Annotated in this window: 48 protein-coding genes and 3 pseudogenes (2 of these 51 only partly in view); 31 read left to right on the forward strand and 20 right to left on the reverse strand. The window is 61.3% G+C overall.

Translation table 11 applies throughout. From position 1 onward, the window contains the following. Window positions 1-701: the 5' portion of a bifunctional glutamate N-acetyltransferase/amino-acid acetyltransferase ArgJ gene (gene argJ / locus C4J90_RS20900; protein WP_124415479.1), read on the reverse strand. Its footprint begins 517 nt before the window's first position; the window shows 701 of its 1,218 coding nt (coding positions 1-701); it begins with the start codon at window positions 699-701; its stop codon lies off the left edge, out of view. 123 nt (window positions 702-824) lie between these two features. Then, entirely contained in the window at window positions 825-3,560 is a 2,736-nt protein-coding gene (gene secA / locus C4J90_RS20905) for a preprotein translocase subunit SecA (RefSeq protein ID WP_124415480.1), read from the reverse strand. Window positions 3,561-3,865: 305 nt separating this feature from the next. On the opposite strand from secA, the gene C4J90_RS20910 reads away from it, so the two are divergent. Further along, window positions 3,866-4,321, forward strand: coding sequence for a DUF721 domain-containing protein (locus C4J90_RS20910; protein ID WP_124420720.1), 456 nt, complete (start codon window positions 3,866-3,868; stop codon window positions 4,319-4,321). A gap of 3 nt (window positions 4,322-4,324) precedes the next feature. On the opposite strand, the gene C4J90_RS20915 is transcribed toward C4J90_RS20910, so the two are convergent. After that, on the reverse strand, window positions 4,325-5,803 hold the full coding sequence (locus C4J90_RS20915; RefSeq protein ID WP_124420721.1) for a helicase HerA-like domain-containing protein: 1,479 nt from the start codon (window positions 5,801-5,803) through the stop codon (window positions 4,325-4,327). A 205-nt stretch (window positions 5,804-6,008) separates the two neighbouring features. Here C4J90_RS20915 and C4J90_RS27495 point away from each other — a divergent pair. The 5 genes and pseudogenes from C4J90_RS27495 to C4J90_RS20935 all read left to right on the forward strand — a co-directional run. After that, window positions 6,009-7,040: pseudogene (locus tag C4J90_RS27495) on the forward strand (cache domain-containing protein); the annotation flags it as partial. Window positions 7,041-7,133: 93 nt separating this feature from the next. Further along, complete coding sequence (locus C4J90_RS27500; RefSeq protein WP_372237509.1) at window positions 7,134-7,898, forward strand: methyl-accepting chemotaxis protein; 765 nt, start codon at window positions 7,134-7,136, stop codon at window positions 7,896-7,898. 109 nt (window positions 7,899-8,007) lie between these two features. Continuing rightward, window positions 8,008-9,120, forward strand: a complete 1,113-nt coding sequence (locus C4J90_RS20925; RefSeq protein WP_164488041.1) for a glycosyltransferase family 1 protein — start codon at window positions 8,008-8,010, stop codon at window positions 9,118-9,120. After that, on the forward strand, window positions 9,113-9,865 hold the full coding sequence (locus C4J90_RS20930; protein ID WP_124420724.1) for a DUF2334 domain-containing protein: 753 nt from the start codon (window positions 9,113-9,115) through the stop codon (window positions 9,863-9,865). The genes C4J90_RS20925 and C4J90_RS20930 overlap by 8 nt, the downstream gene beginning before the upstream one ends. Continuing rightward, entirely contained in the window at window positions 9,853-10,962 is a 1,110-nt protein-coding gene (locus C4J90_RS20935; protein ID WP_124420725.1) for a lysylphosphatidylglycerol synthase transmembrane domain-containing protein, read from the forward strand. The genes C4J90_RS20930 and C4J90_RS20935 overlap by 13 nt, the downstream gene beginning before the upstream one ends. A 116-nt stretch (window positions 10,963-11,078) precedes the next feature. On the opposite strand, the gene purU is transcribed toward C4J90_RS20935, so the two are convergent. Then, the gene (gene purU, locus C4J90_RS20940) at window positions 11,079-11,927 is read right to left on the reverse strand and encodes a formyltetrahydrofolate deformylase (protein WP_124420726.1); all 849 of its coding nucleotides are present in this window, start codon (window positions 11,925-11,927) and stop codon (window positions 11,079-11,081) included. Between the two features lie 346 nt (window positions 11,928-12,273). On the opposite strand from purU, the gene mvaT reads away from it, so the two are divergent. Next, entirely contained in the window at window positions 12,274-12,648 is a 375-nt protein-coding gene (mvaT, locus tag C4J90_RS20945) for a histone-like nucleoid-structuring protein MvaT (protein WP_003175830.1), read from the forward strand. 90 nt (window positions 12,649-12,738) lie between these two features. On the opposite strand, the gene sbcB is transcribed toward mvaT, so the two are convergent. Continuing rightward, on the reverse strand, window positions 12,739-14,166 hold the full coding sequence (gene sbcB / locus C4J90_RS20950) for an exodeoxyribonuclease I (RefSeq protein WP_124420727.1): 1,428 nt from the start codon (window positions 14,164-14,166) through the stop codon (window positions 12,739-12,741). A 166-nt stretch (window positions 14,167-14,332) separates the two neighbouring features. Here sbcB and C4J90_RS20955 point away from each other — a divergent pair, with 166 nt between their 5' ends. The 6 genes from C4J90_RS20955 to C4J90_RS20980 are packed head-to-tail and all read left to right on the forward strand — an operon-like array spanning window position 14,333 to window position 21,003. Next, window positions 14,333-15,025: an RDD family protein gene (locus C4J90_RS20955; RefSeq protein WP_124420728.1), complete on the forward strand. Its 693-nt coding sequence runs from the start codon at window positions 14,333-14,335 to the stop codon at window positions 15,023-15,025. After that, window positions 15,022-15,996 (forward strand): stage II sporulation protein M, encoded by a 975-nt coding sequence (locus C4J90_RS20960; RefSeq protein ID WP_124364205.1) that lies wholly within the window; start codon window positions 15,022-15,024, stop codon window positions 15,994-15,996. The genes C4J90_RS20955 and C4J90_RS20960 overlap by 4 nt, the downstream gene beginning before the upstream one ends. Further along, window positions 15,983-17,515: a DUF4129 domain-containing protein gene (locus tag C4J90_RS20965; RefSeq protein ID WP_124420729.1), complete on the forward strand. Its 1,533-nt coding sequence runs from the start codon at window positions 15,983-15,985 to the stop codon at window positions 17,513-17,515. The genes C4J90_RS20960 and C4J90_RS20965 overlap by 14 nt, the downstream gene beginning before the upstream one ends. Further along, on the forward strand, window positions 17,512-18,669 hold the full coding sequence (locus tag C4J90_RS20970) for a DUF4350 domain-containing protein (RefSeq protein ID WP_124420730.1): 1,158 nt from the start codon (window positions 17,512-17,514) through the stop codon (window positions 18,667-18,669). The genes C4J90_RS20965 and C4J90_RS20970 overlap by 4 nt, the downstream gene beginning before the upstream one ends. After that, a complete protein-coding gene (locus C4J90_RS20975) occupies window positions 18,666-19,664 on the forward strand; it encodes a MoxR family ATPase (protein ID WP_124420731.1) in 999 nt (332 codons plus the stop codon). The genes C4J90_RS20970 and C4J90_RS20975 overlap by 4 nt, the downstream gene beginning before the upstream one ends. 7 nt (window positions 19,665-19,671) lie before the next feature. After that, window positions 19,672-21,003, forward strand: coding sequence for a DUF58 domain-containing protein (locus tag C4J90_RS20980; protein ID WP_124420732.1), 1,332 nt, complete (start codon window positions 19,672-19,674; stop codon window positions 21,001-21,003). A 56-nt stretch (window positions 21,004-21,059) separates the two neighbouring features. On the opposite strand, the gene C4J90_RS20985 is transcribed toward C4J90_RS20980, so the two are convergent. Both C4J90_RS20985 and C4J90_RS20990 read right to left on the reverse strand, forming a co-directional pair. Next, entirely contained in the window at window positions 21,060-21,419 is a 360-nt protein-coding gene (locus C4J90_RS20985) for a PilZ domain-containing protein (protein WP_124364210.1), read from the reverse strand. A 205-nt stretch (window positions 21,420-21,624) separates the two neighbouring features. Next, window positions 21,625-21,999: a tol-pal system YbgF family protein gene (locus C4J90_RS20990; protein WP_124364211.1), complete on the reverse strand. Its 375-nt coding sequence runs from the start codon at window positions 21,997-21,999 to the stop codon at window positions 21,625-21,627. A 174-nt stretch (window positions 22,000-22,173) separates the two neighbouring features. On the opposite strand from C4J90_RS20990, the gene pyk reads away from it, so the two are divergent. After that, a complete protein-coding gene (pyk, locus tag C4J90_RS20995; RefSeq protein WP_124371716.1) occupies window positions 22,174-23,625 on the forward strand; it encodes a pyruvate kinase in 1,452 nt (483 codons plus the stop codon). A gap of 703 nt (window positions 23,626-24,328) precedes the next feature. Here the strand turns inward: pyk and C4J90_RS21000 are convergent. Further along, a complete protein-coding gene (locus C4J90_RS21000; protein ID WP_124420733.1) occupies window positions 24,329-25,261 on the reverse strand; it encodes an iron-sulfur-binding ferredoxin reductase in 933 nt (310 codons plus the stop codon). Window positions 25,262-25,477: 216 nt separating this feature from the next. Between C4J90_RS21000 and C4J90_RS21005 the strand changes: the two genes are divergently transcribed. From C4J90_RS21005 to C4J90_RS21020, 4 genes are all read left to right on the forward strand, one after another. Next, window positions 25,478-27,001, forward strand: coding sequence for a fumarate hydratase (locus C4J90_RS21005; protein ID WP_010208051.1), 1,524 nt, complete (start codon window positions 25,478-25,480; stop codon window positions 26,999-27,001). A 91-nt stretch (window positions 27,002-27,092) separates the two neighbouring features. After that, window positions 27,093-28,859, forward strand: coding sequence for an ATP-binding protein (locus C4J90_RS21010; protein ID WP_124420734.1), 1,767 nt, complete (start codon window positions 27,093-27,095; stop codon window positions 28,857-28,859). Continuing rightward, a complete protein-coding gene (locus C4J90_RS21015) occupies window positions 28,853-30,178 on the forward strand; it encodes a sigma-54 dependent transcriptional regulator (RefSeq protein ID WP_124420735.1) in 1,326 nt (441 codons plus the stop codon). The genes C4J90_RS21010 and C4J90_RS21015 overlap by 7 nt, the downstream gene beginning before the upstream one ends. Window positions 30,179-30,476: 298 nt before the next feature. After that, complete coding sequence (locus C4J90_RS21020) at window positions 30,477-31,796, forward strand: MFS transporter (RefSeq protein WP_124364215.1); 1,320 nt, start codon at window positions 30,477-30,479, stop codon at window positions 31,794-31,796. Window positions 31,797-31,911: 115 nt separating this feature from the next. Here the strand turns inward: C4J90_RS21020 and C4J90_RS21025 are convergent, their stop codons facing one another. Further along, window positions 31,912-32,667 carry a hypothetical protein gene (locus C4J90_RS21025; protein WP_124415498.1) on the reverse strand — a complete coding sequence of 252 codons (756 nt, stop codon included), beginning with the start codon at window positions 32,665-32,667 and terminating at the stop codon, window positions 31,912-31,914. 191 nt (window positions 32,668-32,858) lie between these two features. Here C4J90_RS21025 and C4J90_RS21030 point away from each other — a divergent pair, with 191 nt between their 5' ends. Further along, window positions 32,859-33,494, forward strand: a complete 636-nt coding sequence (locus C4J90_RS21030; protein ID WP_124415499.1) for a flavin reductase family protein — start codon at window positions 32,859-32,861, stop codon at window positions 33,492-33,494. Window positions 33,495-33,615: 121 nt separating this feature from the next. On the opposite strand, the gene C4J90_RS21035 is transcribed toward C4J90_RS21030, so the two are convergent. Both C4J90_RS21035 and C4J90_RS21040 read right to left on the reverse strand, forming a co-directional pair. Further along, entirely contained in the window at window positions 33,616-33,861 is a 246-nt protein-coding gene (locus C4J90_RS21035) for a hypothetical protein (protein ID WP_124420736.1), read from the reverse strand. A 43-nt stretch (window positions 33,862-33,904) separates the two neighbouring features. After that, window positions 33,905-34,246, reverse strand: coding sequence for an antibiotic biosynthesis monooxygenase family protein (locus C4J90_RS21040; protein WP_124364218.1), 342 nt, complete (start codon window positions 34,244-34,246; stop codon window positions 33,905-33,907). A 328-nt stretch (window positions 34,247-34,574) separates the two neighbouring features. Here C4J90_RS21040 and C4J90_RS21045 point away from each other — a divergent pair, with 328 nt between their 5' ends. After that, window positions 34,575-35,504 carry an AraC family transcriptional regulator gene (locus C4J90_RS21045; protein WP_124364219.1) on the forward strand — a complete coding sequence of 310 codons (930 nt, stop codon included), beginning with the start codon at window positions 34,575-34,577 and terminating at the stop codon, window positions 35,502-35,504. Between the two features lie 122 nt (window positions 35,505-35,626). Here the strand turns inward: C4J90_RS21045 and C4J90_RS21050 are convergent, their stop codons facing one another. From C4J90_RS21050 to edd, 4 genes are all read right to left on the reverse strand, one after another. Next, the gene (locus C4J90_RS21050; protein WP_124364220.1) at window positions 35,627-37,096 is read right to left on the reverse strand and encodes an ATP-binding protein; all 1,470 of its coding nucleotides are present in this window, start codon (window positions 37,094-37,096) and stop codon (window positions 35,627-35,629) included. Further along, window positions 37,086-37,820 (reverse strand): response regulator, encoded by a 735-nt coding sequence (locus C4J90_RS21055; protein ID WP_124364221.1) that lies wholly within the window; start codon window positions 37,818-37,820, stop codon window positions 37,086-37,088. The genes C4J90_RS21050 and C4J90_RS21055 overlap by 11 nt, the downstream gene beginning before the upstream one ends. A 126-nt stretch (window positions 37,821-37,946) precedes the next feature. Then, window positions 37,947-38,903, reverse strand: a complete 957-nt coding sequence (locus C4J90_RS21060; protein ID WP_124364222.1) for a glucokinase — start codon at window positions 38,901-38,903, stop codon at window positions 37,947-37,949. Beyond that, complete coding sequence (gene edd, locus C4J90_RS21065) at window positions 38,900-40,726, reverse strand: phosphogluconate dehydratase (protein WP_124415501.1); 1,827 nt, start codon at window positions 40,724-40,726, stop codon at window positions 38,900-38,902. The genes C4J90_RS21060 and edd overlap by 4 nt, the downstream gene beginning before the upstream one ends. A 220-nt stretch (window positions 40,727-40,946) precedes the next feature. Between edd and gap the strand changes: the two genes are divergently transcribed. From gap to C4J90_RS27510, 8 genes and pseudogenes are all read left to right on the forward strand, one after another. Further along, the gene (gap, locus tag C4J90_RS21070) at window positions 40,947-41,948 is read left to right on the forward strand and encodes a type I glyceraldehyde-3-phosphate dehydrogenase (RefSeq protein WP_124364224.1); all 1,002 of its coding nucleotides are present in this window, start codon (window positions 40,947-40,949) and stop codon (window positions 41,946-41,948) included. Window positions 41,949-42,135: 187 nt separating this feature from the next. Continuing rightward, entirely contained in the window at window positions 42,136-42,654 is a 519-nt protein-coding gene (locus tag C4J90_RS21075) for an RNA polymerase sigma factor (RefSeq protein WP_124368204.1), read from the forward strand. A 75-nt stretch (window positions 42,655-42,729) separates the two neighbouring features. Beyond that, the gene (locus C4J90_RS21080; RefSeq protein ID WP_124420737.1) at window positions 42,730-43,698 is read left to right on the forward strand and encodes a FecR domain-containing protein; all 969 of its coding nucleotides are present in this window, start codon (window positions 42,730-42,732) and stop codon (window positions 43,696-43,698) included. A gap of 116 nt (window positions 43,699-43,814) precedes the next feature. Next, window positions 43,815-46,379: a TonB-dependent receptor gene (locus C4J90_RS21085; protein ID WP_124420738.1), complete on the forward strand. Its 2,565-nt coding sequence runs from the start codon at window positions 43,815-43,817 to the stop codon at window positions 46,377-46,379. A 137-nt stretch (window positions 46,380-46,516) separates the two neighbouring features. Further along, complete coding sequence (locus tag C4J90_RS21090; RefSeq protein ID WP_124420739.1) at window positions 46,517-47,125, forward strand: biliverdin-producing heme oxygenase; 609 nt, start codon at window positions 46,517-46,519, stop codon at window positions 47,123-47,125. 164 nt (window positions 47,126-47,289) lie between these two features. Next, window positions 47,290-47,691 carry a YbaN family protein gene (locus tag C4J90_RS21095; RefSeq protein ID WP_124420740.1) on the forward strand — a complete coding sequence of 134 codons (402 nt, stop codon included), beginning with the start codon at window positions 47,290-47,292 and terminating at the stop codon, window positions 47,689-47,691. A 273-nt stretch (window positions 47,692-47,964) separates the two neighbouring features. Then, window positions 47,965-49,056: pseudogene (locus C4J90_RS27505) on the forward strand (cache domain-containing protein); the annotation flags it as partial. Between the two features lie 375 nt (window positions 49,057-49,431). Further along, a pseudogene (locus C4J90_RS27510) lies at window positions 49,432-49,962 on the forward strand (methyl-accepting chemotaxis protein); the annotation flags it as partial. Window positions 49,963-50,441: 479 nt separating this feature from the next. Here the strand turns inward: C4J90_RS27510 and C4J90_RS21105 are convergent. Then, the gene (locus C4J90_RS21105; RefSeq protein WP_124364230.1) at window positions 50,442-51,005 is read right to left on the reverse strand and encodes an NAD(P)H nitroreductase; all 564 of its coding nucleotides are present in this window, start codon (window positions 51,003-51,005) and stop codon (window positions 50,442-50,444) included. A 139-nt stretch (window positions 51,006-51,144) separates the two neighbouring features. On the opposite strand from C4J90_RS21105, the gene C4J90_RS21110 reads away from it, so the two are divergent. The 3 genes from C4J90_RS21110 to C4J90_RS21120 are packed head-to-tail and all read left to right on the forward strand — an operon-like array spanning window position 51,145 to window position 54,768. Then, on the forward strand, window positions 51,145-52,572 hold the full coding sequence (locus tag C4J90_RS21110) for a di-heme oxidoredictase family protein (RefSeq protein WP_124420741.1): 1,428 nt from the start codon (window positions 51,145-51,147) through the stop codon (window positions 52,570-52,572). Window positions 52,573-52,603: 31 nt separating this feature from the next. After that, window positions 52,604-53,668 (forward strand): imelysin family protein, encoded by a 1,065-nt coding sequence (locus C4J90_RS21115; protein ID WP_124420742.1) that lies wholly within the window; start codon window positions 52,604-52,606, stop codon window positions 53,666-53,668. 2 nt (window positions 53,669-53,670) lie between these two features. Next, window positions 53,671-54,768 carry a DUF1513 domain-containing protein gene (locus tag C4J90_RS21120; RefSeq protein ID WP_124421240.1) on the forward strand — a complete coding sequence of 366 codons (1,098 nt, stop codon included), beginning with the start codon at window positions 53,671-53,673 and terminating at the stop codon, window positions 54,766-54,768. A 67-nt stretch (window positions 54,769-54,835) separates the two neighbouring features. Here the strand turns inward: C4J90_RS21120 and C4J90_RS21125 are convergent, their stop codons facing one another. The 4 genes from C4J90_RS21125 to C4J90_RS21140 form a co-directional block, all read right to left on the reverse strand. After that, on the reverse strand, window positions 54,836-55,063 hold the full coding sequence (locus tag C4J90_RS21125; protein WP_124364233.1) for a hypothetical protein: 228 nt from the start codon (window positions 55,061-55,063) through the stop codon (window positions 54,836-54,838). Beyond that, the gene (locus C4J90_RS21130; protein ID WP_124364234.1) at window positions 55,060-55,779 is read right to left on the reverse strand and encodes a lipopolysaccharide kinase InaA family protein; all 720 of its coding nucleotides are present in this window, start codon (window positions 55,777-55,779) and stop codon (window positions 55,060-55,062) included. The genes C4J90_RS21125 and C4J90_RS21130 overlap by 4 nt, the downstream gene beginning before the upstream one ends. Window positions 55,780-55,783: 4 nt before the next feature. Continuing rightward, the gene (locus C4J90_RS21135; RefSeq protein ID WP_124364235.1) at window positions 55,784-56,464 is read right to left on the reverse strand and encodes a class I SAM-dependent methyltransferase; all 681 of its coding nucleotides are present in this window, start codon (window positions 56,462-56,464) and stop codon (window positions 55,784-55,786) included. Between the two features lie 188 nt (window positions 56,465-56,652). Beyond that, a protein-coding gene (locus tag C4J90_RS21140; protein ID WP_124364236.1) for a HAMP domain-containing sensor histidine kinase crosses the window boundary here: on the reverse strand, window positions 56,653-57,671 show its 3' portion. It continues 262 nt past the right edge of the window; the window shows 1,019 of its 1,281 coding nt (coding positions 263-1,281); the start codon falls outside the window, past its right edge; its stop codon occupies window positions 56,653-56,655.

Below are 57,671 nucleotides of genomic sequence, written 5' to 3' on the forward strand. Positions count from 1 at the left end.
AGCATGCAGCAATCGTTGGTGGAAGTGTCACCGTCGATGGTGATGCGGTTGAACGACTTGTTGGCGCCGTCCAGCATCAGGCGTTGCAATACATCACGGGAGACTTTGGCGTCGGTGGCGATATAGCCGAGCATAGTGGCCATGTTCGGACGGATCATGCCCGCGCCCTTGCTGATACCGGTCACGGTGACCGTCACGCCATCGTGCACGAACTGCCGGCTCGCGCCTTTGGGCAAGGTGTCGGTGGTCATGATGCCGGTAGCCGCAGCCGCCCAGTTATCCACAGACAAATCATCCAGCGCGGCTTGCAGGGCGCCTTCGATTTTTTCCACCGGCAGCGGCTCACCGATCACGCCGGTGGAATACGGCAGCACCTGGCTTGCGTCCACGCCGGTCAACTGGGCCAGCTTGGCGCACGTGCGCGCAGCAGCCACCAGGCCAGGCTCGCCGGTACCGGCGTTGGCATTGCCGGTGTTGGTCAGCAGGTAACGAATCGACCCGGCCACACGTTGCTTGGCCAGGATCACCGGCGCAGCGCAAAAGGCGTTGAGGGTGAATACACCGGCGACGGTCGAGCCTTCGGCACAGCGCATCACTACCACATCCTTGCGCCCCGGGCGCTTGATGCCGGCCGAAGCGATACCGAGTTCAAAACCGGCGACCGGGTGCAATGTGGGCAAAGGACCAAGACCAACAGCCATGTATGCGCTCCTTGAAATAGATGATGTGTGTGCCGTCGCTATCGACGGTGGGAATTAATGGCAAAACGCCGCGACGGCTGTTGCCGGTCGCGGCGTGGGGTGTTGCAGCGTCAGGCGAAAATCTTATTCGATCTGGCCGTGGCAGTGTTTGAATTTCTTACCCGAACCGCAGTAGCACAGCTCATTGCGGCCCAGCTTCTGATCATTGCGCACCGGGGTTTGAGCCAAGGCCACATCGACCTCTTCGCCCAACACCTCAGGTGCTTCCAGGCCCGGCGCTTCGTCGTGCTGGAACTGCATGCGCGCAGCCAGTGCCTCGGCTTCCTGGCGCAGGCGCGCTTCTTCCTCGATCGGGTCTTCGCGACGCACCTGAACGTGGGACAGCACGCGGATCGAATCGCGCTTGATCGAATCCAGCAGCTCGGAGAACAACGTGAACGACTCGCGCTTGTACTCCTGCTTCGGGTTTTTCTGGGCGTAGCCACGCAAATGGATACCGTGGCGCAGATGGTCCATGGTCGACAAGTGGTCTTTCCACAGGTCGTCCAGCACGCGCAGCACGATTTGCTTCTCGAAGGTGCGCAGGGCTTCGGCACTCGCCTGCTCTTCCTTCTCGTTGTATGCGGCCAGCAATTCGGCCATCAGTTTTTCGCGCAGGGTTTCTTCGTACAGGTGATCGTCTTCGTCCAGCCACTGCTGAACCGGCAAGTCGACGCCAAAATCGCTCTTCAACGCGGCTTCCAGACCGGCTACATCCCACTGCTCAGGCAGCGACTGTGGCGGGATATGCGCGCTGACGGTGGCATTGAGCACGTCCTGACGGAAGTCAGCGATGGTCTCGCCAATGTTGTCGGCGGCCAGCAACGTATTACGCATGTGATAGATCACTTTACGCTGTTCGTTGTTGACGTCATCGAACTCGAGCAGTTGTTTACGAATGTCGAAGTTACGCCCTTCTACCTTGCGCTGGGCCTTCTCGATGGCGTTGGTCACCATGCGGTGCTCGATCGCTTCGCCGGACTGCATGCCCAGGGCCTTCATGAAGTTCTTCACCCGATCCGAGGCGAAGATACGCATCAGGCTGTCTTCCAGGGACAGGTAGAAACGGCTGGAACCGGCATCACCCTGGCGACCGGCACGACCGCGCAACTGGTTGTCGATACGGCGCGATTCGTGACGCTCGGACGCGATCACCTGCAAACCACCGGATTCCAGCACGGCCTGGTGGCGTTTCTGCCAGTCAGCCTTGATCTGGGCGATCTGCTCAGGGGTCGGGTTGTCGAGCGAGGCCACTTCCACTTCCCAGTTACCGCCCAACAGGATGTCGGTACCACGACCGGCCATGTTGGTGGCGATGGTCAGCGCGCCGGGGCGACCGGCCTGGGCGATGATCTCGGCTTCTTTTTCGTGGAACTTGGCGTTGAGCACCTTGTGCTCGATGCCTTCCTTGTTGAGCAGGTTGGACACGTGCTCGGACGTCTCGATGGTCGCGGTACCCACCAGGATCGGGCGGCCCTTGGCCAGGCCGTCCTTGATGTCATTGATGATCGCCGCGTATTTCTCTTCGGCGGTCAGGAACACCAGGTCGTTGTAGTCTTTACGCGCCAGGGGCTTGTTCGGCGGGATGACCACCACCGACAGGCCATAGATCTGATGGAATTCGAACGCTTCGGTGTCGGCCGTACCGGTCATGCCGGACAGTTTGTTGTACAGACGGAAGTAGTTCTGGAACGTGGTGGACGCCAACGTCTGGCTTTCGGCCTGGATGTTGAGCATTTCCTTGGCTTCGATGGCCTGGTGCAGGCCTTCGGACAAGCGACGACCGGGCATGGTACGGCCGGTGTGTTCGTCAACCAGGACGACCTGGCCGTCCTGGACGATGTATTCGACGTTGCGATGGAACAGCTTGTGGGCGCGCAGGCCGGCATATACGTGGGTCAGCAGGCCCAGGTTATGCGCCGAGTACAGGCTTTCGCCTTCGGCCAGCTCACCGATCTGGGTCAGCATTTCTTCAACGAACTGGTGGCCGGCCTCGTTGAGTTCGACCTGGCGGGTCTTCTCGTCGATGGTGAAGTGGCCGTCTTTGGTCACCACGCCTTCGACTTCCTCGATGTGCTGCTCAAGGCGCGGGATCAACTTGTTGATCTCGGTATACAGGCGCGAGCTGTCTTCGGCCTGGCCGGAGATGATCAGCGGGGTACGGGCTTCGTCGATGAGGATGGAGTCGACTTCGTCGATCACGGCAAAGTTGAGTTCGCGCTGGAATTTTTCATCCATGCTGAACGCCATGTTGTCGCGCAGGTAGTCGAAACCGAATTCGTTGTTGGTACCGTAGGTAATGTCGCAAGCGTAGGCGGCGCGCTTCTCTTCCGGCGGCTGGAACGGCGTCACTACGCCGACGGTCAGGCCGAGGAATTCATACAGCGGGCGCATCCAGTTGGCGTCCCGGCGAGCCAGGTAGTCGTTCACCGTCACAACGTGCACGCCCTTGCCGGACAGTGCGTTGAGGTAAACACCCAGGGTTGCCACCAGGGTCTTGCCTTCACCGGTACGCATTTCGGCAATCATGCCTTCATGCAAGGTCATGCCGCCGATCAACTGGACGTCGAAGTGGCGCATGCCCATGACGCGCTTACCGGCTTCACGGGCGACCGCAAAGGCTTCGGGGAGCAGCTTGTCGAGGGTTTCACCTTTGGCTATGCGGGCCTTGAACTCTTCGGTCTTGGCGCGCAATTGCTCATCCGACAGGGCAACCATCTGCTCTTCGAAGGCATTGACCAGCTGCACCGTCTTGAGCATGCGTTTGACTTCGCGCTCATTCTTGCTTCCAAAAAGTTTCTTTAACAAAGGCGCAAACATATCGGCAGGTTCTTCCACACATAGGGATGGAGGGCGCACCGTGAGTGGCCCGAGCAGCCCTCACGGCCGCATGCGAACGCGCATTCTACCCGGAATCGTGGGTGAGGAAAGTGGCGTTGTTCCCCGATGCGGGCACGGCGCTGTGAGAGGGCTTGTTTAAAATAAGGGCTTTTGCCGGAACTTCAACCCATCAAAGGCAGAAGTTACTTATTGATTTCATGAGAAAAGCCCTGCCCTTGCAGGGTCTCGGGGCTCACCGGCGCTTTCTGCTAAGATGACGGCTCTGTTACTTAAGGTGTCTAGACATGGCATTTCGCCCTCTTACAGCCCGCGCTCCCGGCGTGTTGCTTCGCGAAGCCAAGCCGCTCAAAGCCATCTTTGGCCACGCGCAACGCCTGGCGCATTTGCAACGCCTGCTCGAAAGTCAGCTGCAACCGGCCGCACGCGAACATTGTCATGTAGCGTCCTGGCGTGAAGGCAACTTGCTATTAATTGTCACTGACGGGCATTGGGCCACCCGTTTGCGTTATCAGCAAAAACGCTTGCAGCGCCAATTAATGGTGTTCGATGAGTTCGCCGGCCTGACGCGCATCCAGTTCAAAGTGCAGCCGCCTGCCGTGCTGCGAAGCACGGCCGGACATACGCTGGACCTGTCGGAACAGGCAGCCGAAACCCTCCAGGCCACCGCCGAAGGGATCAGCGATCCGGCTTTGCGCGCGGCGCTGGAACGGCTGGCCGCCCATGCCAGGCCCAAACCCTGAGCCTTACTTGCGCTTGCTGCCACCCAGCAGCGAGCCCAACAAGCCACGCACCAACTGCCGCCCCATCTGATTGGCGGCCTGCTGCATGGCGGATTTCAGCGCCTTGCCTGCCGCGGTGCCCAGGAACGCACCGGCTTTGTCGGTGAAGCTGGGTTCTTCGGTCGCCGGCTTGGCCTCCTCGGTCGGCCCCAAGTCTTTACGCGCCATCAGCACTTCATAGGCTGACTCGCGGTCAATCGGCTTGTCATAGCGGCCCTGCAGCGGCGAACTGGCGATCAACGCCGCACGCTCGGCCTCGGTGAGCGGCCCGATCCGCGACTGCGGCGGCGCAACCAATACGCGCTGGACTACCTCCGGCGTGCCTTTTTCCTGCAAGGTACCCACCAACGCCTCACCGGTGCCCAACTCGGTCAGCACCGCCAAGGCATCGAATGCCGGGTTGGGCCGGAAACCGTCCGCCACCGCCCGCAGGGATTTTTGCTCTTTGGTGGTGAATGCGCGCAGGCCATGCTGGATACGCAGCCCCAGCTGCGCCAGCACCGTGTCAGGCAAATCCCCCGGAGATTGAGTGACGAAGTACACCCCCACTCCTTTGGAGCGAATCAACCGCACCACCTGCTCCAGACGGTCCTGCAACGCCTTGGGCGTATCGGCGAACAACAGATGCGCCTCGTCGAAAAACAGCGCCAGCAGCGGCTTTTCGGCATCACCGCGCTCCGGCAATTGCTCGAACAGTTCCGCCAACAACCACAGCAGGAACGTGGCATAGACCTTCGGCGCGTCATGCACCAGGCGGCTGGCGTCCAGCAAGTGGATACGGCCGCGCCCGTCGCTGGCGGGCTGCAAAATATCCTCTAGCTGCAGGGCCGGCTCACCAAACAGGGCTTCGGCACCCTGCTGCTCCAGCACTGCCAGGCGTCGCAACAACGCCTGGCTGGAACCGGTGGTCATCAACGCCGCATCGTCGCCCAACAGTTCAGGGTGATAACGCAGGTGGTTGAGCAGTGCCTTGAGGTCTTTCAGGTCCAGCAGCAACAAGCCTTCACGGTCGGCCACCTTGAAAGTCGCGTACAGCGCCGACTGCTGGCTGTCGGTGAGTTCCAGCAGGCTGCCGAGCAACAACGGGCCCATTTCGCTGATAGTGGTGCGCAATGGATGACCGGACTGCCCGTGGATATCCCACAACGTAACCGGATAAGCCTTGGGCGTGTAATTCAGGAAGGGCATCCCGGCAATGCGTTCGGCGACTTTGCCCTGGGGATTGGCCGCTGCGCCCAGGCCGCACAGGTCACCCTTGATGTCGGCGGCGAATACCGCCACGCCGGCATCACTGAAGGCTTCCGCCAGGCGCTGCAAGGTGACGGTCTTGCCGGTGCCCGTGGCGCCGGCGATCAACCCATGCCGGTTGGCCAGGCGCATGGGCTGGGCGATGGGCTGGCCGTCTGGGCCGGCACCGATAAGCAGTTGTGTGGAGTCAGGCATTTCGTCACCTTTGGTTAATCTTTAATGCAGCCAGGTCGATACAGACACTGTGAAACCCACAAAATCTAAAAACAGGACAGATATTTCCCACAGAGCCCCCTGGCGCTAGCACTCGAAGTATCACACCTTTTTTTGACGCTGCCATTTTTGCGCATCCCCTAAAGACGCGCCTCGGATATCAAGACCTTAGCGGACCCTACAAGCCATGAATAAAAACCTGCGCTTCAGCCATAAAATTTTGCTTGCAGCCTCCCTTATCGTCATCGCCGCCTTCGCGTTATTTACCCTCTATAACGACTACCTCCAACGCAACGCGATCCGTGACGACCTCGATAACTACCTGCATGAAATGGGCGACGTCACCGCCGGCAGTATTCAGACCTGGCTCACCGGGCGCATCGCCTTGGTAGAAAATGCCGCGCAGAATATTGCCCTCAACCCCGAATCGTCGGTGGTTGCCAGCCTGCTGGAACAGAAAGCGCTGACATCGTCATTCATGGCAACCTACGTCGGCGACAGCCAGGGCACCTTCACCATCCGTCCTGACACCAAGATGCCCGACGGTTTCGACCCGCGCGTTCGCCCTTGGTACAAAGGCGCCCAGACCAGCAACGGCTCGACCTTGACCGAACCCTATATTGACGCGGCAACGGGGCAACTGATTATTTCCATCGCCACCCCGAGTGCCAAGGCCGGCCAGAGCATCGGCGTGGTGGGCGGCGACCTGAGCCTGCAAACCCTGGTGGACAACATTGGCGCGCTGGATTTCGGCGGTATGGGTTACGCATTTCTGGTCAGTGCCGACGGCAAAGTGCTGGTGCACCCGGACAAGGCCCTGGTGATGAAGACCCTGGCTGACGTGTACCCGAAAGACACACCGAAGATCAGCGCTGCCTTCAGCGAAGTGCAGGCCAATGGCAAGACCAATATCGTCACGTTCACCCCGATCAAGGGCCTGCCTTCGGTGAACTGGTACCTGGGTATTTCGGTGGATAAAGCCAAGTCGTTCGCCATGCTCAGTGAATTCCGCACCTCGGCGGTCATCGCTACCATCATCGCCGTGGTGATCATCATCGCCTTGCTGGGCATGTTGATCCGTGTGTTGCTGCAACCGCTGCACGTGATGACCCGGGCCATGCAGGACATCGCCGACGGCGAAGGCGATCTGACCCGACGCCTGACCATCCAGAACAACGACGAGTTCGGCACCCTGGGTACTGCGTTCAACCGTTTCGTGGAGCGCATTCATACCTCGATCCGCGAAGTGTCGTCGGCTACCGGGCAAGTCAATGAAGTGGCACTGCGGGTGGTCAGCGCGTCCAACTCGTCGATGGTCAATTCAGACGAACAGGCCAACCGCACCAACAGCGTCGCCGCTGCCATCAACCAACTGGGCGCTGCCGCCCAGGAAATCGCCCGCAACGCGGCGCAAGCCTCCAATCAGGCCAGTGATGCGCGGCATTTGGCCGAAGACGGCCAGCAGGTGGTCGAGCGCAATATCAAGGCAATGACCCAGCTGTCGACCATGATCAGCGCCTCCAGCACCAATATCGAGGCGCTGAACAGCAAGACGGTGAATATCGGCCAGATTCTTGAAGTGATCACCAGTATTTCCCAGCAAACCAACTTGCTCGCGCTCAACGCTGCCATCGAAGCCGCGCGTGCCGGTGAGGCCGGCCGCGGCTTCGCGGTGGTGGCCGATGAAGTGCGCAACCTGGCGCATCGCACCCAGGAATCGGCGCAACAGGTGCAGAAGATGATCGAGGAGTTGCAAGTCGGCGCCCGAGACTCGGTGAGCACCATGAGTGAAAGCCAGCGCCACAGCCAGGACAGCCTGGAGATCGCCAACCTGGCCGGCGAGCGCTTGAACAGTGTGACTCAGCGCATTGGCGAGATCGACGGCATGAACCAGTCCGTGGCCACCGCCACCGAGGAGCAGACCTCGGTGGTGGAGTCGATCAATATGGACATCACCGAAATCAACACCCTCAACCAGGAAGGCGTGGAAAACCTGCAATCGACTCTGCGCGCCTGCTCGGACCTCGAACGGCAAGCCGCACGCTTGAAGCAAATGGTGGGCAGCTTCCGCATCTGAGGCGAATGTGGGAGGGGGCTTGCGCCCTCCCACAGCCAATCTCGATCGAACATCTATCCCTTGCTCAGGTCCACGTAAAGGAGAGCAATGGATCGGAGGGATGTTCATCGTGCATATCGCTGACATAACCATGTTCTACGCCCCGGCCAGCGGTGGCGTACGCACTTATCTGGACGCCAAGCACCGGCGCCTGGCGCTCAAGCCCGGGATTCGCCACAGCCTGTTGGTGCCTGGCGCCCATTTGAGCGAGCGGGACGGGATTTTCGAGGTGCCGGCGCCACCGCTGCCCTTCGGCAAGGGTTACCGCTTCCCCCTGCGCTTGGCTCCTTGGCGAAATGTCCTGCACGATTTACAGCCGGATCTGATCGAGGTCGGCGATCCGTACCTGACCGCCTGGGCCGCCCTCGACGCACGGCGCCAGCTGGATGTGCCAGTCATCGGTTTTTACCACTCCGATCTACCGCTGCTGGTGCGTAACCGCATGGGCGCCTGGTTTACCCCCAACGTCGAAGCCTATGTCAGCAAACTCTATGGGAACTTTGACCGAGTACTGGCGCCCAGCCAGGTGATGGCCGACAAACTCACCGGGCTTGGGGTGAAAAACGTCTTCGTACAACCCCTGGGCGTCGACCTGCAAACCTTCACCCCCGCTGCGCGCGACCCCGGCCTGCGCGCCGAACTGGGGATTGCTGAAGACACCCGGCTGCTGATTTTCGCCGGGCGTGGTTCCAAGGAGAAAAACCTGCCGGTGCTGCTCAATTGCATGAAACGCCTGGGCGAGGGTTACCACTTGTTGCTGGTGGGCTCCGGCATGCCGGCCAGCATGCCGGACAACGTCACCGTGGTCGATGGCTTCGTACCGGCCAATCATGTTGCCCGCTTGATGGCCAGCGCCGACGCGTTGTTGCACGCTGGCGACCAGGAAACCTTCGGCCTGGTGATTCTGGAAGCCATGGCCTGTGGTATCCCCGTGGTCGCCGTTGCGGCGGGCGCCTTCACTGAGATCGTCGACGAGCGCTGTGGCCTGCTCTGCGCGCCCAACAACCCCAAGGCGATGGCCGATGCGGTACGCGAACTGTTTGGCGCCGACAGCCAGCGCCTCGGGGAACAGGCTCGGCGCCATGTCGAACAGCAGTATGCGTGGGATGCAGTAGTGGACAGCCTGCTGGGGCATTACCACGCCGTGCTGGGCACGCACAAACCGATGCTCGCCCATGGCTGAACGTTCGGTCATGCTGGTGCTGCACGATGTGGCACCGAACACCTGGGCCGATTACCGGCCTTTTGTCGAGGCCGTCGATGCCATCGGCAATATCCCTATCACTTGGCTGGTCGTCCCGGACTTCCATCACCGTAACGCCCTGGGCCCCCACGGTGACTTCCGGCGCCTGCTTGATAGCCGCGTAGCCAGAGGCGATGAACTGACCTTGCACGGCTACTACCACTGCGACGAACAACCCCGGCCGCGCACGCCAAAAGAGTGGTTCATGCGACGCATCTATACCCATGAAGGCGAGTTCTACCAGTTGTCCGAGGCCGAGGCGTTGCAGCGCCTGACTGACGGCATTGAGGTATTCCAGCGCAATGAGTGGCCGCTGCAAGGGTTTGTCGCACCCGCCTGGTTGATGAGCGAAGGCACCCGACGTGCGCTGCGCCAATTACCGCTGGGCTATACCAGCGACCCGCAGCATCTGTATCGACTGCCTGACTTCACACGCATCCATGCCCCGGGCCTGGTGTGGAGCGCGCGCAGTGCGTGGCGCCGGGGCCTGTCCAAAGTGCTCAGCGACCGCCGCGAACAGCGCTGGCAGACGGCCCCGGTGATTCGGCTCGGCTTGCACCCCGTGGACATGCGCCACGGGTTTTCCCGTCATTATTGGCTGCAAACCCTGCAGCGCCTGCTCGACGACGGACGCACGCCACGGACCAAGGCCGCCTGGCTGTCGACGCTGCCATGCGCCGACTGATCTGGCTGGTGCTGGCGCTGATAGTCGCGCTGGTGATTCCCGTGTGGCTGGGGGGCGGCGAAACCGTTGCGCGCCTGCGGCAGTTCCCCTTGCCCCAGTTACTGGCGATGTTTGCCATGATCATCGGCTGCTGGTTGATCAACAGCCTGCGCCTGCGCTTGTTGCTTGGCGAACAGCGCGGCCGGTTGGGATGGCGTAAAAGCCTGGGCGTGGTGATATCGACCGAGTTCGCGATGTGCGCGACGCCTGGGGGCAGCGGCGGGCCACTGACGTTGATGGGCCTGCTGGCACGCAATGGCATACGACCCGCCCACGGCAGCGCGGTGTTCGCCATGGACCAACTGAGCGACTTGCTGTTTTTTCTCTGCGCACTGGTGGGCATCGTGCTGTATGCGCTGTTCCACAGCCTCAGCCCGCGCCTGGAGTGGCTGCTGGGGCTGAGTGTCGTATCGATGGTGGGTGGCGTCGTTGTTGGCCTGCTGGTGGTGCGCTTTCATCGTCGGCTGATTCGCCTGGCCGGGTTGGCACTCAAGGCCTTGCACGTGCGTGCCAGCACCCGTCGGCGCTGGGCCCGCCGGCTGCTGCGCTTCCTCGCGGCATTCAGCCAAACCCTGAAATTGCCCTGGCACACGCTGCTCGGGGTGTTTGCGCTGACCAGCCTGCATTGGCTATTACGCTATAGCGTGTTGTACCTGGCGCTGCGCGGCCTGGGGGGTGATGTGCAGTGGGCCTGGAGTTTCCTGATCCAGATGCTGTCGTTGACCGCAGGGCAATTCAGCCTGTTGCCAGGCGGGGCCGGGGCGGCGGAGTTGACGTCGGTGGCATTGCTGGCGCCCATGGTGGGCAAATCCACGGCGGCGGCGGCGATTCTGATCTGGCGGGCGGTGACCTACTACTTCTATCTGCTGGCCGGTGCGCCAGTGTTTTTGCTGATGGTGGGCAAACCGCTGCTCAAACGTCTTTTTCATGGGCCTCGGGCGGCTTTTCAGGCGCCTGTAACTGCTCCCACAACTGGGCAGCGCCAGGAAAGTCAGTACCATCATCGGCACCCAGCGCGTCCGGGTCGTAGCGACTCAGACACCCCTCGCCCAGGGTAGCCGGTGACCTGGAAGTCGCCTTATCGAGTGGGTCGGTCATGGTCGCGTCCTGAAATAAAAAAGGGCCCGGAGAGTTTTACTCCCGGGCCCCCGCTTATTCAATCAACACGCGTCGATCAGAACACCACGGTCTTGTTGCCGTGCACCAACACGCGATCTTCCAGGTGATAACGCAGGCCGCGCGCCAGCACCATCTTCTCGACGTCACGCCCGAAACGCACCATGTCTTCGATGCTGTCGCTGTGGCTGACGCGTACTACGTCCTGCTCGATGATCGGACCGGCGTCCAGCTCCTCGGTAACGTAGTGGCAGGTCGCTCCGATCAGTTTCACGCCGCGCAGGGACGCCTGGTGATAAGGCTTGGCCCCTACGAACGAAGGCAGGAAGCTGTGGTGAATGTTGATCACCTTACCGGCATATTCGCGGCACAGTTCCGGCGGCAGGATCTGCATGTAGCGCGCCAGCACCACCACATCGGCGTCGTGCTGCTTGACCAGGCGTGACACCTCGGCGAACGCCGGTTCCTTGTCCTGCGAGTTGACCGGCACGTGGTAATACGGGATGCCATGCCATTCGACCATGCTGCGCAGGTCATCATGGTTGGAGATCACACAGGCGATCTCGCAATCGAGCTCATCGCTGTGCCAGCGGTGCAGAAGGTCCGCCAGGCAGTGGGATTCACGGCTGGCCATCAGGACGACACGTTTTTTCTGCTCCGTGTCGGTGATGTGCCAGGTCATCGAAAACTCTTCGGCGATCGGCGCAAACGCCTCACGAAAGGCTTCCAGACCAAAAGGCAGTGTATCGGCACGAATTTCGTGACGCATGAAGAACCAACCGCTGAGATCATCCGAGTGATGGCTCGCCTCGGTGATCCAACCGTTATGAGAAGCCAGAAAGTTACTGACCTTGGCAACGATGCCAACCCGGTCCGGGCAAGCAATCACCAGCCGAAAAGTGCGCATTAGGGGGAAACTCCAGAACTTCGCAAAGGCCGCCATTCTAGCGATTGCGCAGAAAAACTGCAGTACTCCTTGCGGCTTATTCTGAGCCCCGGCCGTGGCAACAGCCCTTAATAGCGTAAGGTTTTACCACCGCTATATGTACGTGCACGGCTAAGCTCAGCACTTAGCCGCATTAAGCTGATTATTCTCAGCCACTCACCTGATAATTAACTCGACCGCAGCGCATTGCCACAAACATTCAATGTAATTCACATAAATAGCTGCTTAAATGTTTACTTGGTGAAATTGCCTGACTATTATTGGGCCACTCACCCTGTCAATCAGCGTTCTACATAAGGTAGTCCACATGTCCCTGATCAACGAATACCGCGCCACCGAAGAAGCTATCAAAGAGCTGCAAGCCCGTTTGAAGAACCTGTCGCAAGACGACAAGCTGAAAACCGAGCTGGAATTCGAAGGCAAACTGCGCACCCTGATGGGCGAATACTCAAAATCCCTGCGTGACATCATCGCACTGCTGGATCCGGAATCGAAAGTTAAAGCACCTCGCGGCGCTGTGAAAACTACCGGCACCAAACGTGCTCGCAAGGTCAAGCAATACAAAAACCCGCACAACGGTGAAGTGATTGAAACCAAAGGTGGCAACCACAAGACGCTGAAAGAGTGGAAAGCCAAGTGGGGCGGTGACGTGGTTGAAGGTTGGGCGACCCTGCTGGGCTAAGCCTGGTCGGCGTCACACCCGATACGCGATACATTAAAAACGCCAGCTTGCTGGCGTTTTTTATTGTCTGGATGTTTTGCAGTTATGCAGCTACAGACTCAGGCGAGCCGCTAAAGAGTCGGCATAGTCTTGCCATTCACCCAGTACCTGGCACTGAAACGCTGTCGCATTGTTTTGCAACTCCTGGCGCGCCGCCTTAAATGCCGACAGGGTATTGGGTGCGCCCCACACCGGGTCTGACAAACGTTGCTGACAGAAAAGTCTCCAGCGCTGTTGTTCCTCATTGTTCAAGGTTTCAGGAAAGTTACGCGCGCGGTAGCGAAATAATAATTCCGGCAACCGATGATCATCGAAAGGCCATTGCTGACGCCCTAGTTGCAGCGGCTCTGCCAGGCGAACTTGTTCACATAAGCGTCGGTCACGGTCGCCGATAAAACCCTCGTAGAGCTGCTGCTCCGGATCGGCATTCGGCGCAAATTCCTCCTCGGCGTAAACGCTCGCCAACTTGTCACGCCAAACTTCCTGTGCGTCAGTTAGTCGCAGCGCCCGCACCTGATAAACGTCCATATCCAATTGCAGGCGCTCGCGATCTTCCGCGCGCAGCACCTTCAAGGGCGCGACGACCGGGCAGCGGTTGATGTGCAGCAACTTCAGGGGTACCGGCAGCTCGCCTTCCGCCAGTTCATCACGCCGCGTATAGAGGCGCTTGCGCAACGTGTCGGCATCCAGTTCGAGCAGGCCCTGCGGGTCGAGCCCCAGGTCACAGACAATCAATGCATTGCGATTGCGCGGATGCCAAGCCAGAGGCAACACCACACCGAGGTAATGGCGCTCGGCGCTGAAGCGTCCGGAAATGTGCACCAGCGGCTGCAACAATCGCACCTGGTCCATCACCCGTTGCTTGCTGCGCAGCTGGAACAGCCATTCATACAGCCTGGGTTGTTTCTCCCGGACCAATCGCGCCAGGGCAATAGTTGCACGCACATCAGACAATGCATCGTGGGCCTGGCCGTGGTCGATGCCATTGGCTTGGGTCAAGCGCTCAAGCTTGAGCGTCACGCGCCCGTCCTGCTCGGGCCACACAATCCCTTCCGGGCGCAGGGCATAGGCGGTACGCATCACATCGATCAGATCCCAGCGGCTGTTGCCGCCTTGCCATTCGCGCGCGTAAGGGTCGAAAAAGTTGCGATACAGACTGTAGCGCGTCATTTCATCGTCAAATCGCAGGGTGTTATAACCCGCGCCGCACGTACCGGGTGCAGACAGTTCGGCATGCACCCGCGTCATGAAATCCGCTTCGGCAAGGCCCTTCTGCGCCAGGACCTGCGGCGTGATACCGGTGATCGCACACGCCGCTGGGTGGGGCAGGATATCGTCGCCGGGCTGGCAATAAAGATTGATCGGCGGACCGACCTCGTTGAGCTCGAGGTCGGTACGAATGCCGGCCACCTGCAGCGGGCGATCGCTGCGTGGGTTGATCCCGGTGGTTTCGTAGTCGTACCAGAAAATGGAGGTCACGGGCTGTTCCTGTGCTGAAGACCGGCAAAGTCTAGGCGCTGCGAGGTGTCAGGGGCCAGCGATACCTTACTGGACAAACATCCAGCAAAAGCTTGAAGGGTTGCTTCCAGCCTCGACACTGCTAGCATCCGTCTCTCTCAGTCGCTTCGCACTGCCAAGGATCGCAATGCCAACAGCTCCTCTGGATACCTGCTACCAGATCGAGACCCCCGAGGGTATCGACCTGCCCTTGCGCCCTGCCGGCCTGCTGCCAAGGGCCGTGGCCTTTGCCTTCGACCTGCTCGTGCGCGGCGTGATCATGGGCGTTCTGCTGGTGCCCCTGGCGCTGCTTGGCAACCTCGGGCTCGGCTTGGGCTCCCTGCTGCTGTTCCTAGTCAGCTGGTGGTACATGGTGCTGTTCGAAGTGTTCAATCAGGGCTGCTCTCCCGGCAAGCAGGTCATGGGCCTGCGAGTGGTACAGGACGACGGCACGCCCATTGGCTGGTCGGCGTCGCTGATCCGCAACCTGCTGCGTTTTGTCGACATGCTGCCCTTCGGCTACTTCTTCGGCGCCATCACTTGCCTGCAACATCCCCACTTCAAGCGACTCGGCGATCTGGCAGCGGGTACGCTGGTGGTCTACCGTGATCAGGCGTCGGCCCGCCCGCGCATCCCCCAGGCAGCCGCCCTGCGCCTGCCCTTCGCACTGGAGCTGAGCGAACAGCGGGCCATACTCGGTTTCGCCGAACGCCAGGCTGAATTGTCTGCCGAGCGGGTCCATGAACTGGCTGCCATCCTCGCCGCGCCCTTGCAGGTGTCTCCGGCTCGCGCCGTGGAGCAACTCAACGGTGTGGCCCACGGTTTGTTGGGGCCGACATGAAGCAGAGCCTTTTTGAAAGCCGCCACCAGCAGCAATGGCAAACCTTCGCCGAACTGCTCAAACAGGTAGAGCAAGGCAAAGCCTGCGAGGCAACCGACTTCCCTTATCAATACCGCCGCCTCTGCCAACATCTGGCCCTGGCCCAGGCACGCGGCTATAGCAGCTACCTGGTAGACCACCTGCAACAACTGGCGCTGCGCGGTCACCAACAACTGTATCGCCATCGCAGTCAAACGACAGCCAACGTACTGGCGTTCATCCTCGCCGGTTTCCCGCGCCTGGTGCGCGAACAATGGCGCTTCGTACTGATTTCCAGTTTGCTGTTCTTCGGTAGCCTGCTCGGCATAGCGTTATTGGTGTACCTGTTCCCCAACCTGATCTACAGCATCGTCAGCCCGCAACAAGTGGCCGAGATGCAAAGCATGTACGACCCTGCCGCCAGCCGTCTGGGGCGTGCGGCCGAACGGGCCTCCAGCGAAGATTGGATGATGTTTGGCTATTACGTGATGCACAACATCGGCATCGCCTTCCAGACCTTCGCCGCCGGCTTGCTGTTCGGCCTGGGCAGCGTGTTCTTCCTGGTATTCAACGGCTTGATCATCGGCGCGGTCTGCGGGCATCTCAGTGAAATCGGCTACGGCCAGACGTTCTGGTCTTTCGTGATCGGTCATGGCGCCTTCGAACTCAGCGCCATCGCACTGGCCGGTGCAGCAGGCCTGCAACTGGGCTGGTCGCTGATCGCGCCTGGGCCCCTGGCACGTAGCGAATCCCTGCGCCTGGCGGCCCGCAAAAGCGTGCAGATGCTGTGCGGGGTCATGCTATTGCTGCTGATCGCAGCATTCATCGAAGCCTACTGGTCATCCACCACGAGCATTGCGCCCTGGATCAAATACCTCGTGGGCAGCGCACTTTGGCTGTTCGTGGCCGCCTACCTGATCTTCGCCGGCAGGACTCGCCATGCGCCTGACTGACTCCAGCGTGGTCATCCGCCCCCGCACCTCCTGGGAAGCCATGGACCTCGGCGTACTGATGGCCCGGGAACATCGTGTATTGCTGATGAGCAGCTGGGCGCTGGTCAGCCTGCCGGTGTTCGTGCTGCTCAGTGCGCTGCTGTGGCAGTACCCGTCCTACGCCATCTTCTTGTTCTGGTGGCTGAAGCCGGCCTTCGAGCGCTTGCCGCTGTACATTCTTTCCAAAACGCTGTTTGGTGAGACGCCCAGTCTGAAACAGTCCGTTCGCCAGTGGCCGCGCCTGCTCAAGGGGCAACTGCTCGCCAGCCTCACCTGGCGCCGGCTGAGCCTGAGCCGCAGCTTCGTGATGCCCGTGAGCCAGCTTGAAGGCCTGGAGGGTCAAGCGCGTCAACAGCGCCTGGGCGTACTGCAACAGCGCAACGCGGGTGGCGCGCGCTGGCTGACGATCATCGGGGTGCACCTGGAAATCGGCCTGTGGTTCGGTTGCATGGCGCTGTTCTATCTATTCATCCCGGAGCAGGTCGAACTGGATTGGGACTGGCAGCGGCTGGCATTGGCGACCGGCCCGCAGGGACTATGGCTGGAGCACCTGAGTAATGCCTTCTATGCGCTGATCCTGGTGTTCTGGGAACCCCTCTACGTCGCCTGCGGTTTCAGCCTGTATCTCAACCGTCGCACCGTCCTGGAGGCTTGGGACCTGGAGCTGGTGTTTCGCCGATTGCGCCAACGCCTGAGCAGTGTCGCACCGCTGTTGCTGCTGGTCGTCGGGCTGACGCTGGCGCAACTGAGCCCAACGGCGATGGCAGATGAACCGGCTGATCCAAAGCCGCTCAGCACCCAGGCGGCCAGCCAATCGATCAAGGCATTACTGGAAAAACCGCCGTTCAAGAATCCGCAAACCGTGACCCGCTATCGTTTTGGCGAAGAAAAACCCGCCACTGACCCCAAAGCCCAGGGCGGCGACGGTAAGCTACCTGGCTGGCTCCAGCACTTGCTCGACAACCTCAACAGCAACACCTTCAAGCACGTGGCCCAAGGCCTGGAGATACTGCTATGGGGCTTGCTGATCGGCGGGCTGGCCTGGGTGGTGTGGCGCTACCGTGAATGGCTGCGCACGTTTGTCAGCCGCAGGCGCCGACCTCACCCCAACGCCGCAAAACCTGCGCCTGCCCAGTTGTTCGGGTTGGATCTGGGGGTCGAGACGTTGCCCGACGACATCGCCAGCACCGCCGAACAACTGTGGCCCACCCAACCGCGGGTAGCCCTTGGCCTGCTGTATCGCGGCCTGCTCAGCCGGCTGCTGCATGAGTTCAACCTGCCGCTCAAAAGTGCCGACACCGAGGGCCAGGTACTGGAGCGCGTCCATCAGTTGCAGCAACCGCAGTTGCTGGCATTCAGTCACGAATTGACCCGGCACTGGCAAAACCTCGCTTATGGCCACCGGCTGCCTCCCGGCGCAGCCCAGCAAAAGCTCTGCAGCGACTGGCGCGCACTCTTCAGTGGCGGGGCCAGCCAATGAAGCGACCCTTACTATGGATGGCCCTGCTGCTGGCTTGCCTATTGGGAATGGGCGGTCTGTATGCCTGGCACAAGGCAATTCCCTATGAGGAGGTTGTAGATCACGGCCCGGCGCCGGACGCGCTGGCTAATCCTTACCTCGCGGCCGAGCATTTCCTGGGCCAGCAAGGTTTGACGGTAGCGCATGCCAACGGCCTTGAGCGGCTTGCCGACCTGCCTGCCCCAGGCCATAGCCTGCTGTTGCTGGGAGAACGCGGCAACATGACCCCACGCCAGGTCGAACAGTTGCTGGCCTGGGCCAAAGCCGGGGGCCACCTGCTACTGGTGGCCGAGGCGTTATGGGATGAAGAAACCGGCAAAAGCGGCGACCTGCTGCTTGATCGTCTCGAGCTTCGCCAGGCCTTGAGTGATGACTTCGACGAGCCGGCGCCACCGCGCAAAAAGCGCGCGCCAGACCTCACCAAACTGTATGTCGACAATGAAACCAAACCTGCGTATTTCAGTTTCGACACCGACTTCAACCTTACCGACCCCAGGCACCTTGCGCAGTTTTCAGCCAACAGCGCCAAGTCCAGCCACCTGATGCAACTGGACCTGGAGCTGGGCCGCGTCACGGTGATCACCGACAGCGACCTGTGGAAAACCCCGAGCATCGGCAAACACGACAACGCCTGGCTGCTGTGGTACCTGAACCAGGGTACCGACGTCACTTTGCTGTTCAACAGCGACGTGGACAACCTGCTTACCCTGCTGATCCGTTACTTCCCCCAGGCCCTCGTCGCGCTTGTTGCACTGGTTGCCCTGGCACTCTGGCAAGCCGGCATGCGCCAGGGCCCGATCCGGGCGCCCGCGCCCAAGGCGCGTCGACAGCTGCAGGAGCATTTGCGCGCCAGCGCCGACTTCCTGCTACGCCGCAACGGCCAGGGCGCATTGCTGCAGGCCTTGCAGCACGACCTCCTGCGCACCGCCCGGCGACGCCACCCCGGCTTTGAACACCTCGACACGGCGGAACAATGCCAGGTGCTGGCACTTCTGACGCGACAACCTTCCCCTATCATCAGCCAGGCACTCGGCGCACCTGCGCTGAAACGGCTGTCCAGCGCCGACTTCAGCCGACAGGTGGCGTGCCTGCAAACCCTCAGGAATGCCCTATGAGCGATTCTCCACTGGCCACTGCCCTGACCGCAGAAAAAACCTTTGAATACGCCAGCCAACAGGCCCAGGCCCTGCGCGTTGAATTGCGCAAGGCAGTCATTGGCCAGGACGCGGTGATCGATGACGTACTCACCGCATTGATTGCCGGTGGCCATGTGTTACTCGAGGGCGTACCCGGCCTTGGCAAAACGTTGCTGGTGCGTGCGTTGGCCCGTTGTTTTGGCGGTGATTTCGCCCGCATCCAGTTCACCCCGGACCTGATGCCCAGCGATGTCACCGGCCACGCGGTGTACGACCTGCAGACCGAACAGTTCAAGCTGCGCAAGGGGCCGTTATTCACTCACCTGCTGCTCGCCGACGAAATCAACCGCGCCCCGGCCAAAACCCAGGCGGCACTGCTCGAAGCCATGCAGGAGCGTCAGGTCACGCTGGAGGGCGAGGCATTGCCCATCGGCGAGCCGTTCATGGTGCTGGCCACCCAGAACCCCATTGAGCAGGAAGGCACCTACCCATTGCCCGAAGCCGAGCTGGACCGCTTCATGCTCAAGGTGCGCATGGACTATCCCGAGGCGCAACAGGAAGTGGACATGGTGCGCGAAGTGACCCGCTCGTCCAGGGCCGACATGCTCGATGTGCAGCCTTTGCGCACCGTGCTGCAAGCCGAAGACGTGGTGCAGATGCAGCAGATTGCCAGCGGCATGCCTCTGGATGAACAGGTCCTCGACTATGCCGTGCGCCTGGCGCGGGCGACGCGCAGTTGGCCAGGCCTGACCATCGGTGCCGGTCCACGAGCGTCTATCGCCCTGGTTCGCGGCGCGCGTGCGCGGGCGCTGTTGCGCGGCGGCGAATTCGTGATCCCGGATGACGTCAAGGGTTGCGCCCTGGCGGTACTGCGTCACCGAGTGCGTCTTTCGCCGGAGCTGGATATCGATGGTTTGGAGGTGGACCAGGTGATCAAGCAGTTGCTCGACCAGATCGCGGCCCCCAGGCAGTAACGCCGGTATGAAACCGACCCGTCTGCTTCTGACCTGGCTGGGTGTTCTGCTGACTCTCAATATTCTGCTGGGCGCGTCGGCGGCGTTGCAGTTCAAGGTGCCCGATACCTTGCACGCAATCGCCTGGGGCCTGCTGTTGGCCCTGCTGTTGCTGGCGATACTGGATGCCATGCGCTTGCGCCGCCGCCCTTCGGCCCGTATACAGCGGATGTTGCCCGGTAGCCTGGCGCTGGGGCGCTGGGGAGAAGTGCGCCTGTCACTGGAACACGATTATCCACAGCCGCTGACCGTGCTGGTGTTCGATCACGTGCCCGAAGGACTGGTAGTGGATAACCTGCCGCAATCCATCTCACTGCGCGCCGGTGAGCGCGGCGAGTTGGGCTATCGCGTGCGCCCCCTGCGACGTGGGCATTTCAGTTTCAGCCGCTGCGAAATCCACTTGCCCAGCCCCTTGGGGCTGTGGTCGGCGCGGCGCTGGATCGAAGCCTCGGATGCCACCCGCGTGTACCCGGATTTCGCGCGTTTATCCGGTGCCCGGTTGCAGGGTGTGGATAACTGGCTGAGCCAACTGGGTGTACGTCAGCACCAGCGGCGCGGACCAGGCCTGGAATTTCATCAATTACGCGAATTTCGCGACGGTGACAGCCTGCGTCAGATCGACTGGAAAGCCACGGCACGCCAGCGCACGCCGATTGCCCGCGAGTATGAGGATGAGCGCGACCAGCAGATTGTATTCATGCTCGATTGCGGCCGACGCATGCGCAGCCAGGACGACGAGTTGTCCCACTTCGACCACGCGCTGGACGCCTGCCTGTTGCTGAGTTATGTCGCCTTGCGCCAAGGCGATGCAGTCGGGCTCTGTACCTTTGCCAGCGACCAGCCGCGTTACCTGGCGCCGGTCAAGGGCAGCGGCCAATTGAACGTCTTGCTCAATACAGTCTATGACCTGGAAAGCACACGCCAGACCGCTGACTATGAGGCCGCCGCCAGCCAATTGCTGGCTCGGCAAAAGCGCCGCGCCTTGGTGATCGTGGTGACCAACCTGCGCGATGAAGACGATGCAGCACTGATGAGTGCCATCAAGCGGATCGGTCGACACCATCGGGTACTGGTCGCCAGTCTGCGAGAGGAAGTACTCGACCAACTGCGCCAGGCCCCGGTACAAACCCTACCCGAAGCACTGGCTTACAGCGGCGCGGTTGACTACCTCAACATGCGCAACCAGCTGCATGATCGCCTGGGCGCTCATGGGTTGTCGGTGTTGGATAGCCTGCCATCGGAGTTGGGCGCCGCGTTGGTGACACGTTACCTGCACTGGAAAAAAGCCGGGGTGTTCTGACGGCAAGCGCACGGCCACGGTAGGCACAGGTCCCCATGGCCGACTGCACATGATAGTCAAACGGGTGCCTGTAAAGGATCGAAACTGAAGTAATGCAACAAGGCGCTGATCAGCTGCGCGTATTCTTCGCACGCCTGACGCACGCGGAACCCCGAGTCGTAATGCTGCGGGTTGACATCTTCACGGCTCCACAAACAGGTTGCGGTGAGGTCAACAGCCTGGAACTCGCCGTCCGGCCCTGGAATCTTCAGGCGCAGCTCAAAATCTGCGCCGATCATCATTGGTAGCTGGCTGATCAGCATCAGCCCTTCTTCAGAAACGTCGCCCAGATAGCCGATTGGCTTGTCCGTAAGCCGATTGAACACCTGCAGGAAATAAGGTAGCTGATGCCGTTCGATCCGTCGTTCGATAAACATGGTGAGGTCGCCATCCAATAAAGCCAGTGATTCGGAACAAGCCCATCGCTCGCTCTCCCTGGATATCGGTGTGACAAGAAATCGTTGCCACGAGACAGCTGCCGAATCCGGGCATTACGTTCTTTTGAACAGAAAGTTGTACAAACATCTATTCAAAGAATAACCCAAGACTGGAAAGAGGCCAGTTATGAAGCGACGAATACCCTCATAAAGACGCCGGCCGTGGTTGCGCCGCGGTCACGCCAGAGAAATGCCCCAGCTGGCGCAGGGTATCGAGCCGGGCTTGGGCTCGGTAAGCGTACTCGCTTGATGGGTATTGGCTGATGATGAATTGGTAGGTTTGCGCAGCATCGACGAACAGTTTCTGGCGCTCCAGGCACTGCCCGCGCAACATCGAAACCTCGGGCTGCACATAGCGGCGGGTGCGGCTTTCACGGTCTACCTGGGACAATTCCAGGGTAACCCGTGCGCAGTCACCCACCCCATAGGCGCGGTAAGCGTTGTTCAAATGATGGTCCATCGACCAGCGGGTGCAGCCGACAACACTGACGGCCAGGGCAGCAACGAGCAAAATTCGCATGGGGGTTCTCCTGTCTTGTGCAGTGTATCGACCTATCGTCCAAAATCTTCAAGGGCGTTCACCTTTCCACCGCAGCAAAAACAAGCCGATCGTCGATAAGTAGTGCAAACGAACAATGACTACAACGAAAGAGCATAGTAGCCTTCCCCAGCGCTTGAACTCAGGAGTCTGTGCATGTCCGTCCGTCGTACCAAAATCGTCGCCACCCTTGGCCCGGCCAGCAACTCGCCGGAAGTCCTCGAACAGCTGATTCTGGCTGGTTTGGACGTTGCCCGTCTGAACTTCTCCCACGGCACCCCGGACGAGCACAAGGCTCGCGCCAAGCTGGTGCGGGACCTGGCTGCCAAACACGGCCGCTTCGTGGCGTTGCTGGGTGACCTGCAAGGCCCGAAGATCCGTATCGCCAAATTCGCCAACAAGCGGATCGAGCTGAAGATCGGTGACAAATTCACCTTCTCCACCAGCCATCCGTTGACCGAAGGCACCCAGGACGTCGTAGGCATCGACTATCCGGATCTGGTCAAGGACTGCGGCGTCGGCGACGAACTGCTGCTGGACGACGGTCGCGTGGTGATGCGCGTCGACACCGCTACCCCGACCGAACTGCATTGCACCGTGATCATCGGCGGCCCGCTGTCCGACCACAAAGGCATCAACCGTCGCGGCGGTGGCCTGACGGCACCGGCCCTGACTGAAAAAGACAAGGCCGACATCAAGCTCGCCGCCGAAATGGAAGTGGACTACCTCGCCGTGTCCTTCCCGCGCGACGCCGCCGACATGGAATACGCACGTAAACTGCGCGACGAAGCCGGTGGTACCGCCTGGCTGGTGGCCAAGATCGAACGTGCCGAAGCCGTGGCTGATGACGAAACCCTGGATGGCCTGATCAAGGCTTCCGACGCCGTCATGGTTGCCCGTGGCGACCTGGGCGTCGAAATCGGCGATGCCGAGCTGATCGGTATCCAGAAGAAGATCATCCTGCACGCACGCCGCCACAACAAAGCGGTGATCGTTGCGACCCAGATGATGGAGTCGATGATCCAGAACCCGATGCCGACCCGCGCCGAAGTGTCCGACGTGGCCAACGCCGTGCTCGACTACACCGACGCCGTGATGCTCTCGGCTGAAAGTGCCGCTGGCCCGTACCCGCTGGAGGCCGTCCAGGCCATGGCGCGTATCTGCGTCGGTGCTGAAAAGCACCCCACCAGCAAGACCTCCAGCCACCGCATCGGCAAGGTCTTCGAAAGCTGCGACCAGAGCATCGCGTTGGCCGCCATGTACACCGCCAACCACTTCCCGGGCGTTAAAGCGATCATCGCCTTGACTGAAAGTGGTTATACGCCGCTGATCATGTCGCGCATCCGCTCGTCGGTGCCGATCTACGCGTTCACCCCCCACCGCGAAGCCCAGGCCCGTGCGGCGCTGTTCCGTGGCGTGTACACCATTCCGTTCGATCCGGCCTCGCTGGCCCCGAACGAAGTCAGCCAGAAAGCTATCGACGAGCTGGTCAAACGCGGCGTCGTCGAGAAAGGTGACTGGGTCATCCTGACCAAGGGCGACAGCTATCACACCACCGGCGGCACCAATGGCATGAAGATCCTGCACGTGGGCGACCCGCAGTTCTGAGTGACACGCTGAAAAAACAAAAGCCCTGCCATGAGAATGGCGGGGCTTTTTTGCATTTCAAATGCCGGTTGAGGTGTTGAACCATCAGGCCTCATCGGGGCATAGGTATCTACACAACTTTGTAGCAGCCAACAGTAACCACGATGCGAAGCGAGCCGCTCTTGATCTTGCTCTTGATCTTAAGCGCCCCGTTAAACCACGCTGGCCGGAATTCGACAGTGATTTGGGGGGTAAACCGGCAGGGATGCCGGTTTAGCCGCCCCGCGCCATGGATGGCGCGTGGCGGCGGCCCCCCAAATCGCTGTCGGATTACGGGCACACCGAGCCTAAGCGAGGTGCCGAGTGGTGGGGCAAGAGCGTTTTGCTTAATTTTGCGCTTTTCAAAAGTGAGACGCCGTAAGGGCGGAACCCATAGCAGCCGTTACCGCAGCAACGGATATGTACTCGCCCTGATCCAGCATCCTGGTCGGCTGTCAGGCCGCCATCGGGAGCAAGTCGAATCGTCGCACCGCCCCTCCCACATTTGGATCGCGCGGCATCAGTCAGATAGCTATAGGCCGCCAAGTCGCCACGGGAGCAAGCTCCCTCGCCACAGGTTCAGGGCTACGCCAAAGTTGTGTAGATATCTATGCTCATCGGGGGCAAGCCCCCTCCCACAGTTAATCGCGTACACCCGCAAAGCATATGCTCGACTGTCAGTCGCTCAACCACGGGGCAGGAACACATCGGCCAGCAGTTGATTGCGCGGCAGTCCTGCCAGAAACAAGCGCTTGGAAAGGGCTTCGACGCTGTCGGGATGCCCGCAGACTAAGGCCAGCGTTTGCCGCGAAATAAGCCGCAGGTGCCCCAATGCCTGGGCCAACTCATCTGCGGTCCACAACTCCACCGTAAGGTTCTGATGCTGCGCGGCCAGCGCCGTCAGGGGTTCGGCCAGGTAGTGAGCCTGGGCATCATGAGCCAGGTGAATGACGCGGATGGCACCTTGGTGATCCTGGCGCAACGCTTCACGCAACACCCCCCACAACGGACCCAGCCCAGTGCCGGAGGCCAGCAGCCACAGCGGCCGGGCTTGCCAGTCGGGATCATACTGCAGCGCCCCACCCCGCAACTCACCCAGGTTTAAAGCATCACCGATCTTGAAGTGGCGAGCGGCATCGCTGAATGCCCCGGGTTGACGGCAATCGATATGAAACTCCAGGTACGGGTCCTGCTGGGGCAAGCTCGCCAGGGAATACGGACGTGCCACCTGCCCTGCCCACAACACCAGATGCTGCCCGGCGCGGTATCGCAGGCCACGCTCGGGTTGAAGGCGCAGGCGCAGCACCGTCGGACTCAGCCAATCCGCACCCACCACCTGCGCCGCCATGCCGTCGCGCAGCGGGTCAAAGGCTTCGACCCGCAGATCGCCGCTGACCCGACACTGACACGCCAGGCGCCAGCCGTCCTGGCGTTGCGCCGGGCTCAACGCCTGAGGTTGCTTGTCTTCAACCTCGCCCTGGCAGCGCACCAGGCAGGCATGGCAACTTCCGGCGCGGCAACTGAAGGGCACGGCCACCCCCGCCTGGTTCAAGGCGTCCAGCAGGTTGCTGCCGGTAGTCACCGGCCAATGGCGTTCGCCGACGTACAGTTCAGGCATACAAGGACTCAATCACAAGGGGCGCGCACAGGGAATCATGCCTGCGACAGTTTGACCATAGTCGGGTGTATCAGCCACCGTGCCGGGTTATACTGCCGCGCCTTTTTAGCGTCGCGCCTGCACCAGTGGCGTGCCTTGGAAAGGTGGTTTCAGCCGACCGATGCACCCTCACTGAAGCCACCTTATTGAATGTTCCCTTATAGAGGAGCGCGACTCATGACCGTGATCAAGCAAGACGACCTGATTCAGAGCGTTGCCGACGCCCTGCAATTCATTTCCTACTACCACCCCGTTGATTTCATCCAGGCGATGCACGAGGCCTATCTGCGCGAAGAATCGCCGGCCGCCCGTGACTCCATCGCCCAGATCCTGATCAACTCGCGCATGTGTGCCACCGGCCATCGGCCAATCTGCCAGGACACCGGTATCGTGACCGTGTTCGTGCGCGTGGGCATGGATGTACGTTGGGATGGCGCCACCATGGGCCTGGACGACATGATCAACGAAGGCGTGCGTCGCGCCTACAACCTGCCGGAAAACGTCCTGCGCGCTTCCATCCTTGCCGACCCGGCAGGCGCGCGCAAGAACACCAAGGACAACACCCCGGCGGTGATCCACTACTCCATCGTCCCGGGTAACACCGTGGAAGTGGACGTGGCCGCCAAGGGCGGTGGTTCCGAGAACAAGTCGAAAATGGCCATGCTCAACCCGTCCGACTCGATCGTCGACTGGGTGCTCAAGACTGTTCCGACCATGGGCGCCGGCTGGTGCCCACCGGGCATGCTCGGCATCGGCATTGGCGGCACCGCCGAGAAAGCTGCGGTGATGGCCAAGGAAGTGTTGATGGAATCCATCGACATCCACGAGCTGAAAAAGCGCGGCCCGCAGAACCGCATTGAAGAGATGCGCCTGGAGCTGTTCGAAAAGGTCAACCAACTGGGCATCGGCGCCCAGGGCCTGGGTGGCCTGACCACCGTGCTCGACGTGAAGATCATGGACTACCCGACCCACGCCGCGTCCCTGCCGGTGTGCATGATCCCCAACTGCGCCGCCACCCGCCATGCGCACTTCGTGCTTGACGGTTCGGGCCCGGCGTCGCTGGAAGCGCCACCGCTGGACGCCTACCCGGAAATCGTCTGGGAAGCCGGCCCATCGGCCCGTCGCGTCAACCTCGATACCCTGACGCCTGAAGAAGTGCAAAGCTGGAAACCGGGCGAAACGGTGTTGCTCAACGGCAAGATGCTCACGGGTCGCGACGCGGCGCACAAGCGCATGGTCGAGATGCTGAACAAGGGCGAAACCCTGCCGGTGGACCTCAAGGGCCGTTTCATCTACTACGTCGGCCCGGTTGATCCGGTGCGCGAAGAAGTGGTTGGCCCGGCGGGCCCGACCACCGCGACGCGGATGGACAAGTTCACCCGTCAGATCCTCGAGCAAACCGGCCTGCTGGGCATGATCGGCAAATCCGAGCGCGGCCCGACCGCCATCGAAGCGATCAAGGACCACAAGGCCGTGTACCTGATGGCCGTGGGCGGCGCCGCTTACCTGGTGGCGCAGGCCATCAAGAAATCGCGCGTCGTCGCGTTCGCCGAACTGGGCATGGAAGCGATCTACGAGTTCGACGTGAAGGACATGCCGGTCACCGTTGCGGTGGACAGCAAGGGCGAATCCGTACACATCACCGGTCCTGCGATCTGGCAGAAGAAGATCAGTGAAAGCCTGGCGGTAGAAGTGCAGTAAGCAAAGGTGGGAGGGGGCGTGCTCCCTCCCACACAAGTTTCGGGCAGCCCATGCTATGGTGCTCGCCCCCACTGCGCCTGTTCATCCTCGTATGATCGCAATCCCTCGCCCCCTGCGCCTGACCTTCTATTCCCTGCTGATCGTCGCCGGTGCGGTGCTGGCGGCAGCTCTGGCCACGCGCCATGCCGAACGCCAGGCCTTGGTGGACGACGCCGCCCGTGCCAATCAACAGCTGGCGCTGTATGCCAACTCGCTGCACACCCTGATCGAACGCTACCGTGCCCTGCCCGCCGTGCTGGCGCTGGACTCGGAAATGATCAACGCCTTGAAAGGCCCGCTGGACGCCACCACCCAGGACCTGCTCAACCGCAAGCTGGAACGCATCAACGGCGCCGCCCAGTCTTCCACCCTCGAATTGATGGACCGCACCGGCCTGGCCGTGGCCGCCAGCAACTGGAACCTGCCCAGCAGCTATGTGGGGCACAACTACGCGTTTCGGCCGTATTTCAGCCAGACCCTGAGCCAGGGCACCGGGCGCTTTTACGCGGTGGGGGTGACCACCGGCATACCGGGTTACTTTCTTTCCAGCGCCGTGGTCGACGAACACGAGCAGTTTCTCGGCGCCATGGTGGTCAAGCTCGAATTCCCCGAGCTGGAGCGTGAATGGGCCCAGGGTAACGACCTGCTGCTGGTCAGCGACGCGCGCGGGATCGTGTTTATCGCCAACCAGCCGGGCTGGCGCTACCGCAACCTGCGTGCGCTGTCGGCCAGCGACCTGGCCGAACTCAAGGCCACCCGCCAATACGACAAAAAGCAATTGCAGCCGCTGGAGACCAACACCTTGCAGCGCTTCGGCGACAACAGCCACCTGATGCGCGTCAACGGCCCCGACGGCAACGCCAACTACATCTGGGAATCGCTGCCGCTCAAAGCCGAAGGCTGGACCCTGCATCTGCTGCGCAAACCCCAGTTCCCGTTTGAAGACCAACGCAACGCCGGCCTGGCCGCCGCCGGGTCCTGGCTGGCATTGGTGTTCCTCGTGCTGTTTTTGAGCCAACGCTGGCGCCTGGCGCGTCTGCGTCAACGCAGCCGTGAAGAGCTCGAGCAATTGGTCGAGGAACGCACCCGGGCCCTGCGCACCGCCCAGGATGGCCTGGTGCAGTCGGCCAAGCTGGCGGCACTGGGGCAGATGTCCGCTGCCCTCGCCCATGAAATCAACCAACCGCTGACCGCCCAGCGCATGCAATTGGCGACCCTGCGGCTGTTGCTCGACCACGGCCGCGTGGACGATGCCTACAAGGCACTCACACCACTGGATGACATGCTCACCCGCATGGCCGCGCTGACGGGCCATCTCAAGACCTTCGCGCGTAAAAGCCCCAGCGGCCTGCGCGAACGCCTGGACCTGGCCACCGTGGTCGATCAATCCCTGCACCTGCTCGACGCACGCTTGCGAGATGAAGCCATCGGCGTAGTGCTGGACCTGACCCGCCCGGCCTGGGTACGCGGCGACGCGATCCGCCTGGAACAAGTGCTGATCAACCTGCTGCGCAACGCCCTGGATGCCATGGCCGACAAGCCGCGCAAACGCCTGGAAATCCGCCTGCACGCCGACCAGCAGCTCTGGCAGTTGAGCGTCAGCGACAGCGGCGGTGGGATCGCCGAAGAACACTTGAACAATGTATTCGACCCCTTCTTCACCACCAAGCCGGTGGGTGACGGGCTCGGCTTGGGGCTGGCCGTGTCCTACGCTATCGTGCATGAACTGGGCGGACGCCTGATCGCCGGCAACCGGGGCGACGGCGCGATATTTACCCTGACCTTGCCTGTCGCGCTGGAGACGCCCGACCTATGTTGAACGCGGTGATTGTGGTGGATGACGAAGCCAGCATTCGTACGGCCGTCGAACAATGGTTGAGCCTGTCCGGGTTTGCGGTGCAGTTGTTCAGCCGTGCCGAGGAATGCCTGGCGCAGTTGCCCAGGGACTTCCCCGGCGTGATCCTCAGCGACGTGCGCATGCCCGGCCTCAGCGGCCTGGAGCTGCTGGCCGAAGTGCAGCGGCGCGATGCCGACTTGCCGGTCATCCTGCTCACCGGCCATGGTGACGTGCCGATGGCCGTCGAAGCCATGCGCGACGGCGCCTACGACTTCCTGGAAAAACCCTTCAGCCCGGATGCGCTGCTCAATAGCCTGCGCCGCGCGCTGGATAAACGCGGGCTGGTCCTGGAAAACCGCCGCCTGCATCAGCAAGCCGATCATCGCGCCCAGCTGGAATCCAGTCTGCTCGGAGTATCCAAGAGCCTGCAAACCCTGCGACGCCAAGTGCTGGACCTGGCAACGCTGCCGGTCAATGTATTGATCCGCGGTGAGACCGGCAGCGGCAAAGAGCTGGTTGCGCGCTGCCTGCATGATTTCGGCCCGCGAGCGAAAAAGCCGTTTGTCGCGCTCAACTGCGCCGCGATCCCCGAGCAGCTGTTCGAAGCCGAGCTGTTCGGCCATGAAAGCGGCGCGTTCACCGGCGCCCAGGGCAAGCGGATCGGCAAGTTGGAATACGCCCATGGCGGCACGCTGTTCCTCGATGAAATCGAAAGCATGCCCTTGGCCCAGCAGGTAAAACTGCTGCGCGTGTTGCAAGAGCAGAAGCTGGAGCGCCTGGGTTCCAATCAGAGCATTCATGTGGATTTACGCATCATCGCGGCCACCAAGCCGGACTTGTTGGAAGAGGCCCGCGCCGGGCGCTTTCGCGAAGACCTGGCGTATCGTCTCAACGTCGCGCAACTGCGCCTGCCGCCGTTGCGCGAGCGGCGCGAAGACATCCCGCTGCTGTATGAACATTTTGCCCAGGACGCTGCCCAGCGTTTGGGCCGCAGCGCCGAGCCGCTAAGCGGTCCGGCGCTGGGACGCCTGCTCAGTCATGACTGGCCAGGCAACGTGCGCGAGCTCGCTAACGCTGCCGAACGCCAAGTGCTGGGGCTTGGCGAGCCGGAACCGGAGGGCATCGAGGCCGGGCAATCCTTGGCGGCGCAGCAGGAAGCCTTCGAGGCGCATTGCCTGAAAGCTGCGCTGACCCGGCATAAAGGCGATATCAAGGCGGTGCTGGCCGAACTGCAACTGCCGCGCCGGACTCTCAATGAAAAGATGCAGCGGCATGGGTTGGCAAGGGAGATGTTTCTCTAGCGGTCTTCAGATCGCCATCGGGGGCAAGTCGAATCGTTGCACCGCCCCTCCCACATTTTGACCTCATTGTTCCTGAATAAACGCGGTCCACTGTGGGAGGGGGCTTGCCCCCGATGAGGCCAGCAGCCATAAGCGGATTTCCGCTCATCAGTCCAAAACCATCAGCGACATTCCGCTCAAAAAAATTCTGCAACCCTTCTAAACCGGGCCTTCAACCACCTGGCACAGCTCCTGCTACAGCCCGAACCAGGCTGCGCACGCGCCGCTCCATAAAAACAACTAGATGAAGGATCCTTCAATGGATAACACCAACACCCTGCCTCTGGGGTCGGCGGCCGCGCCGGCAAAAGAACGCACAACCTCCAGCCGGATCAGATCGATCTTCAGCGGCTCCGTCGGCAACATGGTCGAGTGGTACGACTGGTACGTCTACGCCGCTTTCTCGTTGTACTTCGCCAAAGCCTTCTTCCCCAAAGGCGACACCACCGCCCAATTGCTCAATACCGCCGCCATCTTCGCCGTGGGCTTTTTGATGCGCCCGATCGGCGGCTGGTTGATGGGCCTGTACGCCGACAAGGTCGGGCGCAAGAAAGCCCTGATGGCCTCGGTCTACCTGATGTGCTTCGGCTCGCTGTTAATTGCCCTGAGCCCAGGCTATGAAATCATCGGTATCGGTGCGCCCATCCTGCTGGTGTTTGCCCGCCTGCTGCAGGGGCTGTCGGTCGGTGGCGAATACGGCACCTCCGCCACTTACCTCAGCGAGATGGCGACCAAGGAGCGTCGTGGTTTCTATTCCAGCTTCCAGTACGTCACCCTGATCTCGGGCCAGCTCATCGCCCTCGCGGTGCTGATCGTGCTGCAGCAAGTGCTGACCACCGAGCAACTGTATGCCTGGGGCTGGCGCATTCCGTTCGCCATCGGCGCGCTGTGCGCAGTGGTTGCGCTGTACCTGCGGCGCGGCATGGAAGAAACCGAGTCATTCACCAAGAAAGAAAAAGCCAAGGAAAGCGCGATGCGCACCTTGATGCGCCACCCCAAGGAACTGCTCACCGTGGTCGGCCTGACCATGGGCGGCACCCTGGCGTTCTACACCTACACCACCTACATGCAGAAATACCTGGTGAACACCGTCGGCATGAGCATCTCCGACTCCACCACCATCTCGGCGGCGACGCTGTTCCTGTTCATGTGCCTGCAACCCTTGGTCGGCGGCCTGTCGGACAAGATTGGCCGTCGGCCGATCCTGATCGCCTTCGGCATCCTCGGCACTCTGTTCACGGTGCCGATCCTCACTACCCTGCACACCATCCAGAGCTGGTGGGGCGCGTTCTTCCTGATCATGGCGGCGCTGATCATCGTCAGCGGCTATACCTCGATCAACGCAGTGGTGAAAGCCGAGCTGTTCCCAACTGAAATCCGCGCCCTGGGCGTAGGCCTGCCCTATGCCCTGACCGTGTCGATCTTCGGCGGCACCGCTGAATACATCGCGCTGTGGTTCAAGAGCATCGGCATGGAAACCGGCTATTACTGGTACGTGACCGCGTGTATCGCGGTGTCGTTGGTGGTCTACGTGACCATGAAAGACACACGCAAACACTCGCGCATCACCACCGACTAAAAAATGTGGGAGGGGGCTTGCTCCCGATAGCGGTGTGTCAGTCAGCTAGTGTGTAGCTGATACACCGTCATCGGGGGCAAGCCCCCTCCCACATTAGTTTGTGTTGTTTGTTCAATCAGGAAAGCTCTGCGACCTCGCGTTGCCCATAGCGCCGCTGCGCATACGACGCGCCGGCAATCATCACCACCAGCACCGCTGCCAACACCGCCGACGAACCAATGGTGCCAAAATCCAACCCGCCCTTTTCATGGGGTTTGGTCAGGAAGTCGCCCAGCGTCGCGCCAAACGGCCGGGTCAGCACGAACGCCACCCAGAACAACAGCACCGACGAGATCCGGGTGAAGTACTTCAGCGCCACCACCACAGCGATGGTCGAGCCGATCAACAGCGCACCGCCGGCAAAGCCGAGCCCCGAATCGTCCGCCAGGAAATCGCCCAATGCCGTGCCCAAGGTGTTGGAGAACAGGATCGCCATCCAGTAAAACAACTCGCCCCGGAAGGTCTGCACCTTGTTCACGTTCAGTGAATCACCGCTGAGGTGCCACATCGCGAAGATGATCATCAAGATCACGATCAGGATCATCGACCCTGTGGCGTATCCCAGGCCGAGGGTGCGGTCCATGAAGTCCGACATCGTGGTGCCGGCTGTGCTGGTGGACAGGATCACGATCCAGTAGAGCACCGGGTTGTAGGTTTTCGACCAGAGTTGCGTCACCAGGGTGACCAGGAACACGCTGATCAGGATCATCGAGCTGATGGCGTACCCGACATTCAGCGTCATCGACAGCAAATCCCCGGCGGTTTCGCCCAGGGTGGTTGCGCAGATTTTCATGACCCAGAACGCCAGGGTGATCTGAGGAAGTTTATTCATAGGTGGGAAGGCTCCGAAGCTCAGTCATTCAATGGCCGACTTATAGGGGTGTCGACCTGGCGCGCAGACTGAACGGGGAGCTGTGAAAAATAGGTGGGCGAGGAATGAAAATTCCATATTGTCGATGGAAATTGGCCGTCATGGATTGCACTATGGCTGCCTCCCAGATCCCGCAGCAGGAACCCCGGCCCATGTCCGACGATATCCATTTCTACGAACCCGCCAACGGCCACGGCCTGCCCCATGACCCGTTCAATGCCATCGTCGGCCCACGCCCGATCGGCTGGATCTCATCCCACGACCGCGAGGGCCGCCTTAACCTGGCGCCCTACAGTTTCTTCAATGCGTTCAACTACATTCCGCCGATCATTGGATTTTCCAGCGTGGGGCGCAAAGACAGCCTGAACAATATCGAGCAGACCGGCGAGTTTGTGTGGAACCTAGCGACCCGCCCACTGGCCGAGCAGATGAACCAGAGTTGCGCAGCCGTTTCGCCAGAGGTGAATGAATTCGAGTTGTCCGGCCTGACGCCGGTGGCGTCGAAAGTCGTCGGCGTACCGCGAGTGGGCGAGAGCCCGGTGTCGTTCGAATGCAAGGTGACGCAGATTATCCAGCTGCAACGCGCCGACCAGCAGCTGGTACCCAGCTGGCTGGTGCTGGGCGAAGTGGTCGCGGTGCACATCGCCAAATGGCTGCTCAAGGACGGGATCTACGACACAGCCGCCGCCGAGCCGATTTTACGCGGTGGCGGCCCGGCGGATTATTTCCAGCTGGGGCCGGAGGCGCTGTTCAAGATGTACCGCCCAGGCGCCAAAAAGCCTGACTGAAACACAGTCAACCTGTGGGAGGGGGCTTGCTCCCGATTGCGGTGTGTCAGTCAACTAATGTGTAGCTGATACACCGCTATCGGGAGCAAGCCCCCTCCCACATTTGGATCGTCGGTGGCCTTTAGTTGGAGGCAGTTGCCCAGGCAAGTTGACCCTCTGCATCCACGTCGACCAGGCATTCAAGCTGCACCGCCGCCGCATCATCGGCGTCGGAAGCCGTCTTGAACGTCTGCCCATCGAGAATCTTGTGAAAGCGCGGTGCACCCATGCCGTCCAGTGCCTTGACGGCGATGGCGGCACTGTAGCCGCCCTCTCCCGGTACTACGGCGGAAACGGCTTCGTGGTGGGCAAATTGTTTACGTGCCATGTTTGAACGTCCTGGCCAATGAAAAGTCGGCCATTCTAACGCTCTAGCCGGCCAGTTGCAGGTACTCGCCGTAGGCTTTGACGGCGGATGCATCGGTGAAGGTCTGGAAGTCCATGCTGCGCACGACCATGTCGTTCAGCAACTCGGTGAAGATCATCAGGGCCGGAGAATTGAAGTAGGCGCTCATCGCCTGCTCGCTGCTCCAGAAGCCCGAAATCAGCCATACATCGGGATCGGTCTGGGAATGCTGCACGGTAAATTGCAGGCAACCCTGAGCCTGTCGGCCCGGTTCGATCAAGCTGCTCAAGCGTGCACCGAGTTCGGTGCTGCACCCGGTACGGGCACGGACAAAGGCCATATGGCTCGCGGGAATGGGGGTGGACATGTTCGACTCTCCCGTTGAGAAGTGATGCTCGGCAAGCACTGTGAGGGCGTGTTGCCACAGGATCAAAGATAGCGGCGCCGGTGTGGTCACGGTTAGTCAATTCCTGCCGGCTTATTGCACAATCCTGCGAGAAGCGTAGGCATGACGTTCCGGCGCTGGATTTATTCCAGGCCCGAACGGCATATTTCAGGGAGATGACAGCCGCCTTGCTTGCCTGATTCACGATAAGCCGCAGGATCAGGCAAGGATTGTGCAGAATCGACGTAACACTTTTTGAATACCCACCACTAAGCTGAGCACCATTCAACCAGTGTGTAGAGGACGCCCCATGTCGTCGCCCGACCTCAAGCCCATGCCCCTCGATGCCGAGATGGAAAAGCAGCGTGCCGAACTGGCCAGCATCGTGCACCGCCATACCTGGGAAGATGGCTCCTACGGCACGGCGATCACTTCGCTGTACCTGAACCGCCACAACACGCCGCGTGACTTCATGCCGGTGCTGGTGGAGCCGGCACTGTGCATCCTCGCCAGTGGCAGCAAGGAAGTGCGCCTGGCCGACGAAATCTTTGCCTACGACCCGCTCAATTATTTGGTGTTCTCGGTCGCCATGCCGGTGGCCGGGCGAATTATCGACGCCACCCCCGAAGACCCCAACCTGTCGGTGCGCATCAATATCGACCCGGCCCAGCTCACCGCACTGATCGCCGAAGCCGGCCCGATGGGTGTGCCGTCGCGTCCAACTTCCCGAGGCATGTACGTCGACCGCATCGACCATCAGTTGCTTGATGCCGTGCTACGCCTGACCCGCCTGCTGGATACGCCCAAAGACATCGCGATGCTCGCCCCGCTGATCAACCGCGAAATTCTCTACCGCTTGTTGCGCGGGCCCCAAGGCTATCGCCTGTATGAAATCGCCGTGGCCAACAGCCAGAGCCACCGAGTGAGCCAGGCGATCAAATGGTTGAACGGCAACTACGAACAGCCGCTGCGCATCGATGACCTGGCTCGGGAAGTGAACCTGAGCGTCTCGACCCTGCACCACCGTTTCAAGGCGATCACCGCCATGAGCCCGCTGCAATACCAGAAACAACTGCGCTTGCAGGAAGCTCGGCGGCTGATGATTGCCGAAGGACTGGAGGCCTCGGCGGCGGGGTATCGGGTGGGATATGAAAGCCCGTCGCAGTTCAGCCGGGAGTACAGCCGGTTGTTTGGCGCGCCGCCGTTAAGAGACTTGGCCAGACTGCGTCAAAGCATCTGACCTGACACAGACAAAATGTGGGAGGGGGCTTGCTCCCGATAGCGGTGGGTCAGTCAGCTGATGTGTAGCTGATAGACCGCCATCGGGAGCAAGCCCCCTCCCACATTGGGTCCTGCGTGTATTCAGTCTAATCCGCGCGGTAGCTGGAGGGTCACCCGCAACCCACCCTCGCGCAAATTCTGCAAACTCACCTCACCGCCATGGCTATGGGCGATATTGCGTGCAATCCCCAACCCCAGCCCATAGCCCTGCTGCTGCCCGGCCAGGCGAAAGTGCGGTTCGAACACCTGCTCCAACCGCTGTTCCGGCACGCCGGGGCCTTCGTCGTCCACATGCAGGATGAACTCGGCGCCATCGTCCTCGATGTGCAAATGCGCGTTCTGCCCGTATTTCAGCGCATTGTCGATCAGGTTGCCGATGCAGCGCTTGAGCGCCAGCGGCTTGCCCGGATAGGTGGTCAGGGCCTGCCCATGCTGGGTCACCCGCCCATTGCCGTTGGGCGCAAGGTAAGGCTCCACCAGGCATTCGAGCACATGGTTGAGGTCCACCGGCTGGATGTTCTCGTGGATATCGGTGTCTTTCACGCATTGCAACGCGCCTTTGACCAGCAATTCCAACTCATCCAGGTCGCGGCCGAATTTGGCTTGCAGGTTTTCGTCTTCGAGCAATTCCACGCGCAGGCGCAGGCGTGTGATGGGTGTGCGCAAGTCATGGGATATCGCGCTGAACAACTGGCTGCGCTCAGTCAAGTAACGGCTGATGCGCTCACGCATGGCATTGAACGCACGACCGACTTCCACCACCTCACTGCCGCCGCCTTCGGCCACCGGCTCAACATCCGCGCCCAGGGACATGTCCCGCGCCGCCCGCGCCAGGCGCTTGAGCGGGCGGCTCTGCCAATGCACCAGCAAGCCGATGAACAGCAGCAGGAAACCGCTGGTCAACACGATAAACCACACCTGCTGGGCTGGCAGGCCTTGTTCTTCAAGGCTGGTGTAGGGTTCGGGCAGCAGCGAGGCGATGTACAACCATTCACCGGGAGCGAGCTGGATCTGGGTGACCAGCACCGGCGGGTTGACCGGCTCCAGGGTCAATGCGTAGTGAGCCCAGGAGCGCGGCAGTTCGTCGAGCTTAAGCCCGGCATTGAAGATGCGCAGGTCTTCGGCGCTGACGAACTCCACCGAGATATGCACATCGGCGCCGAGGGTCTGGCGCAGCACGTCGTCCACGGCCACCAGCACCGCCTGCTTGCGCGGGGTTTCGGGCAAGACCTGCATGTCCAGCGGGCGATCGTTGAGGGTCACCACAAAACGCGTGCCGCCCATGCTGCGCAACTGGTCGAGCACCAGCGGGCGATAGGCCACCGGTAATGAACGAAAATAACTCACGCTGGCGGTCATCGAATGCGCCAGGCTGCGGGCAGCCGTCACCAGGCCTTCGAGCTGGGTAGCGCGCAGTTGCGACACCCAAATCACGCTGGATAACGCCTGGGCAAACAGCACCGCCAACAGGGTCAGCAGTAACATCCGCCCCAGCAGCGAACGCGGTACCGGGATCCGCCGGCGTAGTTCACGCAGGCGTTCAGTGGGCATTGCCGGCAACCACGCTGGCTGCCAGTTGATAGCCGCTGCCGCGCACGGTGCGGATCAGCCGGGGTGGTTTTTCGGTATCGCGCAGGCGCTGGCGCAGGCGGCTGACGGCCATGTCGACGATGCGGTCCAGCGGCATCAGGTCGCGGCCCCGGGTAGCGTTGCCGATGGTGTCGCGGTCGAGGATCTGTTGCGGATGGTCGAGAAACAACTTGAGCAAGGCAAAGTCGGCGCCAGAGAGGATCACCTCTTCGCCGTCCACGTGAAACAGGCGATGGCTGATCATATCCAGGCGCCATTCATCGAACACCAACACCTCGCCGCCACTGCTGCGCTCCTGGCCGAACTGGCAGCGTCGCAGCAGCGCCTTGATCCGCGCCTGTAGCTCGCGGGGGCTGAACGGCTTGCCGATATAGTCATCGGCGCCCAGTTCCAGGCCGATCACGCGGTCGGCTTCGTCGGAACTGGCGGTGAGCATGATGATCGGCACCTGCGCCTGGCGCGGATGCTGGCGGATCCAGCGGCAGAGGCTGAAACCGTCTTCATCGGGCAACATCACATCCAGGATGACCAGGTCGCACGGCGCCTCGTTCATCGCCTGGCGGAACCCCGCGCCATCGGCCACGCCACGGACCTGGAAGCCGGCGCGACTGAGGTAGGTTTGCAGCAATTCGCGGATTTCCTGGTCGTCGTCGACGAGGAGAATCGATTTACTGATTACGCTCACGGGGTCCTCCTTGTTGTTATGAGGTGCTCTTGATGGCCTCATCGGGGGCAAGCCCCCTCCCACACCTTGAATTGTGAACGCCTTCAAATGTGGGAGGGGGCTTGCCCCCGATGAGGCCGTCACAGCCTAAGCAAATGCCTGCTCAAGCGCCACACCCGCGCCGGTCAACCCGGAATACGGCGCGGTCACCAGCCACACCGGGATGCCCTTGAAGTAGTCACTCATGCAGCCTTTGTCGGCAAAGCTCCTGGCAAAACCGCTGCGGATAAAAAAGTCGGCAAACCTCGGTATCACCCCGCCCACGATATACACACCGCCACGCCCGCCCGTGGTCAGCACATTGTTGCCGGCCACTCGGCCCAGCCAGATGCAGAACTGGTCGAGCACTTCCAGCGCCACCGGATCGCCCGCCAACCCCGCCGCCGTGATGGCCTCGGGCGTGTGCAGTACCGGTGTGTGCCCGTCCACCGCACAGATCGCCCGGTACAGGCGCGGCAAACCGCCCCCGCTCAACGCAGTTTCAGCGCTGACATGGCCGATCTCGCTGTAGATGTGTTGCCACAACTGGGTTTCACGCGGGCTGCTCAGGGGCAGGTCGACATGGCCGCCCTCCCCCGGCAACGCCGCCCAACGGCCTGCGCCGAGGTCCAGCAAGGTACCGACCCCCAGCCCGGTGCCCGGGCCGATCACCACGGCCGGGCGCAACGGCTCCGGAGTACCCTCGCACACCACGCGAAATTCATCGGGCTGCAGGCGAGTCATGCCCAGGGCCATGGCCGAGAAATCGTTGACCAGCAGCAATTCGTCCACCTGCAACGCCTGGCAGAAAGCCGTCTTGCTCAGGCGCCAGTGATTGTTGGTGAACTTGAATTCATCGCCGCTCACCGGGCCGGCCACCGACAGGCACACCGCACCAATGTCACCCAGCACCAGGCCTACCTCCTTGAGATAGACCTTGATGGCCTCCTCAGGGCTTGCGTGATCCACCGTGGCCTGCACGCGGATCGAATGCAGTGCCTGATCTCGCCACAACGCAAAACGGGCGTTGGTACCCCCGATGTCACCGACCAGCGCTAACTTCACTTAAGCGTCTCCAAGGCACAGGTAAAGGCGCTGGCGCCTTGCTCTGCGGAGCTTGCGGCCAAGCGCATGAATGCAAACAACTCGCGACCGGCGCCCACGTTATTGCCCAGCAGGCCCGTGGCCGGCGTGCGCGCGGCAAATTCTTCGGCGTCCACCTTAAGCTCCAGGGTGCCGGTAACGCCATCGACGCGAATGATATCGCCATCCTGGACCCGCGCCAGCGGCCCGCCGCTCTGGGCTTCGGGGTTGACGTGGATCGCGGCGGGAATCTTACCCGAGGCGCCGGACATACGCCCGTCTGTCACCAGGGCGACTTTGAACCCACGGTCCTGCAACACGCCAAGGAACGGCGTCATCTTGTGCAATTCGGGCATGCCGTTGGAGCGCGGGCCCTGGAAGCGCATCACCGCGACAAAGTCTTTTTCCAACTGGCCCGCCTTGAAGGCGTCAGCCAGGTCCTGTTGGTCCTGGAACACCACCGCCGGCGCTTCGACCACTTGGTGCTCGGGCGCTACTGCCGAGACTTTCATCACGCCACGGCCGAGGTTGCCTTCCATCACCCGCAGGCCGCCTTCGGGCGAAAACGCACGGGCCACGGGGCGCAGGATGGTTTCATCGAGGCTTTCGATGGGGCCTTCGCGCCAGATCAGTTCGCCGTCGACCAGGAACGGTTCCTGGGTGTAACGGCTCAAGCCCTTGCCCGCCACGGTGTTGACGTCTTCGTGCAGCAGGCCGGCTTCGAGCAGTTCGCGGATCAGGAACGACATGCCGCCCGCCGCCTGGAAGTGGTTGATGTCAGCCTTGCCGTTCGGGTACACGTGCGACAGGGTCGGCACCACTTCGGAGAGGTCGGCCATGTCCTGCCAGGTCAGGATAATGCCCGCCGACATGGCGATAGCCGGCATGTGCAGGGTGTGGTTGGTGGACCCGCCCGTGGCGTTGAGGGCGACGATGGAGTTGACGAGTGACTTCTCGTCGACGATCTCGCCAATCGGCGTGAAGTTGCCGTTGGCCTTGGTCAGGCGTGTGACCTGGTGCGCGGCCTCGCGGGTGAGTGCATCGCGCAGCGGCGTATACGGATTGACGAACGAGGCGCCCGGCAGGTGCAGGCCCATCACTTCCATCAACAGTTGGTTGGTATTGGCGGTGCCGTAGAAGGTGCAGGTGCCGGGGCTGTGGTAGGACTTCATTTCCGATTCCAACAGCTCTTCGCGGGTGGCCTTGCCTTCGGCGTAGCGCTGGCGCACATCGGCTTTCTGCTTGTTGGAGATGCCCGACGGCATCGGCCCGCCGGGCACGAAGATCATCGGCAGGTGGCCGTAGCGCAGCGCGCCCATCATCAGGCCGGGGACGATCTTGTCGCAGATGCCCAGCATCAACGCGGCGTCGAACATGTTATGGGACAGCGCGACCGCCGTGGACATGGCGATCACTTCACGGCTGAGCAGGCTCAGCTCCATACCCGGCTCGCCCTGGGTCACGCCATCGCACATGGCGGGCGTGCCGCCGGCGAACTGGCCGACCGAGCCGACTTCGCGCAGGGCTTTCTTGATTTGTTCAGGGAAGTGTTCGTACGGCTGATGCGCCGAGAGCATGTCGTTATATGAAGAAACAATTGCCACGTTGGCGGCATTCATCATGCGCAGACTGTTTTTGTCTTCGGTGCCGCAACCGGCCACGCCGTGGGCGAAGTTGGCGCACTGCAGCTTGCCGCGCATCGGACCGTCGCTGGCTGCGCCGCGAATGAGCGCAAGGTAAGCCTCGCGTGTGGCGCGGCTGCGGGCGATAAGCCGTTCGGTGACCTCAAGGACGCGGGGATGCATGTATAGAACTCCAGGCTAACGGATGTGGCGACCTGAGTGTCTATGCTGATCAAACGCCCGCAGCGCATGGATGGCAGGCAGTCGTTTGGATCATCGGACCAGTTGATTCAGGTCACTCGTTGTAGATTGAACAAAATATTGCCACTAAAAAGGCTTGTTTTCTATTTTTATGCGAATAATCTTGTAATTCTTACAACAAATCGACGATAGGCACTTTCCAATGACTCTACGTATCGCAATCAACGGTTTTGGCCGTATCGGCCGTAATGTTCTGCGCGCACTGTATACCCAAGGCTATCGCCAGGATTTGCAGATCGTCGCCATCAATGATCTGGGCGACAGCTCGATCAATGCCCACCTGCTCAAATATGACACCGTGCATGGCACATTCGAAGCAGAGGTAGCCCACGATCAGGAAAGCCTGACCGTCAATGGCGACCGGATCGCCGTGAGTGCCATTCGCAACCCGGCCGACCTGCCGTGGGCCGCACACAAGATCGACGTGGTGTTCGAATGCACCGGCCTGTTCACCGACCGTGACAAGGCCGCCGCCCATATTAGCGCCGGTGCGCGCAAGGTGATCATCTCTGCCCCGGCCAAGGGCGCGGATGCGACCGTGGTCTACGGTGTAAACCATGACATTTTGCGTCAATCGCACCAGATCATTTCCAACGCGTCGTGCACCACCAACTGCCTGGCGCCGGTGGCCCAAGTGCTGCACCGCGAACTGGGCATCGAAAGCGGCCTGATGACCACGATTCACGCCTACACCAACGACCAGAACCTCACCGACGTCTACCACACCGACCCGTACCGCGCACGTTCGGCCACCCAGAACATGATCCCGAGCAAGACCGGCGCCGCTGAAGCCGTCGGCCTGGTATTGCCGGAACTGGCGGGCAAGCTGACCGGCATGGCCGTGCGCGTGCCGGTGATCAACGTGTCGCTGGTGGACCTTACGGTGCAGTTGAAAAAAGAAGCCACGGCCGATGAAGTCAACGCGCTGTTGAAGCACGCCAGCCAGCATTCGAAAATCCTCGGCTACAACACCCTGCCGCTGGTTTCCAGTGACTTCAACCATAACCCGCTGTCTTCGATCTTCGATGCCAATCACACCAAGGTGAGCGGCAAGTTGCTTAAAGTGCTGGCTTGGTATGACAACGAGTGGGGCTTCTCGAACCGGATGCTGGATAACTGCCTGGCGCTGTGCAACGCCGAGTAACACGACCTGCTCATTCCCACGCGCTGCGTGGGAATGCAGCGCCGGACGCTCTGCGTCGCGCTCCGGAGGTTGTGACGCGGAGCGTCACAGGATGAATTCCCACGCAAAGCGTGGGAACGATCAAGCCACTTGCCATTTGAGTTGATGATAAGCATTATCATTAACTGCAAATCGGTCTGGTATCACTGTGAGCCAATCTCGCTTCAACCACGTCTTTCTCACCCAACGGGTGATTCTGCTGCGCACGCTGCAACGCATGGTGAATAACCACAGCACCGCCGAGGACCTGTTGCAGGAAACCTACCTGCGCGTGACCCGGGCCCTGAGTGAGCGGCCGATCGACCACCTTGAACCCTTCGTCTACCAGACCGCGCGCAACCTGGCGCTGGATCATTTGCGTTCACGCAGGATCCAGGCCCGCACCCTGCAGGAAGATGTCCCGCTGGATATCCTGCAAAGCGTTGCCGCCCCGATCAGCACACCCGAAGACGCGACCCAGGCCGAGCAATTGCTCGAGCACCTGAGCGTCAGCCTGGGCCAGTTGAGTGCTCGCCAGCAGCGGATCTTCATCCTCAGCCGCCTGCACGGTTGCAGCTACCAGGAAATCGCCGATCAGCTGCAGGTGTCCTTGAGCACCGTACAAAAGGAACTGAAGTTGATCATGGCCATCTGTGTAGGTGTGGCCGAACGGCTGGATCAGCCTTAAGCTTCACGCCGACAGAAGTGTCGATCCAGGCTGTAGGAAAAATGAATAGAACGTGGCGAAGACCCGAGGAACACCGTGACGGACCCGAATAAACTGCGCCCCCACGAGCTGGCTCACGAGGTGCTGCAAGACACGGCCATGGACCAAGCCCTCGATTGGCTGATCGCCTTGCAGTGCCCGCAACCCGGCCAACAAGCTGCGTTCCAAGCCTGGCTGGCCGAGGACCCCGCGCACGCCCACGCCTTCAGCAAAGCCCAGGCCGCCTGGGGTGCCGCGCCCGTACACAGCGCCGCCGTGGCCCTGGCCGCGCCACGCAGGCCGAGCGCCTGGCGCCGGATCAAACCGCATTGGAAACCCTTGGCCACCGCCGCCGTGCTGCTGCTCGGCCTGTTCAGCTTCAGCAACCTGCCGGTACGCCTGCAGGCCGACCACCTCACCGTGGTCGGTGAACGCCAGCGCCTGCAACTGGACGAGGGCGCCAACGTATTGCTGAACACCAATTCGGCGTTTTCCAGCCGCATCAAGGACCACCAGCGCATCGCCCGCCTCTACCAGGGCGAAGCGTTTTTCGACATCGCCCCCAGCCGTGGCCTGCCGCTGGAAATTGACGCCGGCCCGGTGCGCGCCAGCGTGCGCGACACAGCGTTTGCCGTGCGCTATCTCGACGGCGAAGCCCAGGTGCAAGTGCAGCGCGGCGATGTCGACCTGAGCAACACCGTCGACGACGCCCGGGTGCGCCTGAGTGCCGGTGAAAGCATCCGCATCGGCCCCAAGGGCTTTGGTCAGCCGGCCAAGCTGGACGCCGGCAAGGACCTGGCCTGGGTCCAGGGCCGACTGGTGTTCGAAAACTGCCCGATGGGCGAAGTGCTGACGGAGCTGCGTCGCTATTATCCGGGCTGGATCGTCAACACCAACGACAAGCTCGCCGGTGTCGCCGTCACCGGTAACTATCGGCTCGACCAACCGCTGGACGTGGTGCGTTCCCTGGCCCACATCACCTCGGCCAAGCTGTCGGAATACCCGGCGCTGGTGATCTTGAACTAAATGAGAATTATTTTTACTCGATGCTGAACGGCGATACGTCTTGTTATAGCCAATGCAACTGATTCCTATTTGGTTCGGTTCGCAACTATAAGATTCGTATCTCCGGAGCGCTCTCGATGTCCTCTCGTTTCAACCGCCGGTCTTGTTCGCCCGTCCTTTCTCTGCTGACCGCCGCCATACTGATGGCCGGCGCGCCGGCAATGGCCGCCACTGCCGCCGAACCCGCACCGCGCAGCCAAGGCAATTACACCTTCAGCATCGAACAGCAGCCCTTGGTATCAGCGCTGAACGCTTTCACCGGCGTGACCGGCTGGCAAGTCGGCCTGCCGGCTGAGTTGGGCCAGGGTGTGTCGTCCCCTGGCGTGCGCGGAGCGTTGTCGCCGGAGAAAGCGCTGGAGCGGCTGTTGGTGGGGACCAACCTGAGCTATCGCAAGCTGGGCAACAACAACATCGTCCTGGAGAAACGTGCCGCCGGCGGCGCCCTCAACCTGCAGCAGGTGACCATCAGCGCCACTCGTACCGAGCAGGATGTGGGCAGCGTACCGAGCATGGTCAGCGTGCACGACCGCCAGGAACTGGACCGCCAGAACGTCAACACCACCCGTGAGCTGGTGCGCTACGAACCGGGCGTGTCGGTGGGCGGCGCCGGTACGCGCTCGGGCAATGCCGGCTATAACATTCGCGGTATCGACGGCGACCGCATTCTTACCCAGGTCGACGGCGTGGAAGTGCCGGACAACTTCTTCAACGGCCCCTACGCCAAGACCCGGCGCAACTACGTCGACCCGGAAATCGTCAAGCGCGTGGAGATCCTGCGCGGGCCGGCCTCGGCCCTGTACGGCAGCAGCGCCATTGGCGGCGCGGTGAGCTACTTCACCCTCGACCCGGATGACATCATCCAGCCCGGGCAGGACGTCGGCGCGCGCCTGAAGACCGGCTACAGCTCCGCCGACGAAAGCTGGCTGACCTCCGCCACCGTCGCCGGCCGTGTGCAGGACGTCGAAGGTTTGCTGCACCTGAGCCAGCGCAACGGTCACGAAACCGAAGCCTATGACGGCAACAACGCTACCGGCCTGGCCCGCACCGGCGCCAACCCGGAGGACGCACGCACCACCAACGTGCTGGCCAAACTGGGTTGGAATTATGGCGACGATAACCGCCTGGGTCTGACGTACGAGAAGTACAAGGATGATCGCGACGTCAACCTGAAGAATGCGGTGGGCGGCCCGTTCATTGGCGGGCGTGGTTTCAACCTGTACCGTGACCGTCGCGGCAACGACACCATTACCCGTGAACGTTTCGGCCTGGAAAACAGCTTCGCCCTCGACTCGCCGATGGCCGACCGCATCAAGACCAGCCTCAACTACCAGATCGCCAAGACCGACCAGACCACCGCTGAAATCTATCAGCCGGGCCGTCGCGTATTGCGCACCCGCGACACCCTGTACGAAGAAAAGCAGTGGGTCTTCGATGCACAGCTGGACAAGGCCTTCAGCCTGGGCGACACCGAGCACCAGGTGACCTACGGCACCACCCTCAAGCAGCAGAAAGTCACCGGTTCGCGTGAAGGCAGCGCCACCTGCCTGGCGGTCGGCAGCGGCTGCACCGCCATCGGCGCGCCCAGCCCGTCGGCCGGCGACAGCGTGAAGAAATCCAGCGATTTCCCCGACCCGACCATCAACACCTACTCGCTGTTCGCCCAGGACCAGATCAGCTGGAATAAATGGACCTTTCTGCCCGCCGTACGCTACGACTACACCCGGCTCAAGCCCAAGCTGACCGAGGAATTCCTCAGCACCGTAAACCCCACCGGTGAATATGCGGTCGACGGCAAGGACAAAACCTGGCACCGCGTCACGCCCAAGTTCGGCCTGACCTACGCCCTGACCGATCAATACACCTGGTTCGGCCAATACGCCGAAGGTTTCCGCACACCGTCCGCCAAGGCGCTGTACGGCCGCTTCGAAAACCTCAACCTGGGCTACACCGTGGAGCCCAACCCCGACCTCAAGCCGGAAACCAGCAAGGGCATCGAAACCGGGCTTCGCGGCAAGTTCGACGCGGGCTCGTTTGAAATCGCCGTGTTCTACAACAAATACCGCGACTTCATCGACGAAGACAACGCGGTGGTCGGCGGCACCGTCGAGCAGTTCCAGGCGGTGAATATCAAACGCGCCACCATCAAGGGCGCCGAAGCCAAGGGCCGCCTGAACCTGGACGCCTTCGGTGCGCCGCAAGGCCTGTATACCCAGGGAGCGGTGTCCTACGCCCATGGCCGCAACGACGACAACGGCCAGCCGCTCAACAGCGTCAACCCGCTCAAGGGCGTCTTCGGCCTGGGCTACGATCAGGACAGCTACGGCGGCCTGCTGAGCTGGACCCTGGTGAAAAAACAGAATCGCGTCGACAGCAGCACCTTCCACGCCCCGGACGGTGACACCAGCGGCCCGTTCAAGACGCCAGGGTTCGGCATTCTCGACCTGAGCGCCTACTACAAAGTCACCCACGACGTGACCATCAACGGCGGCGTCTACAACCTCACCGACAAGAAGTACTGGAACTGGGATGACGTGCGCAGCTACGACAGCGTCGGCGAAGCCGCGGTGACCGGCCCGGCCAACCTCGATCGCCTGACCCAGCCGGGTCGCAACTTCGCGATCAATGTGATCTGGGACATCTGACGCCAACCGCTGCATCTCGCCGCGATGTTCGAGCGGCGAGATGCGGAATTTTTACTGTGCTGCGTCTTCCTGTTCGTCTAGTTGATAACCGCTCTCTTCAGAGCCAGAAAGGCGCTCCCCCTCTCAAGGACTTTTTCATGACCGCTTCTCCTACCGCAGAACGTCCAAGCCTGCGCTCCCAGCGCCTGAACCAGATCACCCACGCGCCACACACCAGGCTCGATGCGTTGGTGAAGGCCCACGCCCCGTTTGCAACCCAGGCCAACTTTGCCCGCTTCGTGGTGGCGCAATACCTGTTCCAATCGGAGTTGGTGGCGCTGTACAACGATGCCGAACTGAACCGGATCATCCCCAACCTGGCCGAACGCTGCCGCGCAGACGCCGCCAGACTCGACCTGGGCGACCTCGACACCGACGTGCCGGCCCCGGTTGCCGGGGCGGTGAACAATCCGAGTGTGGCCGAAGCCTTGGGCTGGCTGTTCGTCTCCGAAGGCTCCAAATTGGGCGCTGCCTTCCTGATCAAACGGGCCGTGGGCCTGGGCCTGAGCGAAACCTTCGGCGCGCGTCACCTGGGCGAGCCGGCGGGCGGCCGTGCCGAAGGCTGGAAAAGCTTCACTCGCACCCTCGATGCAATGCAATTGAGCGCCGAGGAAGAAGCCGCCATGGATAAAGGCGCCATCGATGCGTTTGTGCGCTTCACCGTCTTGCTGGAACAGGCGTACGCTAGCGCCCCTGAACTGGCCTGATCTTGAATTGAAATGCAATCAACTGTGGGAGGGGGCTTGCTCCCGATAGCGGTGTACCAGCAACGAATTCCATAACTGACCCACCGTCATCGGGAGCAAGCCCCCTCCCACATTTAAACCGCACTTCAATGCTGACTTTTTGTTACCTCCTGATTGCACACACCATGACCGGCAAACCCCAATCCACCTCGAAAATCGCGCAGATCCTCTACGGCCTGCTGGCCTACGTCAGCCTGGGGATCGGCTTGGTGGCGATTGTCATACCGGGTTTGCCCACCACCGAATTCATCCTGCTTGCCGCCTGGGCCGCGACCAAAAGCTCGCCACGCCTCAGCGCCTGGCTGGAAAACCACCGCCTGTTCGGGCCGATTCTGTTCAACTGGCGCAATGGCAAGATCATCGCGCGCCGGGCCAAAGTCAGCGCCACCGTCAGCATGTTGCTGTGCGCCGCCCTGATGCTGGTAATGCTTGATCATGGCTGGCCGATCTACCTGGCGATCGCCGGCATGAGCCTGGGCAACCTGTGGATCTGGTCGCGCCCCGAACGGCTTGCACGGCCCGTATAACGTGTGTGTAGGGGTTTTCCTACCGCTCATCGCCTGTCACTCATGAATTGATTTGTTACGCCGATGTTTCAGACATGGCGCCGAATGGACTTGGCTCTGCGCATCTCAACAAGTCCATTCGTGAGTGAACCTATGTTCGACACCCTCTCTATCCGCTTGAAAATCGTGCTGCTGTCCGGCCTCTGCCTGTTAGGGGTGATCGCACTGGTGGTCGGCATCAACATCTACAACACCAACCAGAACGATCAATTGGTCAGTGACTCAAGCTCACGAATGCTGACTGCCAGCGTAGAACAGCTGCTGCAAGCCAAGGCGGCCGAACAGGCCGTGCAGTTGCAGAAAACCTTCAACGAAAACCTGCTAGTGGTCACCGCTCTCGCCGATCAAGTCAAAGACCTGCGCACCCTGGGGGCCAAGCGCTCGCTGGACGCGGGTGCCTTGCGCGAAGACATCAACCAGAGCGTAAAAACCGCTTTTGAGCGTAACACCAAGGTGCTGGGCATCTGGCTGTCGTTCGAACCCAACGGACTGGATGGCAAGGACAGCGAGTTCGTCGACGACAAAGCACGCGTCTCCAACGAAAAAGGCCGCTTCTCCAGCTACTGGAGCCGGGCCGGCGGCGCCAGCCTGAACACGATCATGGTTGAAGATGACCTGACGAAAACCAGCCTCAACCTCAGCGGCACGCCCTACAACATTTGGTACACCTGCCCACGGGACACTCGCACTACGTGCCTGTTGGACCCCTACGAAGACACGGTGGCCGGCAAACCCGTGCTGATGACCACCATCTCCCTGCCCTTGATCGTGGATGGCAAGGTTATCGGCGTCGTCGGTGTCGATATCGCCCTCAACGCCCTGCAAGCGGTCACCGATGCGGCGCAGAAAGACCTGTTCAACGGCGCGGCGCACTTGGAGGTGCTGTCCAGCACCGGTCTGATCGCGGCCTACAGCGGTGAACCGGCCAGAGTGGGCAAGAACCTGATCGACACGCTCGGCGCCGAAGGCAAGGAGATCGTACAGCTGCTCGCCAGCGACCGCCCCATGATCCGCGAGCAGGACGAGACCATTCGCGCCGTGTACCCCGTCAAGCCGATACCCGACGCCAAATCCTGGGGCGTGGTGATCAAACTGCCCAAAGCGGTGATGCTGGCCGATAACGTGAAGCTGCAAGGTGTGCTTGATGAGGCACAGGCCACAGGCACCCTCAAGGCCTTGCTGGTAGCGGCTGCCGCCGCCCTGGTAGGCCTGCTGCTGATCTGGCTGACGGCCACTGGCGTGACCCGCCCGATCAACAGCGTGGCGGCCATGCTCAAAGACATCGCCAGCGGCGACGGCGACCTCACCCAGCGCCTGGCCTACTGCAAAAAAGACGAACTGGGCGAGCTGGTGAACTGGTTCAACCGCTTCCTCGACAAGCTGCAACCAACTATCGCGCAGATCAAACAAAGCATCACCGAAGCGCGCGGCACTGCCGACCAGTCTTCGGCCATTGCGCGCCAGACCAGCGAAGGCATGCAGGTGCAATTTCGCGAAATCGACCAGGTGGCCACCGCGTCCAATGAGATGAGCGCCACCGCCCATGACGTCGCCAACAGCGCCTCCAATGCCGCCAGCGCGGCACGCGGCGCGGATCAGTCGGCACGCGAAGGCATGTCGATCATCGAACAAAGCACCCGCGATATCACCACGCTTGCCGAAGAAGTCAGCAAGGCCGTCGGCGAAGTCGAGGCGTTGGCCGTCAACAGCGAACAGATCGGTTCAGTCCTGGAAGTGATCCGCAGCATTGCCGAACAGACCAACCTGCTGGCGTTGAACGCGGCGATCGAAGCGGCGCGCGCCGGGGAAAGCGGACGTGGTTTTGCGGTGGTGGCCGATGAGGTGCGTAACCTGGCCAAGCGCACCCAGGATTCGGTCGAGGAAATTCGCGTGGTGATCGAACGTATCCAGAGCGGCACCCGTGGCGTGGTGGCGACCATGCATTCGAGCCAGCATCAGGCCCAAAGCAATGCCGGGCAGATCCATCAGGCCGTGCAGGCCCTGGGCAAAATCAGCGACGCGGTGACGGTGATCAGCGACATGAACCTGCAAATCGCCAGCGCCGCCGAACAGCAAAGCGCGGTGGCAGAAGAGGTCAATCGCAACGTCTCCGCGATCCGAACCGTCACCGAAACCCTCACCGGCCAAGCCACCGAATCGGCAGCCATCAGCAGCCAGCTCAATGCCCTGGCCAGCCAGCAAATGAAGTTGATGGATCAGTTCAAGGTTTAAATAACACCACACCTCAATGTGGGAGGGGGCTTGCCCACGATGACAGAGTGTCAGTCAAATTGTTTGTAACTGACACCCCGCCATCGGGGGCAAGCCCCCTCCCACATTTGGACCGAGTACCGCTTGGGGCATCCGGTCAGCCAGCAAATGAGGTTGATGGATCAGCCTGATATCCAGACAACACCACAGACCCACTGTGGGAGGGGGCTTGCTCCCGATGACGGAGTGTCAGCCAACTTATCTGTCACTGACACAACGCCATCGGGAGCAAGCCCCCTCCCACATTTGGACCGAGTACCGCTTGGGGCATCCGGTCAGCCAGCAAATGAGGTTGATGGATCAGCCTAAGATCCAGACAACACCACAGACCCACTGTGGGAGGGGGCTTGCTCCCGATGACGGAGTGTCAGCCAACTTATCTGTCACTGACACAACGCCATCGGGAGCAAGCCCCCTCCCACATTGGGATCACTTTTGTCTTAGAGACCGGTCCAGCCTTGGACGAACGGTGTCAGATCTTCCTTCGGCGCGGTGCGCGGCGGGTTCTGGGGGGTACCCAGGTAGAGAAAGCCAATCACTTCCTCGCCGGGTACCAGCCCCAGGCCCTTGGCGACGTGGGCCGAGTAGGACAACTCACCCGTGCGCCACACGGCACCAATCCCCTGGGCATACGCCGCCAGCAGGATGCCATGCGCCGCGCAGGCAGCGGCCAGCAATTGTTCGGATTTGGGCACCTTGAAGTGCTCCTGCAAACGCGCAATCACCACCACTACCAGCGGCGCGCGCAACGGGCCGTTCTGGGCTTTGTCGATGGCGGCTTGCGGGGCGTCGGCATCCTGCAGGCGCGCAGCTTCGGCGAGCAGCGTGCCCATCCGCTCACGGGCCGTGCCTTCCACGGTGAGGAAGCGCCACGGGCGCAGTTGGCCGTGGTCGGGCGCGCGCATGGCGGCAGCGAACAGCACGTCGCGCTGCTCCTGGGTCGGTGCCGGTTCCAGCAAACGCGGCACGGAAACACGGTTGAGCAAAGCGTCGAGAGCCTGCATTGGCCACCTCCAGAAAAAAATGTGCGCTCATTCTAGCGGAATGAATCGGGATGCCACCAAACGATAATTGCTCTTATTCAAACTGCCCCGCCCTGTTAGACTTTGCCCCCACATTTTCCGCCTTCGTTCAGGAAACTCGATGTTCCGTTCGCTACTTCACCTGTGCGCAGCGTTGATGGCCCTGGGCCTGACCGCCTGCGACGACGCCCCGCAGTTTACCCAGGCCGAACCGGGTGAAGCGCGCGCCGGCGGTGCCACCACGGTGAACAAGCGCGACCAGAACGCGTTTTCCCTGCCCTCGGCCAACCTGGCGCCCACCCGCCGCCTGGACTTCAGCGTCGGCAACAGTTTCTTTCGCAGCCCCTGGGTGATCGCGCCTTCGACCACCACCGCGCGTGACGGCCTGGGTCCGCTGTTCAATACCAACGCCTGCCAGAACTGCCATATCAAGGACGGCCGGGGCCACCCGCCGCTGGCCGATGCGCCCAATGCCGTGTCGATGCTGGTCCGCTTATCTATCCCGGATGCAGCACCTTACGCCAAACTCATCGAACAGCTCGGCGTGGTGCCCGAGCCGGTCTACGGCGGGCAACTGCAGGACATGGCCGTGCCCGGCGTAGCGCCGGAAGGCAAGGTGCGGGTCGATTACACACCGGTCAACGTCCAGTTCAAGGACGGTACGGTGGTCGAGTTGCGCAAGCCCGACCTGCAGATCACCCAGCTCGCCTACGGCCCGATGCACCCCGACACGCGTTTCTCTGCGCGCATCGCCCCGCCAATGATCGGCCTGGGGCTGCTCGAAGCCATCAGCGACGCCGATATCCTGCGCAACACCGATCCGAAAACCGCTGACCGTGAGGCCATCATCGGCCGGGCGAATCAGGTGTGGGATGACGCCGCGCAAAAAACCGTGCTGGGGCGATTTGGCTGGAAAGCCGGGCAACCCAACCTCAATCAACAAAATGTTCACGCGTTTTCTGGTGATATGGGCCTCACCACCTCCCTGAGACCCTTCGATGACTGCACCGACGCCCAAGTCGCCTGCAAACAGGCACCCAACGGCAACGGCCCCGAAGGCGAGCCGGAAGTCAGCGACAACATCCTGCGCCTGGTGCTGTTCTATACGCGTAACCTCGCCGTGCCGGTGCGCCGCGACGTCGATGCGCCGCAGGTGCTGGCCGGTAAAAACCTGTTCTTCCAGGCCGGCTGCCAGGGCTGTCATAAGCCGACGTTCACCACGGCCGCCAACGCCGCCGAACCTGAGCTGGCCAACCAAGTAATCCGCCCCTACAGCGACTTGCTGCTGCACGACATGGGCGAAGGGCTTGCCGACAACCGTACCGAATTCAAGGCCGGTGGCCGCGACTGGCGTACCCCGCCGTTGTGGGGCATCGGCCTGACGCAAACCGTGAGTGGTCACACCCAGTTCCTGCATGACGGCCGCGCCCGCAACCTGCTCGAAGCCGTGCTCTGGCATGGCGGGCAAGCGCAAGCGGCGCAGCAGCATGTGTTGTCGTTCAACGCCGAGCAGCGCGCCGCGTTGCTGGCATTTCTGAATTCTCTATAAGCTTTGCCCCAATTACAGAAGGGAGCTCGACATGTTCCGTCCCAAGTTGTTGTTCACCAGCCTGGCCGCCCTTGCCCTCGGCGCCTGCTCGCCCCAGGACCCGCAAGCGGTGACCTCGGCGGCCATCGCCAAGCAAGTCATCCTGCCCACGTATAGCCGCTGGGTTGAAGCCGACCGCCAACTGGCCGTCAGCGCCCTCGCCTACTGCCAGGGCAAGGAAAGCCTGGACACCGCCCGCGCCGACTTCCTCCACGCGCAAAAAGCCTGGGCCGAGTTGCAACCGCTGCTGATCGGTCCGCTGGCTGAAGGCAACCGCGCCTGGCAGGTGCAGTTCTGGCCGGACAAGAAAAACCTGGTGGGTCGCCAGGTCGAACAGCTGGTCGCCAGCCAGCCACAGATCGACGGCGCCGCCCTCGCCAAATCCAGTGTGGTGGTGCAAGGCCTGTCGGCCTACGAATATATCCTCTACGACGCCAAGCCTGACGTCGCCGACGAAGCCCAGAAAGCCCGTTACTGCCCGCTGCTGATGGCCATCGGCGAGCGTCAGAAAGCCCTGGCCGGAGAGATCCTGGCCAGCTGGAACAGCACCGACGGCATGCTGGCGCAGATGAGCAAGTTTCCGAACCAGCGCTACGCCGATTCCCACGAAGCCATTGCCGACCTGCTGCGCGTGCAAGTGACCGCCCTGGATACCCTGAAGAAAAAACTCGGCACGCCGATGGGCCGCCAGACCAAGGGCATCCCGCAACCGTTCCAGGCCGATGCCTGGCGCAGCCAGTCGTCCCTGCAAAGCCTGGAAGCCAGCCTCGCGGCAGCCCAGACCGTGTGGGTGGGCGTCGACAACAAAGGCCTGCGCGGCCTGTTGCCGGCCGATCAGAAAGCCCTGGCCGACAAGATCGACGCTGCGTATGCCGCGTCACTGAAACTGTTCGCCAGCAACCAGCGCTCCCTCAACGAACTGTTGAACGATGACGCCGGGCGCCAGCAGCTCAACGATCTCTATGACAGCCTCAACGTGGTCCATCGCCTGCATGAAGGCGAGTTGGCCAAGGCGCTGGGCATCCAATTGGGCTTCAACGCCAACGACGGTGACTGATGATGCTCAGGCGACAGGCTTTGGCGGTTGGCAGCGTGCTGCTCAGTGCACTGACGTTGGGCGGCTGGACGCTGTTCAAGCAAAAAGACAAGGGCCCCCTGCTGCTGTCGGCGCGCGATGACGCCGACGGCAAGCACTACGCCGTCGGTTATCGCCTGGACGGCACGCAGGTGTTCGCCACCCAGGTCGGCCAGCGCTGCCACGACATCGTCAACCACCCGACGCTGCCGATCGCGCTGTTCGTCGCCCGCCGCCCGGGCACTGAGAGTTATCTGGTCGACCTGCGTGATGGCACGCTCCTGCAGACCATCACCTCGAACCCCAATCGCCACTTCTATGGGCACGCGGTGATCCACAAGAGCGGTGACTGGCTGTACGCCACCGAGAACGACACGTCCGATCCCGGCCGTGGCTTGCTCGGTGTGTATCGGTTCGAAGGCGAGCGGTTGGTGCACAGCGCAGAAATCTCCACCCATGGCATCGGCCCGCACCAGGTCTCCTGGATGCCCGATGGCGAAACCCTGGTGGTGGCCAACGGCGGCATTCGTACCGAAGCCGAAAGCCGTGTGGAGATGAACCTCAATGCCATGGAGCCGAGCCTGGTGCTGATGCACCGCGACGGCCGCCTGATCAGCAAGGAAACCCTGGGCCAGCAGATGAACAGCGTGCGCCATATGGGAATCGCCAGCGATGGCACCATCCTCACAGGGCAGCAGTTCATGGGGCCGTCCCAGGAGCGGTCCGAGCTGCTCGCGATCAAGCGTCCGGGCCAGCCATTCGTGGCCTTTGCGGTGGCCGATGCGCAGTTGCAGGCGATGGGGCACTACACCGCCAGCGTCGCGGTGCACAGTGAGCTGCGGCTGGTGGCGTTGACGGCGCCGCGTGGCAACCGCTTCTTTATCTGGGACATGGACAGCGGCGAGTTGCGCCTGGATGGGCCATTGCCCGACTGTGCCGGTGTGGGTGCGGTAGCGGACGGCTTCGTTGTCACGTCAGGCCAGGGGCGTTGCCGCTTCTATGATTGCCGCCAGAAACAGTTACTGGCCAAACCGTTGGAATTGCCGGCGGGGTTTTGGGATAACCACCTGCACCTGATCTGATTCACGCTCACCCAGGCAAAAAAAAGGGCCTCGCATCGCAAGGCCCTTTCCGGGGGGTTCAATCGCTTCAACTCTGCGGCCTCATCGCTTGAGACATCCCGAACATGAATAACAGCAATTCATGATCGGGCTTGGCCGCCACACTGACCTTGGCGACACGTGGCTGCAGGCATAGCCCACCGCCTTGCGCCGCACTGAGTACCTGTGTGCGAGGCTGTTCCCACGCAGCCAGGGCGAGGGCTGCAATGCCCAACGCCCCGACCAGGAACACACCTCGTGCTATTTCTAGCTTCATCTGGTTAAACCCTTGATAGCGCTGCCAAACGCCGTCTCGTAAAAGTAGCTGAGTTTTTTCCAGTCGGTGTCGTTCCACGACGAATGGCGGCGCAATTGCAGCATGTCATGGGAGGCGGCCCGATAAGCGGTCAGACGCTGGCGACATTTTTCAAAGTCCAGCAACGCCACTTCCACGGTCACCGCATCGCCCTCGCCGGTGACCCGTACGAAGATGTGCTTGATATACAGGCAACCATGCTGCCAGCGCCCTTTGTGCATGCGCGCCAGGGTCCCGGCCAGCTCCTTGAGCAGGCGTTCATGCACCTCCTCACCGTATTGCTCACGGCCACCGGCGGCGTACCAGTTTTCGATCTCGTCGAAACCGTCCAGCGAAGCGGTCACCAGCAAGGCTTTCCATTGATGCTCAGGGTCGCGTCGCGCCTCGCAAAACACCATCTCCGGCACCCGTACATCGAGCAAGCGCAGGCCCCTGAGGGCATCACGTTCACGCAACACGGTCGGACGTCCAAACGGATGCAGCCAACTGCGGTAGATGTGGCCGGTCTGGCGCTTGCAGTAGAGCAAACGGCCATTGGAACTGACCACCCGCTGTACGCCACTTTCACCGCCACGCCGACGATTGGGCTCTTCTACCCATTCGCCCTGCTGGCGCCAGAAAAAATCAAATCGTTCTTCGGGAGCTACATGACTGCCGACTACGCACTCAACTGCCATCCTGTTACCTCTTACGCAATACATAGACTCGCCACATGGCGTAGAGCGGCATGAAGTCCAGGGATTCCTGAACCCGGAAACCGGCCTGCTCGAATTCTGCCTCGACAGTAGCAGCCGGTAACACAAACCGGTTTTGGTAACCTTCCTGCTCACCTTTCTTACGACGACGCACTTCGGCGCGCTTACGCTTCCACGCCTTGAAATTGCCATCCACCCACAGCGAGATAATCACGCTGTCACGGGTAACACGTTGAAACTCCCGCAGTATTGTCATCCTGTGCGCTGGGTCACCGATGTGGTGCATCAGGCGCATGCAGAAAATACTGTCGACCGAATTATCTGGCAAATCGATATCAAAGGCAGATGTCTGCAAAGGACGTACCCGTTTCACCACTTCCGGGGGTTGGGCCACCGTGGCGACCTTCAACATCGACGCCGAATTGTCGGCCCCGATAATCACGCGGTTGGGTTTCTCGGCCAGCAACGGCCAAAACCGACCGGCACCACACGGCAAGTCCAATACCAGGCTTGGCTCACCGGCCATGGCCAGCGCAGCGCGCGCCAGCTGCTCGTCGCGTTTGTGGGACCACCGGCGGGCCAGATTGTCCTGATGCTTGAGCAAATAGCGGTGAGCGTGGTTATCGTCGTACTTTTCAGAAAACTCTAACTTGATCGGCGAAGGCATCTTACATCTCCAATTACTGATGCCTACAACCCTAAGCAGCGAACTGTGATCAACAAGTCAACTCGTTGTGAAAAACTTGTCCTGTCCAATTGCATACATTTCAAGACTTTACAGAAACATTCAGTAGCATCGGGCCATCTTCGCTGAAAAACCGGCGTCGTGCAGCAGCAAATTGTCAGACTGAGCGGTCAGGTTTTGACTTGATCCAATTCGACATGAAAACGGCAACCATTGGGCTCCATGGTGCTCAGGGTCACGCTCCAGCCTTGGTTCTCACAGATGCGCTGCACCAGCGACAAGCCCAACCCTAGCCCCTCGCCGCGCTTCTCGCTGCCCCGCACAAACGGCTCGAACATCGCCTCACGCTTGTCTTCAGGAATGCCCACACCGGTATCCTCCACCACAAAACCGCTGGGCTCCAGGGTGAGGCGGATAAACCCTTGCTCGGTGTAATGCAGTGCATTGCGCAACAGATTGCCCATCACCGCATGCAGGAAGGTCGTGTTGTAGCGTGTGTCCAGCGGATTGCCTGGGCAGTAGATCAGTTCAAGGCCCTTTTGCTCGATGGGCCCGCGCCAGATCCCGATCAGGTCCTCAGCCACCTGTGTCAGGTTGACCTGGGCCGACATGGCGGCATCGTCATGCTGGGCACGGGCCAGCATCAGGAAGGTCTGCACCAGCTCGCGCATTTCTTCACAGGCCCGGGCGATTCGCTGGACCTGGTTACGCCCCCGTTGATCGATTGCCGGGTTTTCCAGCAGCAGCTCGCAGGAACTGGCCAGCACCATCAAGGGTGTGCGCAACTCATGGCTCACATCGCTGGTAAACAATTGCTCGCGAGACAGCGCCTGGCGCAAGCGACCCAGGGTGGCATCGAACGCCACCGCCAACTCGCCGACTTCGTCGGCGGCATAATCCGGCGCCAGAGGCGGGGCAAGCCCGAGCAACTGGTCGCGATGGCGCACCTGGCGCGCCAGCCGTACCACCGGCGCCATCACCTTGCGCGCCAGCACCCAGCCAAGAAACACCGCCAACGCCAGGCTGAGCACAAAGCCCACCAGCACCACGGCAAACAGCACGCGCTCGCGCTCTTCGAAATCGCTTTGGTCCTGCAGCAGCACATAACGTCGGCCATCAATCACTTCGACCATGGCGTGGTAAGACAGCGACTCGCGAAACACTTCATGAAAGCCTGGGTCCAGATGCC

Origin of the sequence: Pseudomonas sp. R2-60-08W (assembly GCF_003852335.1) — a bacterium.
Classification (GTDB): domain Bacteria; phylum Pseudomonadota; class Gammaproteobacteria; order Pseudomonadales; family Pseudomonadaceae; genus Aquipseudomonas.

Coding starts and splice junctions, on each gene's coding strand:
- secA (WP_124415480.1), bottom strand. CDS start 3,560: ATGTTTGCGCCTTTGTTAAAGAAACTTTTTGGAAGCAAGAATGAGCGC.
- C4J90_RS20910 (WP_124420720.1), top strand. CDS start 3,866: ATGGCATTTCGCCCTCTTACAGCCCGCGCTCCCGGCGTGTTGCTTCGC.
- C4J90_RS20915 (WP_124420721.1), bottom strand. CDS start 5,803: ATGCCTGACTCCACACAACTGCTTATCGGTGCCGGCCCAGACGGCCAG.
- C4J90_RS27500 (WP_372237509.1), top strand. CDS start 7,134: ATGGTCAATTCAGACGAACAGGCCAACCGCACCAACAGCGTCGCCGCT.
- C4J90_RS20930 (WP_124420724.1), top strand. CDS start 9,113: ATGGCTGAACGTTCGGTCATGCTGGTGCTGCACGATGTGGCACCGAAC.
- C4J90_RS20935 (WP_124420725.1), top strand. CDS start 9,853: ATGCGCCGACTGATCTGGCTGGTGCTGGCGCTGATAGTCGCGCTGGTG.
- purU (WP_124420726.1), bottom strand. CDS start 11,927: ATGCGCACTTTTCGGCTGGTGATTGCTTGCCCGGACCGGGTTGGCATC.
- mvaT (WP_003175830.1), top strand. CDS start 12,274: ATGTCCCTGATCAACGAATACCGCGCCACCGAAGAAGCTATCAAAGAG.
- C4J90_RS20955 (WP_124420728.1), top strand. CDS start 14,333: ATGCCAACAGCTCCTCTGGATACCTGCTACCAGATCGAGACCCCCGAG.
- C4J90_RS20960 (WP_124364205.1), top strand. CDS start 15,022: ATGAAGCAGAGCCTTTTTGAAAGCCGCCACCAGCAGCAATGGCAAACC.
- C4J90_RS20965 (WP_124420729.1), top strand. CDS start 15,983: ATGCGCCTGACTGACTCCAGCGTGGTCATCCGCCCCCGCACCTCCTGG.
- C4J90_RS20970 (WP_124420730.1), top strand. CDS start 17,512: ATGAAGCGACCCTTACTATGGATGGCCCTGCTGCTGGCTTGCCTATTG.
- C4J90_RS20975 (WP_124420731.1), top strand. CDS start 18,666: ATGAGCGATTCTCCACTGGCCACTGCCCTGACCGCAGAAAAAACCTTT.
- C4J90_RS20980 (WP_124420732.1), top strand. CDS start 19,672: ATGAAACCGACCCGTCTGCTTCTGACCTGGCTGGGTGTTCTGCTGACT.
- C4J90_RS20985 (WP_124364210.1), bottom strand. CDS start 21,419: ATGTTTATCGAACGACGGATCGAACGGCATCAGCTACCTTATTTCCTG.
- C4J90_RS20990 (WP_124364211.1), bottom strand. CDS start 21,999: ATGCGAATTTTGCTCGTTGCTGCCCTGGCCGTCAGTGTTGTCGGCTGC.
- pyk (WP_124371716.1), top strand. CDS start 22,174: ATGTCCGTCCGTCGTACCAAAATCGTCGCCACCCTTGGCCCGGCCAGC.
- C4J90_RS21000 (WP_124420733.1), bottom strand. CDS start 25,261: ATGCCTGAACTGTACGTCGGCGAACGCCATTGGCCGGTGACTACCGGC.
- C4J90_RS21005 (WP_010208051.1), top strand. CDS start 25,478: ATGACCGTGATCAAGCAAGACGACCTGATTCAGAGCGTTGCCGACGCC.
- C4J90_RS21010 (WP_124420734.1), top strand. CDS start 27,093: ATGATCGCAATCCCTCGCCCCCTGCGCCTGACCTTCTATTCCCTGCTG.
- C4J90_RS21015 (WP_124420735.1), top strand. CDS start 28,853: ATGTTGAACGCGGTGATTGTGGTGGATGACGAAGCCAGCATTCGTACG.
- C4J90_RS21020 (WP_124364215.1), top strand. CDS start 30,477: ATGGATAACACCAACACCCTGCCTCTGGGGTCGGCGGCCGCGCCGGCA.
- C4J90_RS21025 (WP_124415498.1), bottom strand. CDS start 32,667: ATGAATAAACTTCCTCAGATCACCCTGGCGTTCTGGGTCATGAAAATC.
- C4J90_RS21030 (WP_124415499.1), top strand. CDS start 32,859: ATGTCCGACGATATCCATTTCTACGAACCCGCCAACGGCCACGGCCTG.
- C4J90_RS21035 (WP_124420736.1), bottom strand. CDS start 33,861: ATGGCACGTAAACAATTTGCCCACCACGAAGCCGTTTCCGCCGTAGTA.
- C4J90_RS21040 (WP_124364218.1), bottom strand. CDS start 34,246: ATGTCCACCCCCATTCCCGCGAGCCATATGGCCTTTGTCCGTGCCCGT.
- C4J90_RS21045 (WP_124364219.1), top strand. CDS start 34,575: ATGTCGTCGCCCGACCTCAAGCCCATGCCCCTCGATGCCGAGATGGAA.
- C4J90_RS21050 (WP_124364220.1), bottom strand. CDS start 37,096: ATGCCCACTGAACGCCTGCGTGAACTACGCCGGCGGATCCCGGTACCG.
- edd (WP_124415501.1), bottom strand. CDS start 40,726: ATGCATCCCCGCGTCCTTGAGGTCACCGAACGGCTTATCGCCCGCAGC.
- gap (WP_124364224.1), top strand. CDS start 40,947: ATGACTCTACGTATCGCAATCAACGGTTTTGGCCGTATCGGCCGTAAT.
- C4J90_RS21085 (WP_124420738.1), top strand. CDS start 43,815: ATGTCCTCTCGTTTCAACCGCCGGTCTTGTTCGCCCGTCCTTTCTCTG.
- C4J90_RS21090 (WP_124420739.1), top strand. CDS start 46,517: ATGACCGCTTCTCCTACCGCAGAACGTCCAAGCCTGCGCTCCCAGCGC.
- C4J90_RS21095 (WP_124420740.1), top strand. CDS start 47,290: ATGACCGGCAAACCCCAATCCACCTCGAAAATCGCGCAGATCCTCTAC.
- C4J90_RS21105 (WP_124364230.1), bottom strand. CDS start 51,005: ATGCAGGCTCTCGACGCTTTGCTCAACCGTGTTTCCGTGCCGCGTTTG.
- C4J90_RS21110 (WP_124420741.1), top strand. CDS start 51,145: ATGTTCCGTTCGCTACTTCACCTGTGCGCAGCGTTGATGGCCCTGGGC.
- C4J90_RS21115 (WP_124420742.1), top strand. CDS start 52,604: ATGTTCCGTCCCAAGTTGTTGTTCACCAGCCTGGCCGCCCTTGCCCTC.
- C4J90_RS21120 (WP_124421240.1), top strand. CDS start 53,671: ATGCTCAGGCGACAGGCTTTGGCGGTTGGCAGCGTGCTGCTCAGTGCA.
- C4J90_RS21125 (WP_124364233.1), bottom strand. CDS start 55,063: ATGAAGCTAGAAATAGCACGAGGTGTGTTCCTGGTCGGGGCGTTGGGC.
- C4J90_RS21130 (WP_124364234.1), bottom strand. CDS start 55,779: ATGGCAGTTGAGTGCGTAGTCGGCAGTCATGTAGCTCCCGAAGAACGA.
- C4J90_RS21135 (WP_124364235.1), bottom strand. CDS start 56,464: ATGCCTTCGCCGATCAAGTTAGAGTTTTCTGAAAAGTACGACGATAAC.